This window comes from Micromonospora sp. S-DT3-3-22, assembly GCF_015354745.1.
Lineage (GTDB): Bacteria > Actinomycetota > Actinomycetes > Mycobacteriales > Micromonosporaceae > Micromonospora > Micromonospora wenchangensis.
Genome location: NZ_JACGMO010000016.1, coordinates 1 through 57,671, shown reverse-complemented (window position 1 = coordinate 57,671; position 57,671 = coordinate 1). Strand labels below are relative to the sequence as shown.

The following is a 57,671-nucleotide window of genomic DNA, read 5'->3' as shown; positions in this document are numbered from 1 at the left end:
AGCACGGCCGACGGGCTGGCCCGGCTCTACGCCGCCTGCGTGTCGCCGGTGGCGGGACCGCCCCTGCTCGACCCGGCGTCGGTCGACGACGCGACAGTCGTACGGTCGCGGGGCCAGCAGCGGCACGGCCCGCCGGACACCGGCCAGCGCTGGGGCACCGGCTTCCTGCTGCACTCCCCGCCGGCCCGGCCGCTGCTGTCCGAGCGCAGCTTCGGCCACGACGGTGCCGGCGGCAACCTCGGCTTCGGCGACGACGCCCACCAGGTCGGCTTCGGCTACGTGGTGAACCAGATGCAGGGCATGGGCGACGAACGCGCCAACCTGCTGGCCGCCGCGCTGCGGTCCTGCCTGGACGACTGACCGGCCGGACGCGCCCCGGGCGTCCCGACGAGGGACACCCGGGGCGCGCCGCCGTCCGCCGCCGCGCCGGCTCAGCGGCCGGCCCTACGCCGGCTTGCGCCGGGCCAGCAGCCAGCGCAGGATGCCACTGTCCTCATAGGTCGGCCCGAACGCGGCGTGGTAGTCGGGCAGGGTGAACGCCGAGTCGGCGTACTCGGTGTAGCGGACCAGGTCGGCGATCTGCGCCGGGGTCCTGCCCCGCGCCTCGTACGCCTGCCGCAGCGCGGCCGCCGAGTTGCGTGCGCCCGCGACGGGGAGCAGATGGTCGTGCTCGCCGTGGGTGATCCAGACCGGGACCCCGGCCGCGGCGATCGCGGTGGCCTGCCCGGTGTTGACCGGGAAGCCGCCGGTGACCAACCCGCCGGCGAACAGGTCCGGCCGCTTGGCGAACGCCTCCCACAGCAGCTGCGAGCCGTACGACACGGTGGTCGCGTAGACCCGGCGGCGGTCCACGGCGTACTCGTCGACGAAGCTGTCGAGCAGCTTGACCAGCAGGTCGGCCTCGGCCACGCCGCCGACCCGCTGGTGCTGCGGGGCCAGCACGATCACGTCCTCGCGGCTGCCGGTCCAGCCCGGCTGGGACCAGGCGGTCGCCGGGATGTCGGCGGCGAGCTGGACGCCGAGGTTGTCGCCGTCCCAGCCCATCCCGTGTCCGGGCAGGACGACCATGAGCGGGTAGCTGCGGCCCGGCCGGTAGTCACGCGGCAGCCGGTAGTGGTAGGGCAGCACCGTGCCGGCGCTGACGAACGAGCCGTAGCGGAACGCGTCGACCTCGCGGTCGACCGGTCGTTCGGTGACCGGGCGGGACTCACGCGGGGTCGCCCTGGCCAGCACCGGACCCTTGCCGAGGCCCCGGCCGGGCTGGGCGTGCACGTCCTTGCGCTGCACCACCCGGGTGGGCAGCTCGGGGTTGACCTTGACCGAGCAGAGGAAGGTCGGGCACTTGGAGACGATCACCGTCCAGCCGCCGGGGTCGGCCGGGTCCAGCTCGACGATGACGTACCGGCCGGGTGCCGAGCGGTGGTCGGCGCGCGGGGCCGGGGCGTTGTTGGTGTAGGTGCGGGTGACCGTGCGGTCGGCGAGTTTCGGCAGGTCCTCGATGGGGTTGAAGCGGAAGTTGTAGATCGTGTCGGCCACGCTGAAGGTGTCGTCGTCCAGGGTGCGCGGGTTGACCGGGGCGGCGTACTCGACGGCCACCGCGGAGACCTTCTGGCCGTAGGTGTAGACGGTGGTGATCGGGGTGATGCTGCGGATCGCGTCCCGGCCGCCGCGGTCGGCGTCGGGCGCGGCGTACGCGGTGCCGCCGGCGGCGACCAGCGTGAGTGTGGCGGCGAGCGGGATCAGTCCTCTGCGCAGTCTCATCCGGGTCCTTTCCTGGGGACACGGCCGCCCGACGCCGGTTCGTCCGGCTCGCCGGTCCGCCGGGCCGGGTCCGCCCGCCGTCGGCCGACTGTGGAGAAAGGACGGTCGCTAAACTGATTTAGCAGATCATGGTCGCCACCCCGGGTCGTGTCAATGGCGAGCCCGTAACAAGCCGGAAACCTGGCGTGACGATCCCGTCGGCGCGCTCCGGCCCGGTGGCCGGCCTCCGTGGGGCGCGCCGCGAACCGGTTCGCTGGCCACGGCCCCGGGGGTCGGTCGGACCCGGCGGACGGGCGCTCCACGCGGTGGACCCCGTTACGAGACCGTGACGTCCGGATTTCCGAGGGACTGTTGACGGGGGCGATGTGAGCGCTAACACTACCCCGAAAGGTGACAGGTGGTCCCCGCAGTCGGCGGGAGTTCCGGAGAGGAGAAACCTGTGCGCAGGAAATTCCTGGTCGCGCTCGGCGGCGCGGCACTGGCGTTCAGCCTGGCCGCGTGCAGCGGCGGGGGCGCCGGCAGCGGCGGTGACACCGGCGACAAGAAGCCCGCCGACCTGACCATCGGCGTCTCCATGCCGACCCAGACCTCGGAACGGTGGATCGCCGACGGCAAGGCGGTCAAGGAGAAGCTGGAGGCCAAGGGCTACAAGGTGGACCTCCAGTACGCCGGCGACGACATCCCCACCCAGTCCCAGCAGGTCGACCAGATGATCACGCAGGGCGCGGACGTCCTGATCATCGCGGCCATCGACGGCACCGCGCTCAGCGGCCAGTTGGACGCCGCCGCCGCCGCGAAGATCCCGGTCATCGCGTACGACCGGCTGCTGCTGGGCAACAAGAACGTCGACTTCTACGTCAGCTTCGACAACTACAAGGTCGGGGTGGCCCAGGCGACCGCCCTGCTGGTCGGCCTCGGCCTGCAGACCAAGGACGGCGGCAAGGGCACCGCGACCGGCCCGTTCAACATCGAGCTGTTCGCCGGCTCGCTGGACGACAACAACACCCAGTACTTCTGGGGCGGGGCGATGGACACCCTCAAGCCGTTCATGGACAACGGCACGCTGAAGGTCAAGTCCGGGCAGACCCGGGTCGAGCAGGCGGCCATCCTGCGCTGGCAGCAGGAGCCCGCCCAGAAGCGGATGGAGGACCTGCTGACCTCCAGCTACAACGACGGCACCGTGCTCAACGGGGTGTTGTCGCCGTACGACGGCATCTCCCGGGGCATCATCACCGCCCTGCAGAACGCCGGCTACGGCAAGGGCGCCAAGAAGCTGCCCGTGGTGACCGGCCAGGACGCCGAGATCGCCTCGGTCAAGCTGATCAACGACGGGGTGCAGAGCTCCACCATCTTCAAGGACACCCGACTGCTCGCCGAGCAGGCCGTCATCGCGGCCGAGGCGTTCCTGCAGGACAAGGAGCCGCAGGCCAACGACACCAAGACCTACAACAACAAGGTCAAGGTCGTCCCGGCGTACCTGCTGCCGATCGAGACCGTCTACAAGGACGACATCACCAAGGTGCTCGTCGACTCCGGTTACTGGTCGGCCGAAGAGGTAGCCGCCGGTCAGGCCAAGAAGTAAGCCGGTCGTCGGGCGCGGCGGTCACCGGCCGCCGCGCCCGACGCATCGCAAGCCCGCCTCAGGCTTCGACGATCAGGATGCTGACCATGGACGACACCATCCTCGAGATGCGACGCATCACGAAGACCTTCCCCGGGGTGACCGCGCTGGCCGACGTCTCCCTCGCGGTGCGCCGGGGGGAGATCCACGCCATCTGCGGCGAGAACGGCGCCGGCAAGTCCACCCTGATGAAGGTGCTCTCCGGGGTGCACCCGACCGGGTCGTACGACGGCGAGATCGTGCTCGACGGCAAGCCGGTGCACTTCCGGGGCATCCGCGACAGCGAGTCCCAGGGCGTCGTCATCATCCACCAGGAACTCGCCCTGGTGCCGCACCTGTCGATCGCCGAGAACATCTTCCTCGGCAACGAGCGGCGCGGCGCGGGCGGCCTCATCGACTGGAACCGCGCCAACGCCGAGGCCGCCGAGCTGCTGGCCTCGGTGGGCCTGCACGAGAACCCGGTCACCCCGGTCATCCAGCTCGGTGTCGGCAAGCAGCAGCTGGTCGAGATCGCCAAGGCGCTGTCCAAGAAGGTCCGGCTGCTCATCCTGGACGAGCCGACCGCCGCGCTCAACGACATCGACTCGGCCCACCTGCTCGACCTGCTGCGCCGGCTGCGGGGCCAGGGCATCACCTGCATCCTGATCTCGCACAAGCTCAACGAGGTCACCGCGATCGCCGACGCGACCACGGTCATCCGGGACGGGCGCACCGTGGAGACCCTCTCCCTGGCCTCCGGGGAGGTCACCCAGGACCGGATCATCCGGGGCATGGTCGGCCGGGACCTGGACAGCTTCTATCCCGACCGGGTGTCGTCGCCGGGGGAGGAGGTGCTGCGCATCGAGAACTGGAGCGTGCGGCACCCCACCCAGGACCGGCTCGTCGTCGACGGCGTCAGCCTGGACGTCCGCGCCGGTGAGGTGGTCGGCATCGCCGGGCTGATGGGCGCCGGGCGCACCGAGCTGGCGATGAGCGTGTTCGGCCGCTCGTACGGCCGGGACGTGCGGGGCCGGCTGTTCGTGCGGGGCCGGGAGGTCCGGGCGAACACCGTCGCGGAGGCCATCGAGCACGGCATCGCCTACGTCACCGAGGACCGCAAGCGCTTCGGCCTCAACCTCATCGACGACGTGCGGCGCAACGTCTCGGCCGCCGCGCTGGGCCGGCTCGCCCGCCTCGGCTGGGTCAACGGCAACGAGGAGATCAGGGTCGCCGAGCAGAGCCGGCGCGACATGAACATCAAGACGACAAGCGTGATGGCGGTGGTGGGCAAGCTCTCCGGCGGCAACCAGCAGAAGGTCGTGCTGTCGAAGTGGCTGTTCACCAACCCGGACGTGCTGATCCTGGACGAGCCGACCCGGGGCATCGACGTCGGCGCGAAGTTCGAGATCTACACGATCGTCAACCGGCTCGTCGCCGAGGGCAAGGCGGTGATCCTGATCTCCTCGGAGCTGCCGGAACTGCTCGGCATGTGCGACCGCATCTACACCCTCGCCGCCGGCCGGATCACCGGCCAGGTGCCGGTGGCCGAGGCGACCCAGGAGAACCTCATGGATCTGATGACGAAGGACAAGGAGCGCGTGGGATGACCAGCGTCAAGACCTCATCGCCGCCGTCCCCGCCGCCCACCGGGAAGAGCCCGGGCGTCGCCCTGCACACCGGCACCAGCGACCTGCGCGCGCTGGTGATGAACAACCTGCGGCAGAGCGGCATCTACGTCGCCCTGGTCGTCATCGTCGGGCTCTTCGCCGTGCTCACCGACGGGGTGTCGCTGAGCCCCGGCAACATCACCAACATCGTGCTCCAGTACTCCTACATCCTGGTGCTGGCGATCGGCATGGTGATCATCATCATCGGCGGCCACATCGACCTGTCGGTGGGCTCGGTGGTGGCGCTCACCGGGGCGGTCTCCGCCGTGCTGGTCATCCGGGAGGGCTTCCCCTGGTGGGTCGGCATCCTGGCCGCGGTGGCGGTGGGGGTCGCGGTCGGCGCGTGGCACGGCTTCTGGGTGGCGTACGCCGGCATCCCGGCCTTCATCGTGACGCTCGCCGGCATGCTGCTGTTCCGGGGCCTGACCCTGCGGGTGCTGGACAACATCTCGCTGTCCCCGTTTCCCGCCGACTACCAGCAGGTCGCGGCCGGCTTCCTCAACGGCCTGCTCGGCGGGGAGGGCTTCGACGCGTTCACCCTGCTGATCGGCGCGATCGCGGTGGCCGGCTACGCGGTGAGCGGCTTCCGGACCCGGGTGGCCCGGGTCCGTTACCAGCAGCCGGTGGAGTCGTTCCCGCTGTTCGTCGCCCGGGTGGTGCTGGTGGGCGCGGTCATCATGTACTTCGCCTGGCAGTTGGCGCACGCCCGGGGCCTGCCGATCGTCCTGATCATCCTGGCCGCGCTGGTGCTGGTCTACGGCCTGCTCACCCGGCGTACGGTCTTCGGCCGGCAGGTCTACGCGATCGGCGGCAACCTCTCGGCGGCGATGCTGTCCGGCGTGAAGGTGCGGACGGTCAACTTCTGGATGTTCGTCAACATGGGCTTCCTGGCGGCGGTGGCCGGGGTGATCTACTCCTCGCGCTCCAACGGCGCCCAGCCCGCGGCGGGCAACATGTTCGAACTCGATGCGATCGCCGCCGCGTTCATCGGCGGGGCGGCGGTCACCGGCGGGGTCGGCACCGTGGTCGGCGCGATGGTCGGTGGTCTGATCATGGCGGTGATGAGCAACGGGATGCAGCTCATGGGCATCGACCAGTCCATCCAGTCGGTGGTCAAGGGCCTGGTGTTGCTCGTCGCGGTGGCCTTCGACGTCTACAACAAGCGGCGCGCCGGCTCCTCCCGTTGACCGGTGACGCGGCGACCGCCCGCGTCGCACCCTTCGCCCGGACGCCCCGGGCCGTGTCGGACCCGTCCGACACGGCCCGGGGCGTCGGCATTTCCGCCCGTCGATCGTGTCCTCGCTGTTTCAGCTTGACGAGCATCATGTTATCGCTCACAGTCTATGGATAGCTGAAGCCGTTCCTACAGCGGCTGGTCGGCAGGCCCGACCCGTCGCCGCGCCGCGTCGTGCGCCATCGCGGACGCACCGCCGAGTGAACGTTGACATCGGCAGGCTTCGAACAATGCGACGACGGTGGCCCCGGGCCGGACCCGGGGCCACCGTCGATCCACCGTTGGTGAAGGAGGGTCATGGTAGCCATGGGAGAGGTGCCGATCGCGGTCCGGCGACGGCGCGGCTGGTGGTCACGGGTCGTCGCCGCGCTGCTGACGGTGCTGGTCGGCGGTGGACTCGTCGTGGTCCAGTCGACCGGGGCGGCGGCGGCGACGGTGGACACCACCGCCTGGTACGTGCTGGTCAACCGCAACAGCGGCAAGGCCCTGGACGTGTACAACCGGGCCACCAACGACGGCGCGCGGATCACCCAGTGGACCCGCGGCGACGGCACCAACCAGCAGTGGCAGTTCGTCGACTCCGGCGGCGGCTACTACCGGCTGAAGTCCCGCCTGTCGGGCAAGGTCCTCGACGTCTACAACCTCTCCACCGCCGACGGCGCGGCGATCGTGCAGTGGACCGACGGCAACGGCACCAACCAGCAGTTCCGGCTCGCCGACTCGGCCGACGGCTACGTCCGGCTGCTCAACCGCAACAGCGGCAAGGCGATGGAGGTGCAGAACGCCTCGACCGCCGACGGCGGCAACATCGTCCAGTACGCCGACTGGGGCGGCACCAACCAGCAGTGGCAGCTCGTCCGCGTCGACGGCGGCACCACCCCGACCACGCCGCCGCCAACCACGCCACCGGCGAGCGGCTCGTACACCAACCCGGTGGTGTGGCAGGACTTCGCCGACGTCGACATCATCCGGGTCGGCGACGCGTTCTACCTGTCCGCCTCGACCATGCACTACTCCCCGGGCGCGCCCATCCTGCGCTCCTACGACCTGGTCAACTGGGAGTTCGCCGGGCACTCGGTGCCCAAGCTGGACTTCGGCGCGAAGTACGACATGTCCGGCGGGCGGGCGTACGTCAACGGGATCTGGGCGTCGACGCTGAACTACCGCCCGAGCAACCGCACCTACTACTGGGCCGGCTGCATCGACTTCGCCAAGACCTACATCTACACCGCCGCCGCCGTCGACGGGGCCTGGAACCAGCACTCCACCATCAACAAGTGCTACTACGACGCCGGCATGCTGGTCGACGACAACGACACCATGTACGTCGCGTACGGCAACAGCCAGATCAGCGTGGCGCAGCTGTCGGCCGACGGTAAGAGCGAGGTCCGCAGCCAGCAGGTCTTCTCCACCCCGTCGAGCGTGGGCACCCTGGAGGGGGCCCGGTTCTACAAGCGCAACGGCAGCTACTACATCTGGCTAACCCGGCCGGCGAACGGCCAGTACGTGCTGAAGTCGTCCAGCCCGTTCGGCCCGTACGAGATGCGTCAGGTGCTGCTCAACATGCCCGGCCCGATCTCCGGTGGCGGTGTGCCGCACCAGGGCGGCCTGGTGCAGACCCCGGCCGGCCAGTGGTACTACATGTCCTTCGTCGACGCCTACCCCGGTGGGCGGGTGCCCGCGCTGGCCCCGATCACCTGGACCGCCGACGGCTGGCCGCAGATCCAGACGGTCAACGGCGGCTGGGGCACGTCGTACCCGAACCCGCTGCCGACCCGGCCGGTCAAGCCGCTCACCGGCACCGACACGTTCAGCGGCAGCACGCTCGGCCCGCAGTGGGAGTGGAACCACAACCCGGACAACACCAAGTGGTCGGTCAACAACGGCCTGCGCCTGCAGACCGCCACCGTCACCAACGACCTCTACAGCGCCCGGAACACGGTCACCCACCGGATCCAGGGGCCGACCTCCACCGCCACCGTCGAACTCGACTACTCGGCGCTGCGCGACGGCGACCGGACCGGGCTGGCGGTGCTGCGCAACTCGTCGGCCTGGATCGGCGTCCGCCGGGACAACGGTGCCACCCGGGTGTCGATGACCAGCAACCTCACCATGGACGGCAGTTGGCGGACCACCAACACCGGTACGGAGATCGCCTCCGCCCCGGTCAGCGGGGGACGCATCTGGCTACGGGCCACCGCCGACATCCGCCCCGGCTCCGGCCGGCAGGCCCGGTTCTCCTACAGCACCGACGGCACCACGTTCACCGCGCTGGGCAACGCGCTGACCCTCGACAACACCTGGCAGTTCTTCATGGGTTACCGGTTCGCCCTGTTCAACCACGCCACCCAGGCCCTCGGCGGCACCAGCACGATCCGTCAGTTCCAGCTCAGCACCCCCTGACCCGACCCGGGTCACGGCAGCGGAGGAACCGGGCCGCCCGTACCGTCGGCACCCCTCGCGGGCCGGGCGGTGCGGGCGGCCCGGCCCGCCGCGCCGGGATCGGTCCCGGACCGCCGCCGGCCGGGACGCACGGAACGGGGCCGCCCCCTCGCAGGGGCGGCCCCGTCCGTGGGACCGTCGGTCCCGCACCGTCTCGCCGGCGGTGCGGGACCGACGGTGGTCCGTTTACGGGTTGGCGACCAGCCGCCAGCGGTTGTCCGCGCTGCCGTTGTCGGAGTCCTGCACGGCCTGCGCCCCCTGGGCGGTCGAGCCGTTGAGGATGCCGAGCAGCTTCCCGCTGTTGACGTTGCGGATCTTGTAGGTGCCGTCACCCTGGCTGAGCAGGGTCCACCGGTGGTCGGCGGTGCCGTTGTCCGCCCACTGCAGGACGCGGGCGTTGTCGGCGGTGGACATGTTCTCCACGCCGAGGACCTTGCCGCTGTTGACGTTGCGGAACCGGACCGCGTCGCCGTCGGTCACCACCACCCAGTTGTGGTCGGCGGTGCCGGTGTCGCCCCACTGCAGGGCCAGCCCGCCGTCGGCGGTGGACATGTTCTGGATGCCGAGGACCAGGCCGCTGCCCACGTTGACGATCCGCGTGCTGCCGCCGGTGCTGCCGCCGCTGGTGCTCCAGTAGACGGTGTAGTTGAAGCCGTGGGCATCGTAGAACGGCCCGAGGTTGACCGTGGAGCCGTTCGCGGTGGCGGTGAACGCCAGGGTGCTGGTGCTGGTCCGGGTCACCGACGAGGCGTTGAGCGACGGCAGGGCGCTCAGGCCGGTGTTGCCGTAGTTGCCGGCCAGCACCGCCGGGCCGTACGTGAGGGCCGCGACGTTGGCGTTGTCGTTGCTCGGCTGCACGACGACCTTCATCGGCAGCCGTACGGTGACGGTGTCGCCGGCCGCCCAGGTGCGGGTCACCGTGGCGTAGCTGCCGGGGCTGGTGGAGACGCCCTGCGTCTCGCCGTTGACGGCGATCGTCGCGCCGGTGGCCCAGGCCGGGATGCGGACCCGGATGCTCCACGAGCCGCTCATCGACCCGGAGAGGGTGAGCGTGCTGGTGTCACTGGCCGGGTAGCTGGTGCTCTGGGTGACCGTGATCCCGCGCTGCGACCAGGTCAGCACCGACGGCACGAACAGGTTCACCGTCAGCGTGGTGTCGTTGTAGAAGTAGATCGAGTCCATCAGCTTGGTGTTCGCCTCGATACCGGTGCCCTGACAGCACCAGAACGAGTTGTAGTCCGTGCTCCAGGTGCCGCCGCCCCAGGCCGGGCCGACTCCCCGGCGGCCACCCGCCTTGAGCGGGGTGAAGTAGGTGACGTGGCCGTGACCGTCGGCCGGGTTCTGCGCGCCGACGACATGGTTGAGCAGGGCACGCTCGTAGAAGTCGAAGTACGCGACCCGGTTCGGGTCGAGCAGCCACAGCTCCCGGGTCAGCTTGAGCATGTTGTGGGTGTTGCAGTGCTCGCAGGTGTCGTTGGTCAGGTAACCGGCGATCGCGTTCGGCGGCCGGAAGTGCTCGGCCTGGCTGTTGCCGCCGATGACGTAGCTGTGCGCGTTGACGGTCATGTTCCACGCGTTGCTGGCGATGTCCCGGTAACGGGTGGTGCCGGTCGCCTTGAACTCCCGTGCCGCGCCGATCCACTTGGGCACCTGGGTGTTGGCGTGCTTGCCGTTGAGCTGGTCGGAGTTGCTGGCGAGCGGGTTGAACACGCCCGCGTGGTCGAAGCGCTGGGCGACGGTGAGCCAGCGTCCGTCGCCGGTGTGCTGGTAGATGTCGGTGAGCGCCTCGTTCATTCCGCCGAACTCGGTCTCCAGCATCGCCTGCATCTGGTTGTAGCTCAGCCGCGACGTGCGGGTGTCGACCCAGCCGGCCAGCGCCAGCAGCACCGAGCGGGCCTGCGTGTTGCCGATGTAGCGCCACACGTCGAGCAGCCCTATGAGGGTCTTGTGGATGCAGTAGTAGGGCACGTTGCCGTTGGACAGGGTCCGGGCCTCCAGCGCCGCGAAGTCGGACTCCGGGAAACCGGACAGGTAGCCGGCGGTGAACCCGGCCGCGCCGTTGTTGGCCTGGCACTTGGCCAGCTCGGCCACCATGTAGTTGGCCTTGTCCCGGCAGGTGGTGTCGCCCAGCACCGCGTACGCCTGCGCCCAGGCGGTGAGGAAGTGCCCCTGCATGTGGGTGCGGAACGGGAACGACGGCGCGTCCCAGCCACCGTTGGTCGCGGCCCCGTTGGTGCCCAGCCGGTGGTTGGCCCGGAAGTTGTAGAGCATCCGGTCGACGTCGACGAACCGGAGATAGCTCAGCGTCCGGTTCTGGTTGTCCAGCAGCCGGCCGGCGGTCAACCGGACCTGACCCAGCTCGAACGGGTACGCCGAGACGCCCAGGTCGGCCCGGGCCGGGGGGACCACCAGCGCCGCGCCGGCCGGCCCGGCCCCGAGCAGGGTGCCACCTGCGGCGGAGGCGAGCGCGGTGGCGCCGGCGGCCTGGAGAAGTTGGCGTCGGTTGAGGGACGGGAAGGACATGGGAACCTCCAGGGACCGGTTCACGGGCGAGCGCCCGTCCGGGTGGGTCGTACGGACGGTGGTGTCGGGGCGGTGGTGTCGTGTCGGGTGGTGGTGCGCCGGCCCGCCCCGGTGGGGCGGAGCGGGCCGGCGGACCTGTCAGCCGCGCGACGGGGTCACGCGGGGGTGCAGGTCAGGTCGGTCGGTGGCTGGTTGCTGCCGGTGGTCGAGCTGATGTAGCCCACCGTGGTGGAGCCACCGGCCCCGAGCTGCCCGTTGTAGGCGGCGTTGGTGACGGTCACCTGGTTGCCCTGCTGGGTCAGGGTGCCGTTCCACGCCTGGGCCACCGTCTGGCCACTGGGGAGGGTGAAGGACACCCGCCAGCCGGTGATCGGGGTGGACCCGTTGGTGATGGTCAGCTTGCCCTCGAAGCCGCCCTGCCAGGTGTTGACCACGGTGTTGGTGGCCGCGCAGGTCGTCCCGGAAGGGGTCGTCGGAGCCGGCGTCGTCGGGGCCGGGGTCGTCGGGGTGGGGGTGGGGGTCGCGGTGGGCGTCGGGGTGGGCGTCGCGGTCGGGGTGGGCGTCGGGGTGGTGCCGCTGCCGCTGAACTGCCACCAGTTGACGTTGAACAGGGTGCCGCTGCCCCCGGTGAACCGCAGGTACATGTCGTGGGTGCCGGTCGCGCCGGACACCGGGCAGGAGACGGTCTGCCAGTTCTGCCAGCCGCCGGTGACCGGCACGGAGCAACTGGCCACCCGGGTGCCGGTGGTGCTGTCCAGCCGGACCTCGATGGTGCCGCCGCTGCCGGCCGAGGCCACCCGGGCGTTGAAGGACGTCGCACCGGTCCCGAAGGCGACCCCCTTGACCTTGATGTAGTCGCCGTTCTCGATGAAGCCGACGTTCATCCCGCCTTCACTGGAGGCCTCCGTCTCGATGCCGGAGCCCCAGGCGATCGTCTCGGCCTCCTGCCGCACGTACGGGTTGAGCGTGCCGACCTGCGGCGCGCCGGTGCTGGTCATGTTGATCGTCGGGATGGTGCCGTTGGCGCCGTAGGTGAACTTCTCCACCGCGACCGACCGGGTGTAGCCGCCGCCGCCGGGCAGCGCGCCGTTGTGGTAGAAGAAGTACGAGCCGCCGTTGAAGTCGATGACCCCGGGGTGGTTGGTGAAGCTCGCGCCCTGACGGGGCATGACCGTGCCCCGGTAGGTCCACGGCCCGAGCGGCCCGGGGGCCGTCGAGTAGCCGATGAACTCCGAGCAGCACTCGGCGGCGAACACGTTGTAGTAGATCCCGTTGCGCTTGAAGACCCAGGGGCCCTCCTCGTAGAGGGTGGGGCGGGTGGCGTTGCCGTTGCGGGTGCCGAAGCCGGCGGTGGTCAGTGGGATCTTGGTGACGCTGCCGGAGTACGAGATCATGTCGGCGTTCAGCTTGACGTACCACAGGTTGGGGTTGCCCCAGTAGAGGTAGGCCTGCCCGTCGTCGTCGATGAAGACGGTCGGGTCGATCTCGCCGTTGGCCGCCAGCGGCCGGCCGATGGCGTCGCGGAACGGGCCGGTGGGGCTGTCGCTGACCGCCACCCCGATGGCCATCGAGTTGGTCGACTTCGCGGTCACCGGCACGTACCAGTAGAACTTGCCGTTGCGGGCGATGACCTGGCCGGCCCAGGCGTCCGCCTTCGCCCAGCTGAAGGTGGCGACGTTCAGCGGCGAGCCGTGGTCGGTCCAGTTGACCATGTCGGCGGAGGACCAGACCCGCCACTCCTTCATGGTGAACCAGGTCGAGCCGTCCTCGTCGTGGCCGGTGTAGAGGTACACCCGGCCGTTGTGCACCAGCGGGGCCGGGTCGGCGGTGTAGATGTGCTGGACGATGGGGTTGTCGGCCTTCGCGGTGCCGGCCGGCAGCAGGGTCGAGACCAGGAGCAGGGCCGCCAGCCAGGCGATGGTACGCCGCAGTCGGGTCAGCGGTGGCAGTGCGGGTTTCACCAGTACCTCCCAGTATGGGCGATGCGTGTCGTGGGGCGTCACGCCTCGGCGGCCTCCCCGGACTCCGCCGACGCCCCGGCCCTGCGCCGGTGCTGTCGGGACTCGTCCGGGCTGCCCGCCGTGCGGGTACGCGGGTGTGGCGTCACGGTCGGCGATCGCGCTCCCGGCCGGCCAGGGACGGCACTGCGGTCGGCGCGCGGTCGGGTCGGGACCCCACGGTGGCGGTGGACGACGTGCGCCGGGGGATTCCGGGTGCGTCGAGGTGTCGATGCGACCCGGCGGCGTGCAGCGTCCACGGAGGTGCCCGGAGGTGTCCCACCGACGTCGCCCGTGCCCGCACTCCGCCCCGCCGCCCGGGTCCCGGGGGTGGAGCGGGGGAGGCGTGCCCTTCGCTCCCGCGGCCGACGGTATCTTGTTATCGTTAACACCCGCAAGCCATTGATGGCCGTCGGTTGCGTGGCGTCGTCGCGGTCGCCCGGCGGGGGTCGGCCGGCCCGGAGCGGCGGGCGGTCCACCCGCCGCCGGTGGTCAGCGCACCAGCCGCCCGGTGTCCGGTCCGCCGCGCCGGACCAGCCAGGCCTCGGTGATGTGGGTGACCATGGCCTCGGCCGCGCCGTCCGGGTCGTGGGCCGCGATGCGCTCGTAGATCCGCCGGTGCCCCCGGTTGGACGCCACGCACAGCGCCCGTTCGGACCGGCCCATGTAGCGGGCGGTGTTGACCACCTGGCTCTCCAGCGACCGCACCACGCCCCGGGCGATCCGGTTGCCGGACGCCTGCATGATCACGTCGTGGAAGGCCCGGTCGTGCTCGTGGTAGGCGACCTGGTCACCGACCAACTCGTCCATCCGGTCGACCAGGGCGCGCAGCCGGTCGAGGGTTTCCTGGTCGGCCAGCCGGGCGGCCACGTTGGCCATGTCGGACTCCAGCACCCGCCGGGTCGCCACCAGGTCGTCGAGGATGGTCAGGCTGTCGTCTTCGGCGATGGTCGCGGCGAGCACGAGCTCGTCGAGCATGTCCCACATCGACGGTGGGGTGACGATGGTGCCGCTGCCCTGGCGGACCTGCACCAGGCCCTTCTCCTGAAGGATCTTCACCGCCTCGCGGACGACCGTGCGGCTGACCGAGAACGCCTCGCACAGCGCCGGCTCGGGAGGCAGCGGGGCGCCGGGCGGGTGAACTCCGCGTACGATGCGTTCCACCAGTTCCGCGGTGACCGCCGTGGCGAGGTTGGCCGGTCGTCGGGCCCAGCTCGGCGGCGTCGACGCGTTCAGGGTGACCTCTCGTGCCGTCATGTCCCCTCCAGTGACTCCCGCGGACCGCGCCACGACCTGACTGCCGCGAATTCTACGTCCCACTGTTGACGTCATACGTCATACGAGTTACTTTCTCGTCAATTCATGCGTCTCGATCAGCGCTATCGACCGAGTTCGAAGGTGAGCAGCGATGAAGCAGCGAGCAGTGTGGTCAGCCGTCCTCGTCGCGGCGCTGGCGCTGGCCGGCTGCGGGAGCGCCGCCGGGACGCGCTCCCCGTCCGGCGGGGCGGACGGGAAGCTGGTGGTCTGGGACTGGAAGTCCGGCGAGGCATCCGCCGCAGCGTACCTGCAGAAGGCGAAGGCCGACTTCGCCCGCAAGCACCCCGGCGTCACCGTCGAGTTCGTCGCCCAGCCCTTCGAGCAGTACTACACGCTGCTCGGCACGGCGATCCAGGCCGGCAAGGGCCCGGACGTGATCCTGTTCAACGGCGGCGGCCAGATCCGGGACCGGGCCGACGCGCTGCTGCCCCTGGACGAGTACCTGGCCGAGGACCGGCAGCGGCTCACCGGCTGGGAGGCGTTCAGCAAGGACGGCAAGACCTACGCCGGCCCGGTCACGTTGCAGGGCCACCCGATCTACTACAACCGGACCCTCTACGAGACGGCCGGCCTCGACCCGGCCAAGCCCGCCACCACCTGGTCGACGTTCGTCGCCGACTGCGCCACCATCACCACCCGGACCGGCGCGAAGTGCTTCGCCCTGGGCAACAAGGAGGGCTTCGGCATCCAGTTCTTCCTCTCCGCCCTCGGCTCCGGAGTGCTCACCCCGCAGGAGTACGACGACTGGATCGCCGGCCGGCGGAACTGGAACTCCCCGCACGTCAAGCGGATCTTCGCGCTCTGGAAGCAGACCCAGGACGCCAGGCTCAACAGCGACGGGGCCAACTCGACGGCGATGTTCAACGACTCGTTCGCGATCTTCCAGTCCGCCAAGGCCGCCCACGTCATCGGGCTGATGTCCGACGTCGGGCACTGGAAGGACTTCAGCGAGTTCCTCACCGCCGAGAAGCTCGGCGTGATGCGCGCCCCGGTCGTCGAACCCGGCGCCACCCCGAGCCTGCCCTACGACGGCGGCATCGGCTACGGGGTCGCCAAATGGACCAAGGACCCGAAGGTCGCCGCCGACCTGGTGCGCTCGCTGACCTCGACCGACGCGCTGAAGTCGTTCTACGCCGACGCCGGGGCGATCGCCGCCGACACCACCATCGACGTCTCCCAGGGCGGCCCGGCGGTGGCCACCATCGTCGCCGACCTCAAGGCCGGCAAACCCGCCCTGCACGTGGCGCTGTCCTCGAAGACCCTGGACCTGATGGGCCGGCTCTCCCAGCAACTGCTGAGCGGCTCGGTCACCGTCGACGAGGCGGTGAAGCAGCTGGCCGCCTCCGACCAGGCCGGCTGAACCGTGCCGGTCGACGAGGTGACGCCGGCGGTCCGCCCGGCCCCCGCCGCCCCGCCGCGACGGGCCGCGCCCGGGTCGCGGGTCACCCCGCGTCGCGGTCGCGGCGGCCGGCGCTCCGAGCGCCTCGCCCCGTACGTGCTGCTGGCCCCGGCCCTGCTGATCCTGCTGCTGCTGCGGTTCTGGCCGCTGCTGCTGGGGGTGAACTTCTCGTTCACCGGCGACGGCGAGCGCAACGGCTCGGCGGTCGGGCTGGCCAACTACCTGGAGCTGCTGCGGGACCCGCTGTTCCTGGGCGCGCTGCGCAACGTCGGGCTGCTCGTGCTGCTGCTGCCGGTGGCGGTGGCGATTCCCGGCCTGCTGGCCACCTTCATCTACCTGCGGGTCCCCGGGCACCGGCTGTACCGCAGCGTCTACTTCTTCCCGGCCGTGCTGTCCCCGGTCATCGTCGGGGCCATCTTCAACCTCCTGCTCGCCTTCGACGGCCCGCTCAACGCCCTGCTCGGCGGGGTCGGCCTCGGGCCGGTGGACTGGCTGGGCGACCCGGACGTGGCGATGTTCGTGGTGGTCGGGGTGCACGTCTGGGCGACCTTCGGGATGGCGCTGGTGGTGTTCCTCGCCGGCTTCGCCACCCTGGACGCCTCCCTGCTGGACGCCGCCCGGGTGGACGGCGCGTCGCTGCCCCAGACCATCCGGCACGTGATCGTGCCCAGCCTCTCCCGCACCATCCAGTTCGTCGTCGTCACCACGATGATCGGGATGCTGACCTCCATGTTCGGCCTGCTCTACGTGATGACCAGCGGCGGCCCGGAGGGTTCCACCTACCTGCCGGAGTACTACATCTGGATCCAGCAGGGGCAGCTGAACCGGCCGGCGCTCGCCTCGGCCGCCTCGACGGTGCTCTTCCTCATCATGCTCGTGGTGGGGCTGGGGCAGATCAGCCTGCTCCGGCGGGCGGTGAGGGAGGCGTGATGTCCCACCTGCGGTGGGGGCGGTGGCTGCTCGCCCTCCCGATGGCCGTGCTGGCGCTGGCGACCGTCTACCCCCTGGCGTTCACCCTCAACGTGGCCATGAAGACCCGCCGCGAGTACGTCCTCGACCGGTTCTCCCTGGCCGACGCCCTACGCTTCGAGAACATCGGCGCGGCGTGGAACAGCGTGGGGATGGCCCGCTACCTGGCCAACTCGGTGGGCGTGGTGACGCTCTCGGTGCTCCTGCTGCTGCTGTTCGGCTCGATGGCCGGTTTCGCGCTGAGCCAGCTCCGGTTCCGGGGCTCGTCGGTGCTCTTCCTGTGCTGCCTCGCGGCGCTGTTCGTGCCGTTCCAGGTGATCATGGTGCCGCTCGCCCGGGTCATGGCCGACGCCGGCCTGGTCGACACCTACCCGGGGCTCGTGCTGGCCTACGTGGCGCAGTTCCTGCCGTTCACGATCTTCCTGATGACCAGCTACTACAAGACCATCCCGACCGAGATCATCGACGCGGCCCGGATCGACGGCAACAGCGTCTACGGGGTCTACCGGCGGATCATGCTGCCGCTGGGCACCCCGGCGCTGCTGTCGGTCGGCATCCTCGACGCCCTGTTCTGCTGGAACGACGTGCTGATCGCGCTGCTGCTGATGCCCTCGGCCGAGCACCGCACGCTGATGGTCGGGGTGACCTCGCTGCGCGGCCAGTACTCCGACGACATCCCCACCTTCGCCTCCGGGGTGCTGATCGCCGCGGTGCCCGTCCTGGTGATCTACCTCTTCCTCCAGCGCCAGATCGCCGACGGTGTCGCCGCCGGCGCCACGAAGGGCTGACATGCGGATCACCGGATACCGGACCCTGACCACCGTGCAGGACTGGGGGCGGCCCGTCGGCGACGCCAACGGCGTGTTCGCCGACGGGGTGACCGCCGTGCCGATCGTCCTGGTCGACACCGACGAGGGCATCACCGGCGTCGGCCTCGGACCGCACACCGACCTGGAACGGATCTTCGCCGCGATCGACGGGGAGGACCCCCGCGCGGTGACCACCCTCTACGACCGGATGCTGCGGCAGACCTTCAAGGCAGGCCACGCCGGCTCGGTGTTCGGCACCATCGGGGCGCTGGACACCGCGCTGTGGGACATCAAGGCCCAGGCGGCGGGGCAACCACTGTGGCGGCTGCTCGGCGGACGCGACAGACGGGTGCCCGCGTACGCCTCCGGCCTGGACATCGGCCTGGACGACGACGCCCTCGCCGCCACCTACGAGCTGTACGCCCGGCACGGGCTACGGGCCGCGAAACTCAAGGGCGGCCTGGACATCGAGCGGGACCGGCACCGGCTGCACGTGGTCCGGGACGTGCTGACCGAGGCCGGGCGGGGGCGGCGGCCCGGCCTGATGCTCGACGTGAACGAGGCGTGGACCCGCAAGCAGGCCGTCCGGCACGTCGGCGAACTCGAACGCACCCTCGACCTCGTCTGGATCGAGGAACCCGTCCGCCGGTGGGACGCCGAGGGCCTGGCCGTCGTCGGGCGCGGGATCCGGGCGTCGGTCGCCACCGGGGAGAACCTCACCGGCCTCGAACAGTACCGGCCGCTGATCGCCGCGGCGGCGGTCGACGTCGTCCAGATGGCCGCGGTGTGGGGGGTCACCCACTTCCTGCGGGTGTCCGCCCTGGCGCACGCCTACGACCTGCCGGTCAGCCCGATCGGCAACCACCCCGTCGGCCTGCTGCACGCCGCCACGTCGGTGCCCAACCACATGGTCAGCGAGTTGCAGGACCTCCACCCGCCGGTCGGGATCACCCGCGACCTGCACGTCGAGGACGGCGCGTTCGTCCTCGGCGACACGCCGGGGCTCGGCGTCACGGTCTGCGAGGAGGAGATCGGCAGCTACCCGCGCCGCTCCGACGTGCCGACGCCGGACGGTCCCAACGTACGGCCGGAACGGGCCGGCCGCCGGTTGCTGGCCGTGTCCGACCCGGCCGCCACCCCGGCGGGCCGGTACGTCACGCCGCTGCCCGACTCCCCGACGCACCATCACGACGGCCTGCCGTCCGCCGTCCCGCACTGACCCGACCGCGAGGGAGCACGTATGAAGGCAGTGGTCTACCGCAGCGCCCGGCACCTGGAGGTGCAGCGGCGCGCGCCGGAGCCGCCGGGGCCGGGCGAGCTGCGGATCGCGGTGGCCTACACCGGGATCTGCGGCACCGACCTGCACGTCTACCACGGGGACATGGACGCCCGGGTGGGCCCGCCGGCGGTGCTCGGGCACGAGATGTCCGGCCGGGTGGCCGAGGTCGGCGCGGGCGTCGCCGGCTATGCCGTGGGTCAGCCGGTCACCGTGATGCCGACCCGGTTCTGTGGCCGGTGCGTCGCCTGCCGGCGGGGCAACGCGCACGTGTGCCACGCCATGGACTTCCTCGGGGTGGACTCGCCCGGCGCGATGCAGTCCTCCTGGACCGTCCCGGCCGACCTGGTGGTGCCGCTCCCCGACGACCTGCCGCTGGACCGGGCCGCCCTGGTCGAACCGGTCGCGGTCGCCGTGCACGACGTGCGGCGGGGCCGGGTGACCGACGCCGACCTGGTGGTGGTCGTCGGCGGCGGGCCGATCGGCGTGCTCGTCGCCACCGTCGCCCGGCACCGGGGCGCGCGGGTCCTGCTGGTCGAACCGGACCCGTTCCGCCGGTCGGTGGCCACGGGGGTGGGCATCGACGCGGTCGACCCGGCTGCCACCGACGTGGTGGCGCTGGTCGACGGGCGTACCGACGGCGCGGGAGCGGACGTGGCCTTCGAGGTGTCCGGTTCCGCCGCCGGGGTCGGCACCGCCGTCGACGTGCTGACCACCCGGGGCCGGCTGGTCATGGTGGCGATCCACCCGCAGCCCCGGCCGGTGAACCTGCACCGGGTCTTCTGGCGCGAGTTGGAGCTGCTCGGCGCGCGGCTCTACCAACGCGAGGACATGGTGGAGGCGGTCCGGCTGGTCGCCTCCGGCGTGGTGCCGGCCGGGCAGCTGATCTCCCGGGTGGTGCCCGTCGAGGCGGCGGCGTCGGCGTTCACCGCCCTGGAGGAGGGCGGCGGCGTGCTGAAGGTGCTGCTCGACTGGCAGGAGGTGGCCCGGTGAACGCCCTGTTCGACCTGTCCGGCCGGACGGCCGTGGTGACCGGCGCCCGCCGGGGCATCGGGCTGGCCATGGCCGAGGCGCTGGCCGTCGCCGGTGCCGACGTCGTCGGCGTCTCGGCGCACCTGGAGGCCACCGGCAGCGAGGTGGAGCGGCGGGTACGCGCGGCGGGCCGCTCGTTCACCGCGCTGCGCGCCGACCTCGCCGACCGGGCCGCGGTCCGCCGGCTCGTCGCGGACCTGCACGCGCTCGGCCCGGTCGACATCCTGGTCAACAACGGCGGCACGATCGCCCGCGCCCCGGCCGCGGAGCACTCCGACGAGATCTGGGACCACGTCATCGAGGTGAACCTGACCAGCCAGTTCGTGCTGAGCCGGGAGATCGGCCGGGAGATGGTGGCCCGGGGACGCGGGAAGATCATCTTCACCGCGTCACTGCTCAGCTTCCAGGGCGGCATCACCGTCCCCGGCTACGCCGCCGCGAAGTCCGGCCTCGCCGGGCTGACCAGGGCGCTGGCCAACGAGTGGGCGGCGCACGGGGTCAACGTCAACGCCATCGCACCCGGCTACATCGCCACCGACAACACCCGGGCGCTGCGCGAGGACCCGGAACGCGACCGGGCCATCCTGACCCGCATCCCGGCCGGCCGGTGGGGGGACGCCACCGACCTGGCCGGCGCGACGGTGTTCCTGGCCGCCCCGGCCTCGGACTACGTCAACGGCATCGTCCTGCCCGTCGACGGCGGATGGCTCGGCCGGTGAGCGCGCCACCCGGCACCGTCGACGCCCACCACCACCTCTGGGTGCGGGCCCGGCACCCGCAGCCCTGGATCGACCCGGCCACCATGGCCGCCATCGACGCCGACTTCACCCCGGCCGACCTGGCCCGGGTCACCCACCCCGCCGGGGTCACCGAAACCGTGCTCGTGCAGGCCAACTCCACCGAGACGGAGACGATGGACCTGCTGGGCGTCGCCGCCGACCACCCGCTCGTCCGGGGGGTCGTCGGCTGGCTGGACGTCACCACACCGGACGCCGCCGACCGGCTGGCCCGGCTGCGCGCGGCCCGGGGCGGCCACCTGCTGGTCGGCATCCGCTACAGCGTGCAGGACGAGCCCGACCCCGCGTTCCTGGACCGGGCCGACGTGCGGCGGGGGATCACCGCGGTGGGCGCCGCCGGTCTCGCCTTCGACCTGCTGGTCCGGCAGCACCAACTGGGCGCGGCCGGCCGGCTGGCACGCGACCTGCCCGAGGTGCGGTTCGTCCTGGACCATCTCGGCAAACCCGCCCTCGGCGGGACGGACCTCGGCGAGTGGGCCCGTGACCTGCGCGCCCTGGCCGCCCCGGCCAACACCACCGCGAAACTCTCCGGCCTGGTCACCGAGGTCCAGCGGTCACCGTGGACACCGCAGGACCTGCGCCCGGCCGTCGAGCACGCCCTCGACGCGTTCGGACCGGACCGGTTGATGTTCGGCTCCGACTGGCCGGTCTGCCTGCTCGCCAGCGGGTACGACAGGTGGGTCGACACGCTGGTGGAGTTGCTCGACCCGCTCGGCGACGACGAGCGGGCGGCGATCTGGCGGCACACCGCCCGCCGGGTCTACCGGCCGGAGTCGTCGTGAGGGCCCGTCCGCTGCCCCGGCGGCCCTCGGTACGCCTCACCGGGCTGGGCTTCGGCGCGGCACAGGGCGGCAACCTCTACCGGGCCACCACCGACGAGGAGTTCGCCGCCGCCGTCGACACCGCCTGGGCCGGTGGCCTGCGCTACTACGACACCGCGCCGCACTACGGGCTCGGGCTGTCCGAACGGCGGCTCGGCGCGGCGCTGCGGACCCGGCCACGCGACGAGTACGTGGTGTCGACGAAGGTCGGCCGGTTGCTCGTACCGTCGGCGCAGGATGCGCACCGGCGCGACCCGGAAGGGTTCGACGTGCCCGCCGACCACCGGCGGGTCTGGGATTTCAGCCGCGACGGTGTGCTCCGCTCGCTGGAGTCCAGCCTGGAACGCACCGGCCTGGACCGGGTGGACGTCGTCTACCTGCACGACCCCGACGACCACTGGGAACAGGCCGCCACCGAGGCGGTGCCCGCCCTGGTGGAACTGCGTGACCAGGGCGTGGTGGGGGCCATCGGGGCCGGCATGAACCAGTCCCACCTGCTCACCCGGTTCGTCGAGGAGACCGACGTCGACGTGGTGATGTGCGCCGGCCGGTACACCCTGCTCGAACAGCCGGCGTTGGCCGACCTGCTGCCCGCCGCCGGGCGCCGGGGCGTCGGCGTGGTGATCGCCGGGGTCTACAACTCCGGCCTGCTGTCGCAGGACCGGCCCCCGGCCGACGCGACCTACAACTACCGGCAGGCCCCACCGGAGCTGATCGACCGGGCCCGCCGGATCGCCGACGTCTGCCAGGCGTACGGCGTCACCCTGCCGCAGGCGGCGCTCGCCTTCGTCCGTTCCCATCCCACCGTCGTCTCGACGGTCGTCGGCCTGCGCAACCGCGCGCAGGTCACGCAGACGCTGGCCCGCGCGGACGCCGACGTCCCGGCGGCGCTGTGGCCGGCGCTGCGGGCCGCCGGGCTGCTCGCCCCGGTCGCGGCATGATTCCACCGCGACCGGGGGCACCCCACCACCCCACCACGATTGGAGTCCCACCCGTGTCCGTCCCGACATCACCCGCCCGGCGCGGGCCGGTGCTGGCCGGCCTGGCCGCCACGGCGCTCGCCGCCACGGTCGCCGCGCTCGCCCCGGCCGGCCCCGCCCTCGCCGCCACCACCACCCTCTACGCGTCCCCCGCCGGCAGCGGCACCGCCTGCTCCACCAGCCAACCCTGCTCGCTGACCGAGGCGCAGAACGCGGTGCGGTCCCGCACCGCCGGGATGTCCGGCGACATCGTCGTCGAACTGGCCGACGGCGTCTACCGGCTGGCCGCGCCGCTGCGGTTCACCGCCGCCGACTCCGGCACCAACGGCTACACCGTGACCTGGCGGGCCGCCGCCTCCGCCCGCCCGCAGATCAGCGGGGCGCGCGCGGTCACCGGCTGGTCGCAGGTCGACGCCGGGAAGAACATCTGGCGGGCCAGCGTGCCCGCCGGGCTCGACAGCCGGCAGCTCTACGTCAACGGGGCGGTCGCCACCCGGGCCCGCACCGCCGTCAACCGGGCCGACTTCACCTTCACCACCAGCGGCATGCGGTTCAGCAACGGCGCGTTGGGCTACCTCAACAACCTGGGCAACCAGAACCGGGTCGAGGTGGAGAGCGTCGGCTCGTTCACCGACCGGTACTCCCCGGTGCAGAGCATCAGCGGCAACGTGCTCACGATGCAGCAGCCGGCCTGGAACAACAACACCTTCGGCTTCGACACCCTCTCCAAGCCACACCGGGCCGGCCCGTTCTACCTGGCCAACGCGTACGAGTTCCTGGACAGCCCGGGGGAGTGGTACCTGAACCCGGGCAGCGGGCAGCTCAACTACATCCCGCTGGCCGGGCAGAACATGAGCAGCGTCAGCGTGGAACTGCCGCAGTTGCCGTCGCTGGTGAACGTCGGCGGCAGCTACGACGCCCCGGCGCACCACATCACGTTCAGCGGGATCACCTTCACCGGCACCAGCTGGCTCGGCCCGAGCAGCAGCAACGGCTTCGCCGACCAGCAGACCGGCGCGCACATCACCGGCACCTGGGCCCGTCCGGCCGACGCGCTGACCTCCTGCCAGGAGGGCTGCCCGCTGTTCGAGGCGACCCGGCCGAGCTGGAACCAGATGCCGGCGGCCGTGCAGGTCTCCGCCGCCAACACGATCACCTTCAGCGACTCCCAGTTCGTCAACCTCGGGCAGACCGCCATCGGCATCGGCAACGACGCCAACGCGCACGCCAGCGGGGTCGGCCTGGGGGCCAGCAACATCACCGTCACCCGCTCCGAGATCGCCCGCAGCTCGGCCGGCGGCGTGGTGGTCGGCGGGGTACGCGCCGACGCCCACCACCCGGGCGACCAGCGGATGGTCAACCGGAACATCACTATCAGCAACAACCGGGTGCACGACCTGGGCCTGGAGTACCGGGGCGTGGTGTCGATCCTGACCACGTACGTCAACACCTCGCTGGTGTCGCACAACGAGGTCTACAACATGCCGTACACCGGGCTGTCGGTCGGCTACGGCTGGGGCGCCAACGACGCGGGCGGCAGCAACCACTACGCCGACCGGGGGCTGTACAACTACCAGCCGCGCTACTCCACGGCCACCACGGCGGCCAACAACCAGGTCGTCGGCAACTACGTGCACGACGTGATGCAGCAGATGACCGACGGCGGCTGCATCTACACACTGTCGGCGAACCCGGGCGGAAGCATCACCGAGAACCACTGCCTGCGCACCAACGGCTGGTTCGGGCTCTACTTCGACGAGGGCTCCCGCTACTACACCGCCCGCAGCAACGTGTTCGCCAACACCGGCACCTGGGCCACCGCCAACTACTGGTACGCCGAGAACATGGGCAACTTCACCGTCACCAACAACTGGTCGACCAACAACAGCACCAACGTGACCAACGGTGACCGGGGCAACGTGGTCAACAACAACACGGTGGTCAGCAACAACAACTGGCCCTCGGGCGCGCAGACCGTGATCGCCAACGCCGGCGTGCAGGGCACCAGCAATCCGCCCGCGCAGGGCGTGCAGCTCGTCGGGGTGCAGTCCGGCCGGTGCGCCGAGATCGGCGGCTCCAGCACGACCAACGGCACCCAGGCCCAGCTATGGGACTGCACCGGCGCGGCCAACCAGCGGTTCACCCAGACCACCGGCCGGCAGCTCATGGTCTACGGCTCCAAGTGCCTGGACGCCTCCGGGCAGGGCACCGGCAACGGCACCCAGGTGGTGATCTGGGACTGCAACGGGCAGGCCAACCAGCAGTGGAACGTCAACGCCAACGGCACGATCACCGGCGTGCAGTCCGGCCTGTGCCTGGACGCGAACGGCGCGGCGACGGCCAACGGCACGAAGCTGATCCTCTGGGCCTGCAACGGCGGCACCAACCAGCAGTGGAGCCTGCGCAGCTGACCGCTCGACCGTCGGGGTGCGCCGGGCCGGTGCACCCCGACGTCGTCGCCCGGTGCCGCCGCCGCGACGTGCGGCCGGTCAGGAGGTGTGCCGGCGACAGCGGGCGAGTTCGGCGCGCAGCTCGCGGCGTAGCGACCGGTCCAGGTCGGGCGCGGCGAGCGCGGCGGCGAAGTCCCGGGCGGCGGCGTCCCAGCGGCCGAGCCGGGCCAGTGCGGTGCCCCGGTTGTAGCGGGGCACCGGCGCCGTGGACAGCGCCACCGCCCGGTCCAGGTCGGTCACGGCGGCGTCGACCTCCCCCCGGTCGAACCGTACGGTGGCCCGGTTGGTCCACGCCTCGACCAGTTCCGGGTCGCCGGTCAACGCCCGGCTGAACAGCGCCTCGGCCTCGGCCGACCCGCCGCGCTCCAGGTGGACCAGGCCGAGCGTGCAGAGCAGCGCCGGCTCGTCCGGGGCCAGCGCCAGCCCGGCCCGCGCGCCCGCCTCGGCGGCGTCGAGCGCCCCATGCTCCAGGTGCAGGTTGACCAGGGCGATCCGGGCGTCGAGGTGCCCGGCGTCGATGGCGAGCACCCGGCGCAGGTCGTCCCGGGCCCGCCCGGTGCGGCCCCGTTCCTGGTACAGCACCGCCCGGTTGTAGTACGCCTCCGGCAGGTGCGGGCCGAGCCGGATCGCGCTGCCGTGGTCCCGGATCGCGGCCCGGTGCCGTCCGGCCGCCCGGTGCAGGGCGGCCCGGTCCACGTAGTACTCGCAGTTGTCGGGATCGTGGCCGATCACCGTGTCGAGTTCGGCGCGGGCCCGTTCCGGGTCGCCCAGCGCCAGGTAGACCTGGGCCCGGTTGTGCCGCAGCCGGGCCACGTCCTGCGGGCGTTCCCCCGGGGCGAGCACCGCCGTCAGCCGGGCCAGCCCGTCGTCGATCAGGCGCAGCGCGCGTTCCGGTTCGCCCTCCCGGCTGTCCAGCAGGGCCACGCCCTGCTCGTAGAAGACGGTGGACAGCACCCGCTGCCGGGGGTCGGGCAGCGTCCGGGCGAGCCGGAGCGCCTGTGCCAGCCAGTGCCTCGCCCGCGCCGGGTCCTGCGCGTCGGCGGGCAGGTGGCGGGCGTACAGCATGGCGGTGGCGTACGCGGCGGACATGGTGATCTTGGGATCGTCGGTGACGGTCCGGGTCTCGTGGTAGAGGTCGAGCGCCTCGGTGGCCCGGTCCAGCGCCGCCAGGGCGGTGGCCAGGCCGGTGGTGAACGCCCACCAGTGCCGCAGGTCGTCGGCCGGGGTGACCAGGGTACGTCCGTGCCGGGCGGTACGGGCCGCGTGGTGGTAGAAGCCGGCGGCCAGGCTCTCGCCCAGGGCGGTGCGTACGGCGTCCGGCCCGGGGTCGGCCGGCGGGCGGGCCGGGCCGTCGTCGTGCAGGTCCAGCCGTACCCGGTCGGTCCCCAGTCGTCCGGCCAGGGTGTCCAGGAGTTCCCGGGTGGTCTCGTCGGCGGCACCGACGTGGACGAACCGGAGGGTGACCGGTCGGCGCAGGGTGTCGGCCCAGGCCGCCACGAACTCGGTCGCGCCGTAGGCCAGGGCGGCGGTGCGCCGGGCGGGATGGAACCGGATCGGCGCCTCGTCGGCGGCGGTGGGCCGGCCGGGGGTGCGGTGGGGTGCGACGGCCGCCAGTTCGACCCGGTGCCGGGCGGCCAGCCGGGGGTGGTCGGCGGCGATCCGGCGGAGCAGGTCGGCGACCCCGGCGTACGGTCCGAGGTCGCGGTGGCAGTCGTAGCGCGGTGGCTCGTCGGTCACGGGTGGTCCGGTGTCGCCGAGGGCGGGCGCCCGGGGGCGCCCGCCGGGCCGGCAGTTACCAGCACCACTCGATCCAGAGCCGGCGGGCGCCGGACACCAGACGCAGGGCGCTCGTACGACGGACGGTCATCTTTTTCATGGGCACCTCCGTGGTCATCCACTCTGGACGGGGCAGAGCCTAGTGCCGATCTTCGGAAATGCGAAGGGTGCTCGTGAACCTGTCCCGGGGTGGCCGGGTGGGACGGTGGGCGCATTGACAGATGTCGGTCAATTAGTAAGGCTTGTTGTCTGAGAGCGCTCTCACGAGCCCGAGACCCCTGGAGGATGCGGGAACATGATCCGTCACCTGGGTACCGTCCTCGCCGCCGCGACGCTGGTTGGGGCACTGGCCGCCGCGCCCGCCGGGGCCGCGCCGCCGGTCGCCGCGTCACCCGGCCCGGTCGCACCGTCCATCGTCGACCCGTCCGCCGGTCTGCCCGCCGGGCAGCGGGACCGCCCTGCGCCGCGACCTCGGCCTGACCGACGCGCAACTGCACCGCCGTACGGTCGTCGAGGCCGGTGCGCCGACGACCGAGCGGCGGCTGCGCGCCGACCTGGGCGCCCGCTGGGGCGGCTCGTGGATCGCGGCCGACGGCAGCACCCTGGTGGTCGGGGTGACCACCACCGCCGACGCCGCCCGGGTCCGCCGCGCCGGGGCGCACCCGCAGCCGGTCCGGCGGAGCCTGGCCGAGCTGGACCGGGCCCGGGCCACCCTCGACCGGGCCGCCGACCGCGCCGGGCCGGGCGTGCACTCCTGGTACGTCGACCCGGCGAGCAACAGTGTGGTGGTCCAGGCCGCCGACGCCGCCTCGGCCCACGCGTTCGCCCGGGACACCGGCACGGCCGACGTGACCCGGGCGGTGCCCGCGCAGCCGTACCGCCCGGTCTACGACATCCGCGGCGGCGACCAGTACGTCATCAACAACAACGTGCTCTGCTCGGTCGGCTTCGCCGTCGCCGGCGGGTTCGTCACCGCCGGACACTGCGGCGCGACGGGCAGCACCACCAGCGGCAGCGGCGTCGCCCAGGGCACCTTCCGGGGCTCGTCCTTCCCGGACAACGACTACGCCTGGGTGCAGACCAACTCCTCCTGGGTGTCGACGCCCACGGTGAACACCTACAACGGCGGTACGACGGCGGTGGCCGGCTCGGCGGAGGCGGCGGTGGGCAGCGCGGTCTGCCGGTCCGGCCGGACCACCGGCTGGCGATGCGGCACGATCACCGCCCGCAACGTCACCGTCAACTACTCCGGTTCCCTGGTGTACGGCCTGGTGGCGAGCAGCGCGTGCGCGCAGCCCGGGGACTCCGGCGGCGCGTTCGTCGCCGGCAACCAGGCCCAGGGCGTCACCTCCGGCGCCGGTGGCGACTGCACCTCCGGCGGCACCACCGTCTACCAGCCGGTCAACGAGATCCTCGGCGCGTACGGGCTGTCCCTGACCACCACCGCCGGTGCCGGGGCCAGCCAGCTCGTCGGATACGCCGGCAAGTGCATCGACGTGCCGAACTCCAACGGCGTCGACGGCCAGTACCTGCAACTGTGGACCTGCAACGGCACCAACGCCCAGCGGTGGACGTTCGCCGGGGACGGCACCGTGCGGGCCTTCGGCCTCTGCATGGACGTGGCCTGGGGCTCGACCGCGAACGGGGCGGGCGTCCAGCTGGCCAGGTGCAGCGGCAACCCGGCCCAGCAGTTCGTCCTCAGTGGCGCCGGTGACCTGGTCAACCCGCAGGCCAACAAGTGCGTCGACGTGCTGGGGGCGAACAGCGCCGACGGGGCCCGGCTGGTGATCTGGGAGTGCACCGGCGGCGCCAACCAGAAGTGGCGGCGCGGCTGAGCGACCCGCGGCGCGGGGCGGGCGACGACCGGGCCGCCCGCCCCGCCCGCCGCCGCTGGTCGGCACTGGCCCGGACGGCACCTGGCGGTGGCGGGCGGATCGTCAGCCCGCTGTCGTGGTGCGGTCCGGGGCGGCGCGGGGGCCGCCGGGCAGCCGGTCGCGGCAGAAGTCCCGGAACGACCGGGGCGCGCGGCCGGTCACGTCCGCGACGGTGCTGGTGGTCCGGTCCTCCGCCCCTGCTGCGATCGCCCCGTCGAGACTCGCCAGGAACCGGGCGAAGCCCGGTGGCAGGCCGTTGGCCTCGTGGTACGCCGTGAGTTCGGCCGCGCTGACGGCCCGGTGCCGGACCGGTCGACCGCCGGTGTCGGTGAGGATGGCGGCGACGTCGGCGTAGCTCAACCGCTCGGGGCCGGTGATGACGTGCTCGGTGTCGTGCGGCGTCGGATCGGTGAGGGCGCGGACCGCCACCCCGGCGATGTCGCCCGGGTCGACGAAGCCGACCCGGGCGTCGCCGGTGGCGCTGATGATCTCCCCGCGCTCGCGGGCGCTCACCGCGTGTGGATGGTCGCCGACGAAGTTCTCCATGAACCAGGAGGGTCGCAGCACCGCCCAAGCGGGGAACAGGTCGCCCAGCCGGGCCTGCACCTCGCCCACGCCGGGGGTGCCCGTTTCCACCGCCGAGGAACTGAGCAGGACGGCCCGCCGGACGCCCCGCGCGCGGGCCAGCTCCAGCAGCGGCAGCATGACCGGGGCGGGATCCACCTCGCCGACGGGCGGGACCAGGTACATGCTTGTCACGCCGTCCACCGCGGCCAGGTGGGTGTCGGGGTCGTACCAGTCGAAGCGGACGTCCCCGGCGGACGCCCGGCGGCTGGCGACGCGGACCGGGTGGCCGGTGGCGACGAGGCCGGCGGCGACGAGTCGACCGGTCGTCCCGGTGCCTCCGGTGACCAGGATCATGACCGCACCAGCCCGCCGCCGAGCAGGTCCTGTGCGGCCTGCGGGTTCCAGTAGTCGCGGTAGCGCACGATGTGGTCATCGCGGACGGTCAGCACCGCGATGTAGCGCAGCCGGTAGGGCTCGCCGGTGGCGACGACGACGCCGACGGCGGTGAACTCGGTGACGATCACCGCCGGATCGGTGGTCTCGTGCACCGTGACCTCGGTGATCTCGCGGACGTCGAGGATCGCCGGGTAGTCGATGAGGTAGTCGTGCACGGCGGCCCGGCCGGCGATCCGGCCCGGCTGTCCGGCCGGGGCGAACGGGAACTCCAGCGCGGCGTCGTCGGCGAACAGGGCGATGAATCCGGGCATGTCCTTGGCGAGCAGCAGGTGCATGGCCCGGTGGAACAGGGCGGTGGAAGGGTTCGGCACGGTTGTCCCCGGGTCGTCGGTGCCGTCCCGCTGCGGGGCTACCATAGCGGACGGCTGGTCCGTTTCACCCTAGCGGACCGGCGGTCCGTTTGCGAGGGGAGATGGTGTGCGCGCCGACGCGGCACGAAACCGGGCGGCCGTGCTGGCCGCCGCGGACCGGCTGTTCCATGCCGCGACCGATCCCGACCAGGTCTCGATGGACGACATCGCCGCTGCCGCCGGGGTGGGCAAGGGCACGCTGTTCCGCGGTTTCGGTGACCGGATGGGGCTGCTGCGTGCCCTGCACGCGCAGCGCGTCGACCTGCTGCGGGCGGCCCTGACGACGGCGCAGCCGGACGGTTCGCCGGCGGAGCGCGCCCTGCACCTGCTTCGCGAGGTGGTGCGGTTCAAACGGGACAGTCGGGTACTGACGCTGGCGCTGGAGAACGCGGGCGACGGCAGCCCCTACCGCACCGGGTCGTACCCGCAGTGGCACGCCCTGCTGGTCGCCCTCGTCACCGAGGCGCGGGGGCCGGAGTCGGCGGACTACCTGGCGCACGCCCTGTTGGCGGCGGTCCGCAGCGACCTCGTGGAACATCTGCGGGACTGGCCCGAGGAGCGCTGGGAGGCGGGGCTCGCCGCCCTGACCCGCGCGGTGCTGGACGGCTGACCCCGCGCTCCGGCCGTCGGCGACCCGGGCGGGTGCCCCGGTGCGCCACTAGGATCGGTGTGGAGGTGGGCGAGGCAGATGAGACTCGGACTGCACTACTGGAACTACTCGACCCCGAACGACCCGGCGGCGATCGCGCCGACCCTGATCGAGACGGCCACCGTCGCCGAGCAGGCCGGTGTCGAATCGTTCACGGTGATGGACCACTACTTCCAGATGGAGGCCATGGCCCCGGCCGAGGAGCCGATGCTGGAGGCGTACACGACGCTGGGTTTCGTCGCGGCGCGGACCTCGCGGATGACGCTCGGCGTGCTGGTCACCGGCGTGATGTACCGCTACCCGGGGCTGCTCGCCAAGATCGTGACCACCCTGGACGTGCTCTCCGGCGGCCGGGCCCGGCTCGGCATCGGCGCGTCCTGGTACGAGCGCGAACAGCGCGGCCTCGGGGTGCCGGTGGTGCCGGTCGCCGAGCGGTTCGAACGGCTGGAGGAGACGCTGCGCATCTGCCGGCAGATGTGGAGCGACGACGACGGGCCGTTCGAGGGCCGGCACTACCGGCTGGCCGAGACGCTCAACTCGCCGCAGCCGCTGCGACGGCCCCACCCGCCGGTCATGATCGGCGGCAGCGGCGAGAAGAAGACCCTGCTGCTGGTGGCCCGGTACGCCGACGCCTGCAACCTGTTCGGAAGCAGCCCGGCCGAGGTGGCGCACAAGCTGGACGTGCTGCGCGGGCACTGCGCCGCCGAGGGCCGCGACTACGACACCATCGACAAGACGGTCATCGTGATGCGACCGCCGCTGGCCGACGTGGACGCGTTCCTCGCCGAGGTGGCCGGGTACGCCGCGCTCGGGGTGACCGAGGTCCAGGTCACCCCGGACCGGCATCCGGTGGAGTTCACCCGCCGGATCGCCGACGAGGTGCTGCCGAAGCTGACCGCCATCGGCTGATCCGGCCGCCATCCGTCGCGCTCGTCCGCCCCGCCGGAGGCCGGCGGGGCGGACGACGCGATGGTCACTGGGCGAGCCGGGCCACCTCGTCGGCGGTGAGCCGCAGGCCGGCCGGGGCGGCGCTGCGGGCCGCCGCCGTGGCCGGCGGGTCGGCCGGCCGGCGCAGGTGCCAGTCGGTCACCGCCTGGTAGGCGGCGACCACCGACAACAACCGGTCCTCGCCGTACGGCAGGCCACCGAGGATGGTGCCGATCGGCAGGCCCGCGCCGGTGAACCCGATCGGGAAGCCGATCTCCGGCAGGCCGAGGATGTCGAACGGCACCGGACCGGTCTGCACCACCACGTCGCAGTGCGCGAAGAGCTGGTCCAGCACCCGTTCCATCAGCAGCAGCTTGGCCCGCTGGCCGGTGATGAACTCCCCGCCGCCCAGCAGCGCCCCCTGCAACCAGCCGGTCACCGACACCCCGAAGCCCCGCAGGTCGGTACGCAGGTAGGGCAGGAAGGGCTCGGTGCGCTCGGGCAGCCGTACGTTGTTGAACGCGCTGCCGGTGAGCAGCTCCCACTCGTCGGGCAGCGGCACGTCGACCACGGTCGCGCCGGTGATCGCGGCGAGCTTCGCCAGGTACGCCTGCCGGGCCAGCGTGGTCTCCGAGGTGCCGGCGGTGAAGCCGGGCAGCACCCCGATCCGGGTCTTCCACCGCAGCTTGAGCGTGCCGCCCTGGTAGGTCGGGGTGGCCGCGTCGATCAGCTTCGGCACCGCGGGCAGGCCCTGGCTGCGCGGGTCGGCCGGGTCCTCGCCGGCCATCGCGGTGAGCATGATGGCCGCGTCCTTGGCGTCGCGGGCCAGCGGACCGGGATGGTCGCGGGTGTAGCTGAGCGGGATGATCCCGTGCAGCGACACCCGACCCATGGTCGGCTTGAGCCCGGTGAGGTTCTGCGCGTTGGACGGCGCGGTGATCGAGCCGCCGGTCTGGGTGCCGGTGCCGCCGGCGGCGAGCCGTCCGGCCACGGCGGTGGCGGTGCCGGTGGACGACCCGCCCGGGTCGGTGGCGGGATTGGTGGGGGTCCAGGCGTTGACCGTGGTGACCACCCCGGCGGGGGTGGTGGCCCGGGTGGTGGCCAGCGGCCCCATCTGGGTCTTGCCCAGCACGATCGCCCCGCCGCCGGTGACCAGCCGGGTCACCGCCGTCGCGTCGTACGGGGGCCGGAAGTCGGCGAACAGGTAGGAGCTGGCGGTGGTCGGCACCCCGGCGGTGAAGTAGTTGTCCTTGACGGCCAGCGGGATGCCGTGCAGCGCGCCCCGGTGCGGCTTGCGGGCCATCGCGCGGGCCGCCTTGACCGCCTGCTCGGCGAGCACCAGGTTGAACGCCTGGTAGGTCGGCTCGTAGCGGGAGATCCGGGCCAGGTACGCCTCGACCAGCTTCTCCGGGGTGAGCTTGCCGGCCCGGATCAGCCAGGCGGCCTCGGCGACGGTCAGTTCGGTCGGGTCGGCCACCGCCTCCGGGCGTGGCTTGACGTAGGCGTTCGGTACGGCCAGCGCCGGGTTGTAGCGGCCGGGCGGCGCGGTCGCCGCGCGGGTGACGCCGGCCGCCGAGGCGACGGCGGGCAGTCCGACGACGCCACCGACCGCCGAGGCGGTGGCCAGCGCGGCGGTCCGGGCGAGGAAGGCGCGACGGTCGACGCCGCGGTCGGCAGGTGCTGTGCTCATCACTTCCGCCATTCCGTGCTGATCGAGGGGTAGAGCATCGGCGCGGGCTGCTGGGACAGCGCCTTGGCCACGGCCGGGTCGGTGCCGGCCGGGGCGGGCGGCTGGTAGGCGGCGAGCGTGCCGACGGTGCTGCGGACGAAGGAGCGCAGCGAGGCCAGTACGGAGTCCCGGCCGGGGGAGCCGGTCTGCGGGTCGGCGGTGGTGCCGGGGGGAAGCTGGTCGAGGTCGATGCCGAGCGACGCGAGCCGGGCGCGGATGAGGACGTCCAGTTCCGCGTCGGTCGGTGGGGTGGGGGCCATGACGCTCCTTGAGGGGTGGGCGACGATGACCCACTGTCGAGCCGGATCGTGTCGCGGGCGTGACAAGTTGATCTCGGCGTCGTGAAGCCACGCAGGTCAATGCCCCTGTACCTGTCGCGACAGTGGACGGCCGGACCGGCGCAGCGGGGCCGCGCCACCGGCCGGCGTTGGCTAGGGTGCTCGGGTCCCGCACCCACGTCCCGGAGGCAGCCATGCTCGCCCCACTGCGGTACGCCGCCTTCCGTCGCCTGGCCGCCGGCCGGCTGGTCAACATGGTGGGCAACGCGGTCGCCCCGGTCGCGCTGGCCTTCGCCGTGCTCGACCTGACCGGTTCGGTCCGTGACCTGGGGCTGGTGGTCGGCGCCCGCTCGCTGATGAACGTGCTGTTCGTGCTCTTCGGCGGCGTGCTCGCCGACCGGGTCCCCCGCCGGCTGGTGCTGGTCGGCTCCAACCTGCTCGGTGCGCTGACCCAGGCGGCGGTGGCCGCCCTGGTGCTCACCGGCACGGCGACGATCCCGCTGCTGCTGGCGCTCGGCGCGGCCAACGGGGTGGTGAGCGCCCTGGCCCAACCCGCCTCGGCCGCCGCGACCCCGCAGACCGTCCCGGCGGAGCTGATCCAGCCGGCCAACGCGATCATCCGGCTGGGCATGAACGCCGGCATGATCGGCGGCGCGGCGCTCGGCGGCCTGCTGGTGGCCGCGGTCGGACCCGGCTGGGGGCTCGCCGTCGACGCGTTCACCTTCGTCCTCGCGGCCGTCGCCTTCGCCGGGGTCCGGGTGCCCGCCGCACGCGGCGGTGACGTCCGTACCGGCATCGTCGCCGACCTGCGGGAGGGCTGGACCGAGTTCGCCGCCCGTACCTGGGTGTGGGTGGTGGTGCTCGGGTTCATGGTGCTCAACGCGGCGCTCACCGGTGGGGTGAGCGTGCTCGGCCCGGCCGTCGCCGACGCGACGATCGGCCGCAGCGCCTGGGGCCTGGTGCTGGCGGCGCAGACCGTCGGGATGGTCGTCGGTGGCATCGTCGCGTTGCGCATCCGGGTACGCCGGCTGCTGCTGCTCGGGGTGGCATGCATGTTCGCCGAGTCGCTGCTGTTGCTGGGGCTGGCCCTGACCCCGACCCTCGTGGCGTTGGTGGCCGCCGCGGTGGCGGTCGGGATCGCCGTGGAACAGTTCTCGGTGGCCTGGGAGACGTCGATCGCCCAGCACGTCCCGGTCGACCGGTTGGCCCGGGTCTACTCGTACGACATGTTGGGCTCGTTCGTGGCCATCCCGCTGGGGCAGGTGGCGGTCGGGCCGGTCGCCGCGGTGGTCGGCACCCGCGACACCCTGCTGATCCTCGCGGTGCTGGTGGTGCTCTCCGTGCTCGGCATGGTGGCCAGCCGGGCCGTCCGCCGGTTGGAGGCGTCGACTCCCGGGGCCTGACGTCGGTACCGGCGCATGGTCGGATGTTTGGCTCCAGCCGGTGCCCGACCATCCCGATCCCCGGCTGGAGCGGACCGAATCGCACCTGCCCGGCAGTTACCGCAGGGCATTCCCGTCGACGATGCGGAAACAGTGGAACATCGGATCATTGACCGTTGGATTCGCCTCGCCCGCCGGGTGAAATGGCACCGGTCCGGATCCGGTGAGCCAGCCGTTCCGGGGGGTATTCGGACGACGCCGGGTAACCGTACCCAATTACCCATTGGTCGTTCCGCCGAAGGGGACGGCTCAGTCGTGGAGCGTGACGTCGGGCAGCGGGCGTCCGGCGGCGTCGAACAGTGCGGCTCCACAGTCACAGTGCTCGTCGGCGAGGCTCCGGGTGGCCGGCAGTTGCCAGACCAGCATCTCCCCGCAGCCGGGGCAGTCCAGGCTGACCAGGGTCTCGTCGGGTGGCGACCCCCAGGCCCGCACCGGCAGGCCCCGGTGGGTCAGCCCGGTCGGCGGCTGCCCGCCGGTCAGCATGACCAGCACCGCGTAGCGGTCGGTGCCGTCGTCGCGTACCGCGAGGGTGCAGCCGAGCGGGGCCAGCACCTCGGACAGGTGGTCGAGTTGGCGGATCGGCAGGTCGCCCCGGCCCAGCGTCGGGTCGGCCCCGGCGGCCCGCTGGACGACGCCGGTGTCGACGCCGGCCGGCTGCGCCCCGAAGGCCCGCACCCGCTCGGCCACGAACGCCGCCAGGGTGCCGGGCTCCTCCTCGCCGGTCCAGTCCATCTCGAACAGCACGCTGTCGACCCCGGTTCCCCGGGCCCGCTCGTCGGGGGTCAGGACCAGCTCCGCCAACTCCGTCACGACGGTCACGCTAGCAACCGCCGGGTGGCGGGCCGTCCGGGCCGGTCGCCCACGGTCGCCGCCCGCACCGGTGCGGCCCCGGACGCGGTCGGTGTGCTTGACCCCTCCGGAAGGGGAAACTAAACTCCGGCCGTTAACGTTCACAATTACCATAGTCGATATGTGCTGTCGAAACGCCGACGGTGAGGTCCAGGTCATCCCCGTGGCGGCGCAGCAGATCGGTGCCGACCGGCTTCGATGGAACCGGCAGGGCGCGTATCACCACCACCAGGAGGACGAAAGAAATGACGCAGGATCAGAATGGGCCGGCGGGCGGCGAGCGGAAAACGCTGAGCCGTCGCGTCGTCCTGACCACGCTGGGCGCGCTGCCCGTCGCGGCGGCCACGGCGGCCCTGGGGGCCACGGAGGCCTCGGCCGCCCCGGCGAGCATCAACCTGTCGGCGTCCCGGCAGACGATCAAGGGCTACGGCGCGATGACCCACGCCGGCTGGATCGGCGACCTGACCGCCGCCCAGCGGGAGACGGCGTTCGGCACCGGCGAGGGGCGGCTCGGCTTCTCCGTGCTGCGCATCCCGGTCGGCGAGAGCCAGGCGGACTGGAGCCGTGACCTGGCCACGGCCAAGCGCGCGGCCGAACTCGGGGTGACCGTCTTCGCCTCGCCGTGGAACCCCCCGGCCAGCATGATCGAGACGTTCACCCGGGGCAGCCAGACCAACGCCAAGCGCCTGCGGGCCAGCTCGTACGCGGCGTACGCGCAGTACCTGAACGACTTCACCGTGTACATGCGCAACAACGGGGTCAACCTCTACGCCATCTCCGTGCAGAACGAGCCCGACTACGCCCACGACTGGACCTGGTGGACCTCCGCCGAGATCGTCAAGTTCCTCAAGGAGAACTCCGGGGTGATCAGCACCCGGGTGATGGCGCCGGAGTCCTTCCAGTACGTCAAGTCGATGTCGGACCCGATCCTCAACGACGCCACCGCGCTGGCCAACGTCGACATCATCGGGGCACACCTCTACGGCACCTCGTACTCGAACTTCCCGTACCCGCTGTTCAAGCAGAAGGGCGCGGGCAAGGAACTGTGGATGACCGAGGTCTACTACCCGAACAGCAACGCGAACTCGGGTGACGCCTGGCCGGAGGCGCTCGACGTCGGCGAGCACATCCACCGGTCCATGGTCGACGCCGAGTTCCAGACGTACGTCTGGTGGTACCTGCGGCGCAGCTACGGCCCCATGCGCGAGGACGGCCAGATCAGCAAGCGGGGCGCGATCATGGCCCAGTACGCCCGGTTCGTGCGTCCCGGATACGTCCGCGTCGACGCCACGGCCAACCCGGCGTCGAACGTCTACGTCTCGGCCTACCGGAGCGGCAACACCGTGGTCATCGTCGCGGTCAACAAGAACACCTCGGCGGTGAGCCAGCAGTTCACCCTCTCCGGCGCCACCGCGTCGGGCAGCGTGCAGAACTGGCTGACCGACGGCAGCCGCAACGTCGCCCCGCAGAGCGCGCTGACCATGTCCAACGGCTCGCTGACCGTCAACCTGCCCGCGCGCAGCGTGATGACGTTCGTGACCAGCATCAACGGCACCACGCCGACCCCCACCCCGACCGTCACGCCCACGGCCACCCCGACGCCCACCCCCACTCCCACCCCGACCCCGACCCCCACTCCCACGGCGGGTGGCAGCGGACCCCGGGTCGGCTACACCATGAACACCTGGGACTCCGGCTTCACCGCCAGCATCAGCATCACCAACACCGGCACCGCGACGATCGACGGGTGGACGCTGGCCTTCACCCTGCCGTCGGGGCAGACCGTCACGTCGGCCTGGAGCGCCACCATCTCGCCCACCAGCGGCCAGGTGAGCGCCCGCAACGTCAGCTACAACGGCACGATCGCCCCCGGCGCCACCGTCGAGATCGGCTTCCAGGCCAACCACACCGGCAACACCGCCAAACCGACCGCGTTCACCCTCAACGGCATCCCCTGCACGGTGGCCTGACCGGCCGACCGGAGCAACCCCGTACGGCCGCCGCGGCACCGCGGCGGCCGTACCCGTTGCGGGCGCTTGCCCCTCACGTGGCGTGAGGGCAGATAGTCGGTGCCGTGGACGAACACCTGACCGTGGGACGGGTGGCGGAACTGGCCGGGGTCACCGTCCGGACGCTGCACCACTACGACGAGATCGGCCTGCTGACGCCGTCCGCGCGCACGGCGGCGGGGCACCGGGCGTACTCCGCCGGTGATGTGCAACGGCTGCGGGAGGTGCTCGGCTACCGGCGGCTCGGCTTCGGACTGCGGGAGATCGCGGCCCTGGTCGACGACCCGGCGACCGACCCCGTCGCGCACCTGTGCCGGCTGCGCGGTCTGCTGACCGACCAACGCGACCGGGCCGCCGCCATGGTGTCGGCCATCGACCGGGAACTGGAGGCGCGGGCGATGGGGATCGCGACGACACCGGAGGAACAACTGCGCGGGTTCGGCACGCAGTTGTACGACACCATCGGGTCCGCCTACCCGGCGACGCGGCGCACCGAACCACGGATCGCCGCGCGCCTCTGGGCCGCGCTGGGGGACGCCCGGACGGTGCTGAACGTCGGGGCCGGCACCGGTTCCTACGAGCCACCCGACCGTGCGGTCACCGCGGTGGAACCGTCGGCGGTGATGCGGGCCCTGCGTCCGGTGGGCGCGGCGTCGTGCGTGGCCGCCGACGCCGGGCGGCTGCCGTTCGGGGACCAGGCCTTCGACGCCGCGATGGCGGTCAGCACCGTCCACCACTGGCCGGACCCGATCGCCGGGCTGCGGGAGATGCGGCGGGTGGCCCGCCGCGTGGTGGTGTTCACCTACGACGCCGACGAGAGCGGTTGGCGGGACCGGTTCTGGCTGACCCGCGACTACCTGCCGGAGTTCGCCGGTCTGCTGGTCGACTGGCCCCCGCTGGGCGAGCTGACCCGCGCGATCGGCGGGCGCGCCGAGCCGGTCGACGTCCCGTGGGACTGCGCCGACGGCCTGTTCGAGGCGTACTGGCGGCGGCCGGAGGCGTACCTGGACGAGCGGGTGCGGCGCGCGGTGTCGGTGTGGACCCGGGTCGGGCCGCAGGCGGAACGACGGGCCGTCGGGATGCTCCGGGAGGATCTGGCCTCGGGTCGGTGGGCGCAACGCAACGGGGACCTGCTGCGCCGCGACTCCGCGGAGCTGGGCCTGCGCCTGCTCGTGGCGTGAGCAGCCGGCCGGGGGCCGCCGTGGGGCGCGGCCGACGTGGCTGTGCCGGCCGCTCCGCCGGACGCCCGGGTGGGACCGGCCGGGGCCGACGCGCAGTCAGCCCTGGCGGGTCGGTCGGATGGTCAGGTCGCCGATCTCGACGTCGTCGGGTTGGTCGATGGCGAAGGCGATCGCGCGGGCGACCGCGCCGGGGTCGAGGCCGAGCGCGGCCATGTCCCGCTGCACCTGTTCGCGTACCGCAGGGTCGTCGACGGCGTGGTCGACGAACTCGGTGCGGACGTAACCGGGGGAGATCGACGTCGTCCGCAGCGCTCCGGTGGTGCTCTCCTGCCGCAGGCCCTCCAGCAGGGTGCGCACCGCGTTCTTCGTCCCGGCGTACACCGCCTGGGTGGGAACGATCTTCAGGCCGGAGGTCGAGACGACCGTGACGAGGTGACCGCTGCCCTGGTGGGTGAAGACGGGCAGGGCGGCGGCGATTCCGTGCAGGATGCCCTTGACGTTCACGTCGACCATCGCCGACCAGCCCTCGACGTCCAGCTCGGCGACGGTGCCGATCCTGCTGATCCCGGCGTTGCCCACCAGGACGTCCAGCCGACCGAAACGCTCGACGGAGAGGGCGACCAGGGACCGCAGGTCGTCCGGGGCGGTGACGTCGACCCGGGCGGCGACCGCCGTGCCACCAGTGGTTGCGATCTCGGCGACCAGGCGGTCGAGCCGGTCGGTACGGCGGGCGCCGAGGACGACGGACGCGCCGAGCGCGGCCAGGTGGCGGGCGGTCGCCGCGCCGATGCCGCTGCTGGCACCGGTGATCGCGACGACCTTTCCGGGGATGGTCATGATGCTCCTCGGGGTAGAGTGGACACATGTCCGGTTACTCCGACGAGCCTAACGGACACGTGTCCGCTTCTGTCAAGGGTGCGGCGGCGTCCCGCGCCGACGCGCGACGCAACCGCGAACGCATCCTGCGCGCGGCCCGCGACCTGGTGCACGAACCGGGCGAGCTGAGGCTCAACGCGGTGGCGAAGGCCTGCGGCATCGGGCAGGGCACCCTGTACCGGCACTTCCCCACCCGGGAGGACCTGCTCGTCGAGGTGTACCGCCACGAGGTCGACGACCTGGTCGCCGCGGCCCCGCACCTGCTGGCCACCCACCCGCCGGTGGCGGCGTTGGCGACCTGGTTCGACCGGGTGGCCGCCTACGCCCGGGTCAAGCGGGACGTGTTCGCCGCCGTCGAGGCGGCGACCGGGCGTGACCTCGCCGCGCACAGTCTCGGCCCGATCGGCGAGGCGGTGGAACTGCTGCTCGCCGCCGGCCGCTCGGCCGGCAGCATCCGCGCCGACGCCGAGGCCCGGGACGTCATCGTCCTGATCGGTTGGCTCTCCCGACTGGACGACACCGAACTCGACAGCCGGGGGCCGCGCCTGCTGGCCATCCTCGTCGACGGCCTCCGCGCGCCCGGCCGGTGAACCGGCCCTGACGGCCCGCGTCTCGCCGGCCGGTGCGGCGTCGCAGCGGCCGAGGAGGCACCGACCCGGGTGGAATTGTCACCGGCAGCGGCTAACCTGCCTCCCATGGCGAGCGCCGAACTCGACGAGTTGATCGTCACCGACGCGGACGCGCTGCGCGCCTGGCTGTCGGCCCACCACGCCACCTCGCCCGGAGTGTGGCTCGCCCTCACCCGCAAGGGCGGCACCGTCACGACGCTGACCTGGCAACAGGCGGTCGACGAGGCGCTGTGCTTCGGCTGGATCGACGGGCAGGCCCGCAAGCGGGACCAGGAGAGCTCCTGGATCAGGTACACCCCCCGCAGGCCGCGCAGTGCCTGGTCGCAGCGCAACGTCGCGCACGTGGCCCGGCTGGAGGAGCAGGGGCGGATGCAGCCCTCGGGCCGGGCGGCGGTGGAGGCCGCCAAAGCGGACGGGCGGTGGGCGGCGGCCTACGCCCCGCCGTCGGAGGCCGAGGTTCCGGCCGACCTGCTCGCCGCCATCGCCGCCGACCCCGCCGCCCAGGCCATGTTCGACGTGCTCACCAGCACCAACCGGTTCGCGCTCGGCCACCGCCTCAACGCCGTCAAGCGGGCGCAGACCCGCGAACGGAAGATCGGCGAGTTCGTTGCGATGCTGGCCCGCCACGAGACGATCCATCCGCAGAAGGCCAGGCCACCACGCACACCGTGAGCACGGGCGACCGCCTACCGCCGCGTCGCGCGCCAGTCGTCGGCGCGCAGCGCGTAGGTGTAGCCGTCCACCCAGCCCCGTTCGGCGTGCCAGGAGTCGCCGACGCCGTGCTGCTCCCGACGCATCCCGACCTTCTCCAGCACCCGGACCGAGGCCAGGTTGTCGGCGAAGCACCCGGCGGTGATCCGGCGGACACCCAACCGGTCGAAGGCGTGGCCCACCATCACGGCGACCGCCTCGGTGGCGTAGCCCCGGCCGCCGTGGGCCGGGTCGAAGATGTAGCCGAGCTGCGCCTCCGTCCGGGGTGGCCGGCCCGGCTGGCCCATCCCGTCCACCACGTCGAGCGAGACCGTGCCGATCACCAGGTCGTCCAGGGTCACCGCCATGCCGTGGTCGTCGGGGTCCGCCGCCGCGCGTCGCCAGGCCGCCCGGAACGCCGCCGGCTCCACCTCGGTCCGCAACAGCCAGTAGGTGACCTCGGGCAGGTTGCGGTATTCGAGGATGCGGTCGACGTCCCCGTCCCGTACCGGGCGCAGTCGCAGGCGTGCGGTGCGCAGTGTGGTGCCGTCCATGCGGCGGGACTCTAACCGACCCGCGAGGGTGACCGGGCCCGGGTGGCGGACGGAGGGCCCCGGGTGGCCGGCGGACGGCGTCCCGGCGGCGTCCGCCCGGGTGCCGGTTCCGGCGGCGGAACCGGCGGTTCCGGTACGCGCAGATCCGAAGTGTCAGGTAGGCGACGCTGCCCGCGCGAGCACTCCGCAGGTCCGGGTCGGCACCCCTGCGGAACCCCTCTGACCTGGGAAAACTGGTAGGAACGGATCGAGACTCAGCTACCCGCCGACGGCGGGGAGCGGGGTCGATTTCCGCCGGTCACCTGCGCGGTACGAGGGCATCAGGCACGCGGTCCAGAGCCGAACTGCGGCCTCGTCCCTTCCTCCGTGGGTGGCCCACCGCCCCCCGATGAGGGAGAACACGTCATGTCCCTGGTGCACCGTCTCCACCCACGGACGGCCTTCGTCGCCGCCCTGCTGTTGCTCGCCGGCCTGCTCGTCGCCCCCACCCCCGCCTCGGCCCGCGACCCCGGGCGGTCCGCCCCGCCGGCCCGGGCGTCCACACTCCACCGCCCGCTGCCGGCCGCGCCGACCGCCACCGTGGCGGCCCGGCCGAAACCCCCGCCGGCCCCGGCCGCACCCACCGCCACCCGCTTCCGCACCACGGCCACGGTCACCTGGAAGGCGCCGGCCTCGCCGGACACCGCCATCACCGGGTACGCGGTGACCGCCTACCGCGACGGAAAGAAGATCCGCTCGGTCTCCTTCGACGCCTCGAAGACCAGCCGGAAACTCTCGGGGCTGGCGGCGAAGGGTCGCTACACCTTCACCGTGGCGGCGAAGAACGCCGCCGGGACCGGCCCGGCCAGCCCGCGCTCGAAGGCCGCCAAGCTGCTCGCGCTGCCGGCCGCCCCGACCATCATCGCGGTCACCGCCGACACCGCCTCGGCCGTGCTGAGCTGGACCCCCGGCCCGGACGGCGGCTCGCCGATCACCGGCTACCAGGTCACCCCGTACGTGGCCGGGGTGCCGCAGGCCGCCCAGACGTTCGGCCCGGCCACCACCAACACGGTGACCGGCCTGACCCCGACCACCACCTACCGTTTCACCGTGGCCGCCCGCAACGCGCAGGGCACCGGCCCGGAGTCGCCGCTGTCCGAGGCGGTCACCGCCAACGTGTCGCCGACGCTGCTGTTCGACGCGCCGACCGCCGCCACCGTCGGGGTCGCCTACACCGCCACCCTGAACGTCACCCACGGCGTGCCACCGTTCACCTGGTCGGTGGCCTCCGGCGCGCTACCTCCCGGGTTGATCCTCAACCCGGTCACCAACGGCATCTCCGGGGTGCCGACCACGGCCGGTGACTACCCGGTGGTGATCCGGGTGGTCGACGCGACGGCCAGGTCCGGCACCCGGCTGATCGTGTTGACCGTCAACCAGGCGCCCGTCCTGAACTTCCCGGCACCGCCGTTGGCCGAGGTCGACGCGATCTACGCCGACCTGCTCACCGTCGTCGGCGGCACCGCGCCGTTCGTCTGGGGGCTGGCTGACGGCGCGCTGCCACCCGGGCTGACCCTCGATCCGGCCACCGGGCTGATCTCCGGCCGGCCGACCGTTGCCAACACGTACCCGGCCACCATCCGGGTCACCGACGCCAACGGCTTCACCGCCACCAGGCTGATCCGGTTGGTGGTGCAACCCAGGAGCGTGGTCACCCTGACCGCCTCTACCAACGTCACCACCTTCGGCACCCCGGTGCACTTCGAGGTGGTCATCGGGCCGGGCCAGGCCGACGGGACCGTGACGCTGATCGACGAGGAACCCAACGGGGTCGAGGCGAGGCTGGGGACGTTCCCGGTGGCGCTGAACCGGTCCTCCTTCGACCTGCAAATGCCGGCGTTCGGTCTCAACGTGTTCCGGGTGCAGTACGACGGGGTCGACCCCAACGCCGAGGCAGTCTCGAACAAGGTCGCGGTCGAGGTTTCCGCCGCACCGGGCCAACTGGAGATCAACCAGTTCGCCCAGTCCGGCCTCACCGGTCTCAGCGACCAGTACATCACGGTCACCAACACCACTCAGCTCGACCTGCCGATCGCCGGGTTCCGGATCGAGGCCCCCGGCGGTGTGGTCGTCGTCATCCCGGGCAGCGCGCGAACGCTCCCACCGCGTCGCGGGTTCCTGGTGGTGGGCCCCACCTACTCCTTGCCCAACATCCAGCCCGATCTGGTCGTGTCAGGTCTGGGTCAGGACGGCCTGCGACTGGTCGCGCCGGACACGGCGCACACTGTCACCGACTCGGCCGGCTCCACGCCGGGCTTCTTTGAGGGCACCCCGCTGCCGGCCTTCGGCAGCCCACCGTTCGTGCCCTATGCCTGGAACCGGCTGCTCGTCGGTGGCAAGCCGCAGGACACCAACGACAACGCGGCGGACTTCCGGCTGGTGGCGACCGTGCTCGGCCCGATCAACGGGGTGCCGTCGGCATTGGGCACCCCGTCGCCGCAGAACAGTCTGGGCACCTACCAGCAGAACAACGCAATGCAGTCGACGCTGCTCGACCCGGGCGTGGCCCAGGGCGTCGCTCCCAACCGGGTCCGGGTCAACGGCAGCCCGGGAACGTTGACCATCCGGCGCACCATCACCAACCGGTCCAGCGCGCCGATCACCCAGGCCCGGGTCAGGATCACCAGCCTGAGCCAGGAGAACGGGGCACCGCTGCCCGGCGGCTCGTCCCCGGCCATCCACTCCAACCTGCGGCTGGTCAATCCGGTCAACCCGACCAGTTCGATCACCATCAGCACCGGGGAGACACTGCTGGTCTGGAACCTGTCGATGGACGCGCCGGCCACCAGTCCGCCCGGCGGTGGGCTGGCCACCACCTTGAACATCCCGTTCGACCTGGGTGGTCTGCGGCCGGGCGGACAGGTGCACATCGCCCTCACCTTCGCCGTCGACACGCCGGGCACGTTCTGGATCGCGTACGACATCGACGCCCTCGGCACCGGTGACACCCCGACCATCGCGGGCACCGGGAAGACGGCCACGAAGGCGAAGTCGGCCAAGCAGCGGGCGCTCGACGCCCGCCGGCTGGCCGAGTCCACGAAGTTGAGCCTGATCACCGGCACCGTGCGCTGAGGCGTCGTCGTCGGGCTGCGGGTGGCGGGTCACCGCGACCGCCACCCGCACCGCCCCGGCGGCGACCGTCGTTGACCAGGACATGAACGGGGGAGCGATGGCACCGACCGGACGGCCCGTCTACGGCCTGTGCGTGCACGGGCTGGACGAGGTCGAGGAACTCGCCCCGGCCGGCAGCCGCCCGGGGTGGCCGTCGGTGCGGATCCGGCAGACCACCGCCGCGCCGCCGCCATCGGCCCCCCTCGACCTCGACGGCGGGGTACGGGTCCTCGCCGACGGGCGCACCCTCGCCGTGGACCGGCGGCGCGGCACCGCCACCTTTTACGGGCCGCCGCTCGCACCCGACCTGCTCGCCCACCCCTACCTCGCCCCGGTGGCGACCGTCTTCAACCGGTGGGCCGGCCGGGAGACCTTCCACAGTGGCGCGTTCGTGCACGCCGGGCGGGCCTGGGCGGTGGTCGGCCCGCGTACCGCCGGCAAGAGCAGCCTGCTCGCCGCCCTGGCCGCCCGGGACGTGCCGGTGGTCGCCGACGACATCCTGGTCGTCGACCACACCGAGGTCCACGCCGGTCCGCGCTGCGTCGACCTGCGGGAACCCGTGCCGGGGCCGGCACTGCCCACCCGGACGGTCCGGGCCGGTGACCGGCTGCGGGTAGCCCTGCCGCCGATCGCCGAACGGACCCCGCTGGGCGGCTGGCTCTTCCTCGGCTGGGGCCCGACGCCGGCGGTGACGCCGGTGCCCCCGGCCGAGTTGCTGGCCCGGCTCGCCGGATGCCGGTCCTGGCGCGGGCTGCCCACCGACCCGGCCGCACTGCTGGGCCTCGCCGCCCTGCCGGCGTGGGACCTCACCCGGCCGCGTGACTGGGCCGCGTTCGGGCCGACCCTGCGGTTGGTCGAGCGGACCCTCACCGCCGCGCGGGCCGTGGCGGCGTCCCGGTGACCGCACCGCGGGCCACCAGCGTGGCGGTCCGGCACCTCGCCCTCGACGCGGCCGCCGTGGCGACCAGCGCCCGGCTGGCCGACCGGGGGGTGCCGGCCGTCCTGCTCAAGGGGGCCGGACTGGCCCGTCGGCTCGGCACCGAGGGCAGCCGGGTCTACTCCGACGTCGACCTCCTGGTCGCGCCCGACGACTACGACCAGGCGGGGCGGATCCTCACCACGGCGGGCTTCCGCAGCGCTTTGCCGCCGGGCCGCCCCGATCCCCGGCTGCTCTGGCACGAACGTCCCTGGCACGCGCCCGGTCCGGTGCCGCTCGTCGTCGACCTGCACCGGGGTTTCCACGGGGTGGGCGACCCGCAGGCGTTCTGGACCCTGCTGTCCGCGTCGGCGGAGTCGCTGCCGCTGGCCGGCGGCACGGTGGCCGTCCCCGACGTGGCCGCCACCGCCCTGCTGGTCGCCCTGCACGCCGCGGCCCCGGGTCGGTCCGGCCGGCCGTACGCCGACCTGCTGAGGGCGTTGCGGGTCTTCCCGGTCGAGGTGTGGCGGGCGGCCGCCGTGCTCGCCGGGCAGACCGACGCGGTGCCGGCGTTCGGCTTCGGGCTGCGTCTGGCGCCGGGGGGCGCGGAACTGGCGGACCGCCTCGGCCTGCCCCGGCGGACGAGCCGGACGCAGTGGGCCGCCGTGCGCCGGGTCTCCGGCCCCGCCTACGTGCTGGCCCGGCTCGCCGAGCTGCCCGCGGGACGGGACCGGTGGCGGCACCTGGTGCCGTATCTTCTGCCGCCGCCGACCGCGATGCGGCACGGCAGCCGGCTGGCCCGGCGTGGTCCGGTCGGTCTGCTGGCCGCGTACCTGCTGCGTTTCGCCCGGCAGGTCGCCAGCCTGCCGACGGCGGTGCGGGAGCTGCGGACCGCGACCCGGTTGGCGCGGCGCTCCGGCCATGGCTGACCGCCGCCGGTCGATCCCGCGTGCCGTGGCGCGCGCGCTGCGCCGGGGCGGCCTGCCGGCGGTCCGGACGGCCCTCTGGGCGGGCCGGGCGGTCCGTCAGGCCCGCCGGCAACTCGCCCGGCACGGCCTGACCGACCTGAGGCTGCCGGCGCCGCCGCCCGACGCCGCCGCCCACCGCGCGGTGGTGTTCGGCGTGCTGCGGCGGACGGGGGCCACCTGCCTGGAACGCTCCCTGGTGCTGCAACGCTGGTACGGCGGTCAGCGGGTCGCCCGGACGGTCGTGATCGGGGTGACCGCCCCGAGCGCCGGTTTCCACGCCCACGCCTGGCTCGACGGTGACACCGACGCCGAACGGGAGGCCATGGTGGAGATCCTCCGTCGGCCCACCCCGCCGGACTGGCTGGGCCGGGTGGGCCGACGGCGGTCACGCCCCCGCTAGCAGGCCGTGTCGGTGCAGGTCGTCGAGGAAGGCCGTGACATCGGCGCTCGCCCGCTCCCGGTCCACGGCGGCGTCGTCCATCAGGGTGGTGACCAGGTCGTGCTGGGTCGCGCCGTCGACCAGGCGTTGCCACAGCAACGCCGCGCGGCGGTCGAGCCCGAAGTAGACGGACCGGGCGGTGTCCAGGACGACCACCTCGTCGCCGGCCTGCCGCCAGGCCACCCGGGTCGGATCCACCCGGTGCACGCCTTCCCGCCGGCTCATCCACCCACCTCCGCGTCGGCTCCGGACCGCCGCCCGCCGGCCGGCGGCACGGTCTGCGGCGGGCACCCGGGGGCGGGGGTGGTCGCGAGCCAGAGCTGCTGGACCAGGGCGGCGGTGCCGCCGGGGATCGGCCAGCGGGACCAGGTGTCACGCAGCGCGGTCACGTCGACCAGCTCCGGAACCGCGCCGGTGCCGTCCCAGGAGCGGACGAACTCCCGGGTCGGGGTGCGCAGGAAGACCTCGCGGAAGTGGGCCTTGCGCCGGGGCGCGGTGATCTCGGCCGGCAGGGTGTCGCCGACGATCTCGGCGAGCAGCCCGTCCCGGGAGGTGCGGTGCCGCTTGCCGGCCAGGGCGGTGAGCGCCGCCAGGAAGCCGTGGTCGAGCAGCGGGTGCACCGGGGTGACGCCGTGGTCCTCGGCGACGGCGGTGAAGGCCGAGCGGGTGATCACCAGGTCACGGCGGCGGGCGTGCCAGGCGATGCGGGGGCCGAGCCGGCGGGGTTCGGCCCGCTGCTCGGCCCGCACCGCGCGGTCGACCTGTCGGGCCGTCTCCGCCGGCAGCCACGGGAACAGCCGCCCCGGCCGACGCCGGCGCGGCAGTTCCCGGGCCAGGACGCGGGCCCGGGCCAGGTGGGCGCGGGCCGACCGGGGTGGTGGCCGCCGCCAGCCCGCCAACACCTGGTCCCCGCCGAGGCCGGTGAGCAGGCTTCCGCCGCCGGCCAGCTCCAGCAGCGGCAGGTGCAGGTGCAGGTTCACCGGATGCCGTACCCCGTAGCGGTGCAGGAACCGGCCGGCGACCGGGCCGACCAGGTCGAGGTCGTCGTCGGCCCGCAGGACCTCCCACCCGGCCCCGACGCCGAGGGCCGCGACGACCCGATGCTGCCAGGGTGACTCGTCGGCCCGGGGAGCGCCGGTGAACCGCCAGGTGACCGGGAACGGCTCGGGCAGCCCCTCCCGCCGGGCCGCCCGGACGGCGACGGCGAGAACCAGCGACGAGTCCAATCCGCCGGAGAAGCTCACCACGCACGGCGGCCGGCGCAGCGCGGGCAGCACCGCCCGGTCCAGCGCGGCGAGCGGGTCCGGTGCGGCCGGGGCAACGGTCCGCGGCATCGGCGGGCCCGCGCCCAGCACGGTGCCGGTCGCGATGTCGAACGGGGTCGGACGGGGCATGGGCGGCACCTCAATCGCGGGTCAGGGTCCCCCGGGCGGTGGCGACGCGCAGCGCGCGGCCGAAGACCCAGGTCGACAGGGGCAACAGCAGGAGGGCGGCGGCCAGCAGGGTGAGCGCCGAGGTGCCCCAGGCATCGCCGGCCAGCGCGGCACGCAGGCCGTCCAGCGCGATCCGGCTGGGCAGCACGGCGGTCAGCGGGGGCAGCACGCCGGGGAGCACGGCCACCGGGAAGTACGTCCCGGACAGGAAGGACACCCCGACGACCAGCAACCGGGCCACGGCCTCGCCGTGCCCGGCGGCGACGGCGAACGCGGTCAGCCCGATACCGATCCCCATCATCGCCGCGCTGCCGGCCACCAGGACCACGGCGACCCCCCACCAGTCGGCCCGCCCGGTGTGCAGGCCGAGCAGCGTGTGCAGCAGGAGCAGGTAGACCCCGGCGCGCAGCAGCGCCAGCAGGAACGGGTACGCAGCCGTGCCCACCGCGAGGGCGTACGCCGGCACCGGCTGGGCGGCCAGCAGCTCCAGCGTGCCACTGCGTTGTTCCCGGGCCACCCGGGAGGTCAGCTGGGTGCTCGCGGCCTGGAGCACCAGCATGAAGGTGATGCCGACCGCGACGAAGTCGAAGTAGGTCGTCGCGCCCGGCAGGCGCTGCGCTTGCGGTGCGGAGAACAACCGGGAGATGAACAGGAAAACCAGCAGGTTCACCGCCCCGAACACCAGGTCGAGCAGCAGCGGCAACCGGAGCATCCGGCGTTCGCCCAGGTCCCGTCGGAGCAGGGCGAGCACGGCCCGACCGCCCGCCCCCGGCCCGAGCCGGGGTGCCGGGGCGGGGACGGGCGGAGCCGGGCGGCGGTGCGGGCGCGCGCCGGTCAGCGGCGTCATCCGGCCGCCACCAGGGTGAGCCGTTGCCGGCAGTGCCGGCCGTCGTCGGCGTGGTGGGAGGCGACGACACAGGTCAGCTCCGTCCGCCGGTCGATGCTCTGCCAGAGCAACCGTCGACCTTCCTCGTCGAGGGAGCGCCCCGGCTCGTCGAGGAGCAGGAGCGCGGGGGCGGCGACGAGCGACCGGGCGATGCTGATCCGGGCGCGCATGCCGGCCGAGCAGCGGGCGACCGGCAGGCTGGCGTAGCGGGCGATGCCCAACTCCTCCTCGATCCCGGTGACGGCGGCGGGGACGGCCCGCCGGGGGAGCCGGAGTCGGGCGACGAGCGTGATGTTCTGGTGCGCGGTGAGCTGCTCGTAGAGACCCTGCTCCGGGGCCAGGCACACATCGGTCGCGCGCCGGGCGTCCGGTGAGCCGACCGGGTGGCCGGCGACGGTGGCCTGCCCGGTGCTCAGGGTCAGCGTGCCGGACAGGCACCGCAGCAGGGTCGTCTTGCCGGCCCCGTTCGGCCCCGCCAGGAGCACCCGTCCACCGGCACCGACGTCGAGGTCGAGGTCGCTGAAGACGACGCGTCGACCGAACCGCCGGCCCGCCCCCCGCAGCCGCAGCATCGGAATCCGGTGCCCACCGCCGGCTCAGAGCAGGGAGCCGTCGCCCTGTCCGCCCAGACCGTCGTCGGGGCCGACGGTGCCGCCCTGGGTGAGTTCGGCGAGGGTGCCGAGCCGGGTGACGGTCGGGGGTCGGTAGCCCGGGGTTTCGGATGCGGTGGGGGTGGCGTCGATGTCGCGGAGTGAATCCATGTCAGTTCCTTACTCCGATAGGCGTCTGCCCAGGCTGACCCCGTTTGCGAGATCGAACGGGCAATTTTTGTGGATGTTAGCTTATACACGCATATGTCTACCATCGACATGACCGGCCGGATGTCGCTGGCCCGTCCCCGGAATAAACGCGTCGTCGCGCGAGTGGTCACGGCGGCACGCCGGTGGTTCCTCCGGCCGGGTCGCACCCGGACGGACCTGGCGTCGTCCGGGGCCGTCGCCTGCCGGGGGCCGTTGACCAGCCCGGGTTGTGAGGGCGTCGACGATCCACTGTGCACAGTCCCGCCGGTCTCGGCCCGGGGTGCCGGACGGTCCGTTTCCGGTGCCGTCGCGGCGGTGACGACTTCGGGTGGGGACGGGACGGGGGCAATTTCGACCCACTGTTTCGCTTTCCGCAACCCTTCCTTGCGTCGTGTCGATAATCGAATCGATGCTGCTCGGCGCTGCCCGCTATTCGTCTTTCACTACCTCGTTGCGTATATCGAGAATGCCAGGCTTGAGAGTTGCGCCGGGTTCAGGGCGCGGCATGTCCTACGTTGCTGATTTCGCCTATAGTGCGGCATTGTTGGATTTCCGCCGGTCGGCACGCAGCCCGGGGGAGTGACTGCGGGAGGCACGGATGGCGGGCTATCGGCCGCCTTTGACCCGGCGGTCGACGGCACGACCAGCCGGGGACGCCGATCCCGAGGTCGGGGTGAAGCCACCGCCCTGGCAGCGGTTCACCACGACCGATGTCGACGAGGTGCTCGCCTTCTTCCGGGCGTCCTTCGCCGATGTCAGCATCATGCACTCCGCCGTCGGCGCCGAGGGCGTGCAACTGCGGGGCATGGGCACCATGCTCGGTGATGTCGCGCTGAACGGCCTGCACTACTCGGCCGGTGTCGAGGTGTCCGGCATCGCGCGGGAATTCGTCAGGGTCATCCAGGTGCGCGCCGGACGCCTCGTCGTCACCGACGGCCGGGACACCTACCGCGTGACACCGGGCCACGTGGTGCTGCTGCCCACCGACGTCACGCTCAAGCTCGAGTGCGACGCCCTCGAATCGTTCACCGTCGGACTCCCGACGACACTGATCGAACAGGTCGCCCGGGGCCGGGAGGGCCCCGGGGCGGGGGTGCGCTTCGAGAGCCTCCGCCCGATGTCGCGCGGGCTGGAGCGGCACTGGCTGGGCACCCTGGCGTACGTGCGGCAGGTGGTGCTGGCCGACGACGACCTGGCCGGTAATCCGCTGATCGTCCGGCAGGTCCGGCACATGCTGGCCACGGCGGCGCTGGCGGTCTTCCCGAGCAACTCCAGCGTCCCCCGGCAGCGGGACCCGGGCACCGTCTCGCCGGCCGTCGTACGCCGGGCGATGGACTACGTCCAGGCGCACACCGACCGGTACGTGTCGCTGGCGGAACTGGCCGAGGCCGCCGGGGTGTCCGCCCGGGGTTGCAGTACGCGTTCCGCCGCTACCACGACACCACCCCGGCCCGGTACGCCCGACGGGTCCGGCTGGACCGCGCCCACCGCGACCTGCTCGACGGTGACCCGGCGGCCGGCGACACCGTCGCGGCGATCGCCGCCCGGTGGGGATTCGTGGACGCGAAGCGGTTCGCCACCGACTACCGTGCCGCCTACGGCCAGCCGCCGAGCCACACCCTGCGGTCCTGATCCAGCAGGTCCCGCCACCGGGCGGCCCGGCGCAGCACCGGCCGACGGACCACGCCCGCCGGTGCGCCGCCGGTCGGCGTGTTTGGATGGTCGGGTGGAGTTCACCGTGACAGACGCGCCGGACCGGGAGCGGTTCGAGGCGCGCGACGAGACCGGGGCGCTGGCGGGAGTGGTCACCTACCAGTTGACCGGGGCCATCATCGCCTACACGCACACCGAGGTCGACCCGGCGTTCGAGGGGCGGGGCGTCGGCTCGACGCTGGCCCGCGCGGTCATGGACGACGCCCGCTCCCGGGGCCGTACGGTGGTGCCGATCTGCCCGTTCCTCGCCGACTGGCTGGGCCGGCACCCGGAGTACGCGGACATCGTGGCCCGCTCCACCCGTCGGATCAGGTAGCCCGGCGGCCCGGGGGCGGCTGCCTCCCGGTTGGTGAGCGGGCGTGCGCGCAGCGCATCGGCGGGCGGCGCATCCTTGACGGGGTCTGATTGTTGCGTTGACAATTCCAGCCTGTTAACGCTCACAACGCCGAGGAATCCCCCATGCCCTCCGCAGTTCCCCGGAACCACCACCGCACCCCCACCCCCCGCCGCACCCGCACGGTCGTCGCCGCCACCGTGCTCACCCTCCTCGCCGCGCTGGCCCCCGCCACCTCGGCCCCGGCCGCCGCCGCCGACGTCACCGACGGGCTGCTGCTGCGCTACGACCTCGACCAGCGCACCGGCACCACCGTCGTCGACACCTCCGGCCACGGCAACGACGGCACCCTGGTCGGCGGCGGCACCTGGACCGGCACCGACGGGCTGCTGCTCGACGGCGTCGACGACCACGTGAAACTGCCCGACAACCTGCTGTCCGGCCGCTCCTCGCTCACCGTGGCCGTGGACGTCCTGGTCGACCCGGCACAGCAGACCCCGTACTTCCTCTGGGGCCTGGGCAACCCGGCCACCTCCGCCGCCGGCACCGGCTACCTGTTCGCCAGCGGCGACGCCTTCCGCGCCGGCATCACCACCACCAACTGGGCCGGCGAGAAGGTCACCGGCACCGGCGGCAACCTGCCCCGGGGCGTGTGGAAGTCGGTCGTCTACACCCAGACCGGCACCACCGGCACCCTCTACGCCGACGGCGTGCAGGTGGCCCGCAACACCGCCGTCACCGTGCCGCCCAGCGCCGTCGGCAACGGCGTCACCACCGCCAACCACCTGGGCCGGTCCAACTACGCCACCGACCGGTTCCTCAAGGGACGGGTGGCGAACTTCCGGATCTACGACCGGGCCCTCACCGCCGCAGAGGTCGCGGTGGTCGCGCAACCCGGGGAGTCCGACCAGGACCGGGCCGAGGCGGCCGCCGCCGCCCTGACCCTGGTGCACGCCGACGACGTGCGCGGCAACCTGACCATGCCCGCCACCGGCCGGTACGACGCGACAGTCCGCTGGCGTTCGGCCCGACCCGAGGTGGTCGCCGCCGACGGCGTGGTGCGTCGTCCGGCGCACGGCACGGGCGACACGACGGTGCCGGTGACCGCCACGGTCACCGTCGGCGCCGGCACCGTCGAACGGACCATCACGCTGACCGTCCGCGAGCTGCCGGCCCCCGCGCCGTACGCCGGCTACGCGTTCAGCTACTTCACCGGCAACTCCATCGCCGGGGAGAAGATCTACTTCGCCGCCAGCCGGGGCAACAACGCCCTCCAGTGGACCGAGGTCAACGGCGGCCAGCCGAAACTGGAGTCGACCCACGGCACCCGGGGCCTGCGCGACCCGTTCCTGATCCGCAGCCCGGAGGGGGACCGGTTCTTCCTGATCGCCACCGACCTGTCGATCGGCCGTAACGGCGACTGGGACGCCGCCCAGCGCCGGGGCAGCCGCTACCTGGAGGTGTGGGAGTCCACCGACCTGGTCAACTGGTCGGCGCAGCGGCACGTCGAGGTGTCCCCGCCGACCGCCGGCAACACCTGGGCACCGGAGGCGTACTGGGACGCCGAGCGCGGCGAGTACCTGGTCTTCTGGGCCTCGAAACTGTTCGCCGAGAACGACCCGGAGCACACCGGCAACACGTACAACCGGATGCTGGCCGCCACCACCCGCGACTTCGTCACGTTCAGCCCGGCGACGATCTGGCAGGACCGGGGCGAGTCGCGGATCGACTCCACGATGATCCGCGAGGGCGACACCTACTACCGGTTCACCAAGGACGAGGGCGGCGGTGGCACCGGCTGCTCCGACATCATCCAGGAGAAGTCCCCCTCGCTGACCGCCGTGGACCTGCCCGGCCGACCCGCCTGGACGATGCTCGACTCGTGCATCGGCCGCGACGCCGGCACCTCCGCCGTGGAGGGGCCCACCGTGTTCAAGGCCAACCCCGGCGACACCTCCGGCTCGCGGTACTACCTGTTCGTCGACGAGTACGGCGGCCGGGGCTACATCCCGCTGGGCACCGACGACCTGGCCAGGCCGAACTGGAAGGTGCCGGCCTCCTACCGGCTGCCGGCCAGCCCCCGGCACGGGACCGTCATCCCGGTCACCCGCGCCGAACTCGACGCGCTGACCGACGCGCCGCCCCCGGTGGCGGCCAACGCCGACGGGGTGGTGGCCCACTACCGGCTCGACCAGGCCACCGGTGGCACGGTCACCGACGACTCCGGCAACGGCCACCACGCGACCCTGGCCGGTGACGCCCGCTGGGACTCGGGCAGCCTCACCCTCGGCGGCACCGACGGCCACGTCGACCTGCCCGACAACATCATGTCCGGGCTGGACGAGATCACCGTGTCGATGGACGTGAACATCGCCGCCGACCAGGCCACCCCGTACTTCGTCTGGGGGCTCGGCAACACCGACTCCGCAGGCGTCGGCAACGGCTACCTGTTCACCACCGGCAACGACTACCGGACCTCGATCAGCCTGGGCAACTGGACCGGCGAACAGACCGTCACCGGCGGCCGGGCGCTGCCCCGGGGGGTGTGGAAGACCCTGACGTACACCCTGAACCGGGCCGGCACCGCCCGGATCTACCTGGACGGGGTGCGGGTGGCCGAGAAGACCGGGCTGACCCTCGCGCCCGGCGACATCGGCGGCGGCCGGACCACCGCCAACTACCTGGGCCGCTCCCAGTACGCCAGCGACCGCTACCTCAAGGGCCGGATCCGCGACTTCTCCCTCTACAACCGGGCGCTCACCGACGCCGAGGTGGCCGCGCTCGGCAGCAACGGCACCAGCGTCGTCGCCGTCGAACTCGACAGCCTCAAGGTGCCGGCCGTCGTGGACGCCGCCAGCGGCACGATCACCCTGCCGGTCCGGCCGGGCACCGACCTGACCAGCCTCGCCCCGCGCTACCTGGTCGCCCCGACCTCGACGGTCAGGCCCGCCGGGCCGCGCAACTACACCCGACCGGTGACGGTCACCGTCACCAGCGCCGCCGGGGCCAGCCGGGCCTGGACGGTGCGGGCGGTGCCGATGAACACCCCGGTGCTGCCCGGGTACAACGCCGACCCGAACATCGTCCGGTTCGGCGACACCTACTACATCTACGGCACCACCGACGGCTTCCCCGGCTGGGGCAGCTCGACGTTCACCGTGTGGTCCAGCCGCAACCTGGTCGACTGGACCGGCCACGACACCATCCTCGACCTCGGCCCGGACGTCAGCTGGGCGGACACCAACGCCTGGGCGCCGGCCGCGATCGAGAAGAACGGAAAGTACTACCTGTACTTCTCGGCCCAGCAGAACATCGGCGTGGCGGTGGCCGACTCGCCGCTCGGGCCGTTCGTCGACCCGCTCGGCCGGCCCCTGGTGAGCAAGGCCGACTACGGCAACGCCCAGCAGATCGACCCGGCGGTCTTCACCGACGACGACGGGAAGAGCTACCTGTACTGGGGCAACGGCACCCCGTACGTGGTCCCGCTGAACGACGACATGATCTCCTACGACGTCGCCCGGCGGGTCCGGCTGACCGGGCTCACCGGCTTCCGCGAGGGCCTGTTCCTGCACAAGCGCAACGGGGTGTACTACCTGTCCTGGTCGATCGACGACACCGGCAGCGAGAACTACCGGGTCGGCTACGGCATGGGTGCCAGCCCGCTCGGGCCGTTCACCAGCCGGGGGGAGATCCTCACCAAGGACCCGGCCCAGGGCATCCTGGGCACCGGGCACCACTCGATCGTCCAGGTGCCCGGCACCGACGACTGGTACGTGGCGTACCACCGGTTCGCCATCCCGGGCGGCGACGGCACCCACCGGGAGACCACCATCGACCGGCTGTACTTCGCCGACGACGGCACCATCAAACCGGTGGTGCCCACCCTGACCGGGGTGGAGCCGCTGCGCTACCGGGGCGGGCAGCCCCGGCTACGGATCACCGACCCCGGCGCCGACGGCTGGTACGGCGCGAACGCCGCCCTCACCCTGGCCCACGGCGAGCTGATCCGGCTGGTGGAGTACCAGATCGACGGGGGAGGCTGGTTCCCGTACCGGGAGCCGGTGGCCCTGCCCGCCGGCCGGCACACGATCGAGTACCGGGCGCAGGGGGTCAACCTGCTGTGGAGCACACTTTGGGCGACGTCGGTGCAGGTGGACGGGGTGGCCCCGACCGCCGGGGCGACGCTGGTCGACCGGGCGCTCGTCGTCACCGGCCGGGACACCGACTCCGGGGTGGCCCGGGTCGAGTACCGGCTCGACGGTGGAGAGTGGACCACCTGGACCGGGCCGGTGCCGCTCGACGACCTGGCGCACGGGATCCGTTACCGCGCGGTCGACGTGGCCGGCAACGTCGGCGAGGTGGCCGTGCTGCGGGTGCCGGCGGTCCGGTAGCCGCCGGCCGGACGCGCCGCCCGATCGTGCGTCGGGCGGCGCGTCCAGCACCTCCTCGGGGTGGGCCACGTCGTGGCCGGGCAGCAGGGCGGTGGGCACCACCACCAGGGCGACGCCGTTGGCGGTCCGGGCGACGGGCGGCGGGCACAGCGCGCCGACCGTCCACACGGCGATGAGGACCGCGAGGAAGTCGGGGACCGCCATGCCGGTCAGCGGCCGGGGCGCGATGCGACTCCGTCATCTCACATGCCGGTAGGCGGGATGGACCGGCGTCCGGACGCCTGTCGTTCGATCACCGCCGATGCGCCCGAAGTCCGTTCATGATGTCGGGCCCGTGCCCGGCGGATCTCCTCCGCGCCGGCAACCCAGCGCGCCGCGCCCGCCCGGCCGGCGGTTTCCCCGGCGTCGGGCCCGGGGTCGTCGGCGCTGCGGGCGACGGGGCCCGGGGACGGCCCGGCGGCCACCGGAGCGCGGCCGGCGAGCAGGCGCGACCAGCGGTGGACCTGGTCGGCCCAGGAGTCACCCGCCGGCAGCAGGTGCAGGTGGAAGCGGGGGTGGCGGGTCAACCAGCCCCGGACCGCCGGGGCGTCGTGCAGCGCCGGGTCGTCGGCGACCAGGTGCACCTCCAGGTCGGCGGGCACCGCCCGGTCCACCGCCACCAGGAACCGCCGGTACGCCCCGGCGCGCCGGGGCCGGTCCGGGACGGCCCCGCCGGCGGCCACGAGCTGCTC

At 72.7% G+C, this 57,671-nt stretch carries 45 protein-coding genes and 3 pseudogenes (1 of these 48 running past the window's edge); 30 read left to right on the top strand and 18 right to left on the bottom strand.

What is annotated here, in order from left to right:
• Positions 1-360 carry the 3' end of a serine hydrolase domain-containing protein gene (locus tag H1A17_RS07120; RefSeq protein ID WP_145919537.1) on the top strand. The gene continues 795 nt to the left of window position 1, outside the view, so the window shows 360 of its 1,155 coding nt (coding positions 796-1,155); the start codon falls outside the window, past its left edge; it ends in the stop codon at positions 358-360.
• Between the two features lie 84 nt (positions 361-444).
• Here the strand turns inward: H1A17_RS07120 and H1A17_RS07115 are convergent, their stop codons facing one another.
• The gene (locus H1A17_RS07115; RefSeq protein ID WP_194821431.1) at positions 445-1,761 is read right to left on the bottom strand and encodes a hypothetical protein; all 1,317 of its coding nucleotides are present in this window, start codon (positions 1,759-1,761) and stop codon (positions 445-447) included.
• A 439-nt stretch (positions 1,762-2,200) separates the two neighbouring features.
• Between H1A17_RS07115 and chvE the strand changes: the two genes are divergently transcribed.
• From chvE to H1A17_RS07095, 4 genes are all read left to right on the top strand, one after another.
• On the top strand, positions 2,201-3,343 hold the full coding sequence (chvE, locus tag H1A17_RS07110; RefSeq protein ID WP_145919539.1) for a multiple monosaccharide ABC transporter substrate-binding protein: 1,143 nt from the start codon (positions 2,201-2,203) through the stop codon (positions 3,341-3,343).
• Between the two features lie 86 nt (positions 3,344-3,429).
• Complete coding sequence (mmsA, locus tag H1A17_RS07105) at positions 3,430-4,968, top strand: multiple monosaccharide ABC transporter ATP-binding protein (protein WP_194821430.1); 1,539 nt, start codon at positions 3,430-3,432, stop codon at positions 4,966-4,968.
• Entirely contained in the window at positions 4,965-6,215 is a 1,251-nt protein-coding gene (gene mmsB, locus H1A17_RS07100; RefSeq protein WP_145919541.1) for a multiple monosaccharide ABC transporter permease, read from the top strand. The genes mmsA and mmsB overlap by 4 nt, the downstream gene beginning before the upstream one ends.
• Before the next feature lie 344 nt (positions 6,216-6,559).
• A complete protein-coding gene (locus tag H1A17_RS07095; protein WP_145919542.1) occupies positions 6,560-8,665 on the top strand; it encodes a family 43 glycosylhydrolase in 2,106 nt (701 codons plus the stop codon).
• A gap of 225 nt (positions 8,666-8,890) precedes the next feature.
• On the opposite strand, the gene H1A17_RS07090 is transcribed toward H1A17_RS07095, so the two are convergent.
• The 3 genes from H1A17_RS07090 to H1A17_RS07080 form a co-directional block, all read right to left on the bottom strand.
• Positions 8,891-11,227, bottom strand: coding sequence for a beta-L-arabinofuranosidase domain-containing protein (locus tag H1A17_RS07090; protein ID WP_145919543.1), 2,337 nt, complete (start codon positions 11,225-11,227; stop codon positions 8,891-8,893).
• Between the two features lie 155 nt (positions 11,228-11,382).
• Positions 11,383-13,137 carry a family 43 glycosylhydrolase gene (locus H1A17_RS07085; protein WP_375372795.1) on the bottom strand — a complete coding sequence of 585 codons (1,755 nt, stop codon included), beginning with the start codon at positions 13,135-13,137 and terminating at the stop codon, positions 11,383-11,385.
• A gap of 579 nt (positions 13,138-13,716) precedes the next feature.
• Positions 13,717-14,481 carry a FadR/GntR family transcriptional regulator gene (locus H1A17_RS07080; protein ID WP_145919545.1) on the bottom strand — a complete coding sequence of 255 codons (765 nt, stop codon included), beginning with the start codon at positions 14,479-14,481 and terminating at the stop codon, positions 13,717-13,719.
• Positions 14,482-14,632: 151 nt separating this feature from the next.
• Between H1A17_RS07080 and H1A17_RS07075 the strand changes: the two genes are divergently transcribed.
• The 9 genes from H1A17_RS07075 to H1A17_RS07035 are packed head-to-tail and all read left to right on the top strand — an operon-like array spanning position 14,633 to position 25,035.
• A complete protein-coding gene (locus H1A17_RS07075; RefSeq protein WP_194821428.1) occupies positions 14,633-15,901 on the top strand; it encodes an ABC transporter substrate-binding protein in 1,269 nt (422 codons plus the stop codon).
• 3 nt (positions 15,902-15,904) lie between these two features.
• Positions 15,905-16,870 carry a carbohydrate ABC transporter permease gene (locus H1A17_RS07070; protein WP_240762855.1) on the top strand — a complete coding sequence of 322 codons (966 nt, stop codon included), beginning with the start codon at positions 15,905-15,907 and terminating at the stop codon, positions 16,868-16,870.
• Complete coding sequence (locus H1A17_RS07065) at positions 16,870-17,697, top strand: carbohydrate ABC transporter permease (protein WP_145919547.1); 828 nt, start codon at positions 16,870-16,872, stop codon at positions 17,695-17,697. The genes H1A17_RS07070 and H1A17_RS07065 overlap by 1 nt, the downstream gene beginning before the upstream one ends.
• Before the next feature lies 1 nt (position 17,698).
• Positions 17,699-18,937, top strand: coding sequence for a mandelate racemase/muconate lactonizing enzyme family protein (locus tag H1A17_RS07060; protein WP_194821427.1), 1,239 nt, complete (start codon positions 17,699-17,701; stop codon positions 18,935-18,937).
• Between the two features lie 21 nt (positions 18,938-18,958).
• Positions 18,959-19,987, top strand: a complete 1,029-nt coding sequence (locus H1A17_RS07055; protein ID WP_194821426.1) for a zinc-binding dehydrogenase — start codon at positions 18,959-18,961, stop codon at positions 19,985-19,987.
• Complete coding sequence (locus tag H1A17_RS07050) at positions 19,984-20,745, top strand: SDR family NAD(P)-dependent oxidoreductase (RefSeq protein WP_194821425.1); 762 nt, start codon at positions 19,984-19,986, stop codon at positions 20,743-20,745. The genes H1A17_RS07055 and H1A17_RS07050 overlap by 4 nt, the downstream gene beginning before the upstream one ends.
• Complete coding sequence (locus H1A17_RS07045; RefSeq protein ID WP_309236717.1) at positions 20,742-21,605, top strand: amidohydrolase family protein; 864 nt, start codon at positions 20,742-20,744, stop codon at positions 21,603-21,605. Before H1A17_RS07050 ends, H1A17_RS07045 begins: the two co-directional genes overlap by 4 nt.
• The gene (locus tag H1A17_RS07040; protein WP_145919552.1) at positions 21,602-22,585 is read left to right on the top strand and encodes an aldo/keto reductase; all 984 of its coding nucleotides are present in this window, start codon (positions 21,602-21,604) and stop codon (positions 22,583-22,585) included. Before H1A17_RS07045 ends, H1A17_RS07040 begins: the two co-directional genes overlap by 4 nt.
• A 53-nt stretch (positions 22,586-22,638) precedes the next feature.
• A complete protein-coding gene (locus tag H1A17_RS07035; RefSeq protein ID WP_309236716.1) occupies positions 22,639-25,035 on the top strand; it encodes an RICIN domain-containing protein in 2,397 nt (798 codons plus the stop codon).
• A gap of 78 nt (positions 25,036-25,113) precedes the next feature.
• Here the strand turns inward: H1A17_RS07035 and H1A17_RS35510 are convergent, their stop codons facing one another.
• The gene (locus tag H1A17_RS35510; RefSeq protein ID WP_194821422.1) at positions 25,114-26,811 is read right to left on the bottom strand and encodes a tetratricopeptide repeat protein; all 1,698 of its coding nucleotides are present in this window, start codon (positions 26,809-26,811) and stop codon (positions 25,114-25,116) included.
• A gap of 334 nt (positions 26,812-27,145) precedes the next feature.
• Here H1A17_RS35510 and H1A17_RS07025 point away from each other — a divergent pair.
• A pseudogene (locus H1A17_RS07025) lies at positions 27,146-28,685 on the top strand (ricin-type beta-trefoil lectin domain protein).
• Between the two features lie 102 nt (positions 28,686-28,787).
• On the opposite strand, the gene H1A17_RS07020 reads toward H1A17_RS07025, so the two are convergent.
• Together H1A17_RS07020 and H1A17_RS07015 are read right to left on the bottom strand one after the other, a co-directional pair.
• Complete coding sequence (locus H1A17_RS07020; RefSeq protein WP_145919556.1) at positions 28,788-29,645, bottom strand: NAD-dependent epimerase/dehydratase family protein; 858 nt, start codon at positions 29,643-29,645, stop codon at positions 28,788-28,790.
• Entirely contained in the window at positions 29,642-30,058 is a 417-nt protein-coding gene (locus H1A17_RS07015; RefSeq protein WP_309236715.1) for a nuclear transport factor 2 family protein, read from the bottom strand. The genes H1A17_RS07020 and H1A17_RS07015 overlap by 4 nt, the downstream gene beginning before the upstream one ends.
• A gap of 106 nt (positions 30,059-30,164) precedes the next feature.
• Here H1A17_RS07015 and H1A17_RS07010 point away from each other — a divergent pair, with 106 nt between their 5' ends.
• Both H1A17_RS07010 and H1A17_RS07005 read left to right on the top strand, forming a co-directional pair.
• Complete coding sequence (locus tag H1A17_RS07010) at positions 30,165-30,707, top strand: TetR/AcrR family transcriptional regulator (protein WP_194821420.1); 543 nt, start codon at positions 30,165-30,167, stop codon at positions 30,705-30,707.
• 78 nt (positions 30,708-30,785) lie between these two features.
• A complete protein-coding gene (locus H1A17_RS07005) occupies positions 30,786-31,655 on the top strand; it encodes an LLM class F420-dependent oxidoreductase (protein ID WP_145919559.1) in 870 nt (289 codons plus the stop codon).
• A 64-nt stretch (positions 31,656-31,719) separates the two neighbouring features.
• Here H1A17_RS07005 and H1A17_RS07000 read toward each other — a convergent pair whose 3' ends face one another.
• Together H1A17_RS07000 and H1A17_RS06995 are read right to left on the bottom strand one after the other, a co-directional pair.
• Positions 31,720-33,363, bottom strand: coding sequence for an amidase (locus H1A17_RS07000; protein ID WP_228543052.1), 1,644 nt, complete (start codon positions 33,361-33,363; stop codon positions 31,720-31,722).
• Complete coding sequence (locus H1A17_RS06995) at positions 33,363-33,662, bottom strand: hypothetical protein (protein ID WP_145919561.1); 300 nt, start codon at positions 33,660-33,662, stop codon at positions 33,363-33,365. The genes H1A17_RS07000 and H1A17_RS06995 overlap by 1 nt, the downstream gene beginning before the upstream one ends.
• A gap of 212 nt (positions 33,663-33,874) precedes the next feature.
• Between H1A17_RS06995 and H1A17_RS06990 the strand changes: the two genes are divergently transcribed.
• A complete protein-coding gene (locus H1A17_RS06990; protein WP_194821418.1) occupies positions 33,875-35,083 on the top strand; it encodes an MFS transporter in 1,209 nt (402 codons plus the stop codon).
• A gap of 288 nt (positions 35,084-35,371) precedes the next feature.
• Here H1A17_RS06990 and H1A17_RS06985 read toward each other — a convergent pair whose 3' ends face one another.
• Positions 35,372-35,941: a hypothetical protein gene (locus tag H1A17_RS06985; RefSeq protein ID WP_145919563.1), complete on the bottom strand. Its 570-nt coding sequence runs from the start codon at positions 35,939-35,941 to the stop codon at positions 35,372-35,374.
• A gap of 275 nt (positions 35,942-36,216) precedes the next feature.
• On the opposite strand from H1A17_RS06985, the gene H1A17_RS06980 reads away from it, so the two are divergent.
• Positions 36,217-37,941 carry a cellulose binding domain-containing protein gene (locus tag H1A17_RS06980; protein ID WP_194821417.1) on the top strand — a complete coding sequence of 575 codons (1,725 nt, stop codon included), beginning with the start codon at positions 36,217-36,219 and terminating at the stop codon, positions 37,939-37,941.
• A 104-nt stretch (positions 37,942-38,045) separates the two neighbouring features.
• Positions 38,046-39,161, top strand: coding sequence for a MerR family transcriptional regulator (locus H1A17_RS06975; protein ID WP_145919565.1), 1,116 nt, complete (start codon positions 38,046-38,048; stop codon positions 39,159-39,161).
• Between the two features lie 96 nt (positions 39,162-39,257).
• Here H1A17_RS06975 and H1A17_RS06970 read toward each other — a convergent pair whose 3' ends face one another.
• Entirely contained in the window at positions 39,258-39,998 is a 741-nt protein-coding gene (locus H1A17_RS06970) for an SDR family oxidoreductase (RefSeq protein ID WP_194821416.1), read from the bottom strand.
• Between the two features lie 59 nt (positions 39,999-40,057).
• Between H1A17_RS06970 and H1A17_RS35290 the strand changes: the two genes are divergently transcribed.
• Together H1A17_RS35290 and H1A17_RS06960 are read left to right on the top strand one after the other, a co-directional pair.
• Entirely contained in the window at positions 40,058-40,627 is a 570-nt protein-coding gene (locus H1A17_RS35290; RefSeq protein ID WP_305070098.1) for a TetR/AcrR family transcriptional regulator, read from the top strand.
• A gap of 105 nt (positions 40,628-40,732) precedes the next feature.
• The gene (locus H1A17_RS06960; protein ID WP_145919568.1) at positions 40,733-41,338 is read left to right on the top strand and encodes a YdeI family protein; all 606 of its coding nucleotides are present in this window, start codon (positions 40,733-40,735) and stop codon (positions 41,336-41,338) included.
• Between the two features lie 14 nt (positions 41,339-41,352).
• Here H1A17_RS06960 and H1A17_RS06955 read toward each other — a convergent pair whose 3' ends face one another.
• Positions 41,353-41,910: a GNAT family N-acetyltransferase gene (locus H1A17_RS06955; RefSeq protein WP_145919569.1), complete on the bottom strand. Its 558-nt coding sequence runs from the start codon at positions 41,908-41,910 to the stop codon at positions 41,353-41,355.
• Between the two features lie 405 nt (positions 41,911-42,315).
• Between H1A17_RS06955 and H1A17_RS06950 the strand changes: the two genes are divergently transcribed.
• The 4 genes from H1A17_RS06950 to H1A17_RS06935 all read left to right on the top strand — a co-directional run bounded on the left by H1A17_RS06950 (position 42,316) and on the right by H1A17_RS06935 (position 47,344).
• A complete protein-coding gene (locus H1A17_RS06950; RefSeq protein WP_194821415.1) occupies positions 42,316-45,021 on the top strand; it encodes a fibronectin type III domain-containing protein in 2,706 nt (901 codons plus the stop codon).
• Positions 45,022-45,118: 97 nt separating this feature from the next.
• The gene (locus H1A17_RS06945) at positions 45,119-45,961 is read left to right on the top strand and encodes a hypothetical protein (protein ID WP_194821414.1); all 843 of its coding nucleotides are present in this window, start codon (positions 45,119-45,121) and stop codon (positions 45,959-45,961) included.
• Entirely contained in the window at positions 45,958-46,905 is a 948-nt protein-coding gene (locus H1A17_RS06940) for a nucleotidyltransferase family protein (protein ID WP_168222475.1), read from the top strand. The genes H1A17_RS06945 and H1A17_RS06940 overlap by 4 nt, the downstream gene beginning before the upstream one ends.
• On the top strand, positions 46,898-47,344 hold the full coding sequence (locus H1A17_RS06935) for a lasso peptide biosynthesis B2 protein (protein WP_194821413.1): 447 nt from the start codon (positions 46,898-46,900) through the stop codon (positions 47,342-47,344). The genes H1A17_RS06940 and H1A17_RS06935 overlap by 8 nt, the downstream gene beginning before the upstream one ends.
• Here H1A17_RS06935 and H1A17_RS06930 read toward each other — a convergent pair.
• Genes H1A17_RS06930 through H1A17_RS06915 form a run of 5 tightly spaced genes read right to left on the bottom strand, consistent with a single transcriptional unit; the run spans position 47,330 to position 50,463 of the window.
• Complete coding sequence (locus H1A17_RS06930) at positions 47,330-47,608, bottom strand: PqqD family protein (protein WP_145919574.1); 279 nt, start codon at positions 47,606-47,608, stop codon at positions 47,330-47,332. The genes H1A17_RS06935 and H1A17_RS06930 overlap by 15 nt on opposite strands.
• Positions 47,605-48,777 (bottom strand): asparagine synthase-related protein, encoded by a 1,173-nt coding sequence (locus tag H1A17_RS06925; RefSeq protein ID WP_194821412.1) that lies wholly within the window; start codon positions 48,775-48,777, stop codon positions 47,605-47,607. The genes H1A17_RS06930 and H1A17_RS06925 overlap by 4 nt, the downstream gene beginning before the upstream one ends.
• Before the next feature lie 10 nt (positions 48,778-48,787).
• Positions 48,788-49,663 carry an ABC transporter permease gene (locus H1A17_RS34265; RefSeq protein ID WP_145919576.1) on the bottom strand — a complete coding sequence of 292 codons (876 nt, stop codon included), beginning with the start codon at positions 49,661-49,663 and terminating at the stop codon, positions 48,788-48,790.
• The gene (locus tag H1A17_RS34260) at positions 49,660-50,274 is read right to left on the bottom strand and encodes an ATP-binding cassette domain-containing protein (RefSeq protein WP_228543051.1); all 615 of its coding nucleotides are present in this window, start codon (positions 50,272-50,274) and stop codon (positions 49,660-49,662) included. Before H1A17_RS34260 ends, H1A17_RS34265 begins: the two co-directional genes overlap by 4 nt.
• Positions 50,275-50,298: 24 nt before the next feature.
• A complete protein-coding gene (locus tag H1A17_RS06915) occupies positions 50,299-50,463 on the bottom strand; it encodes a lasso RiPP family leader peptide-containing protein (RefSeq protein ID WP_194821410.1) in 165 nt (54 codons plus the stop codon).
• A 637-nt stretch (positions 50,464-51,100) separates the two neighbouring features.
• Here H1A17_RS06915 and H1A17_RS35810 point away from each other — a divergent pair.
• The 4 genes and pseudogenes from H1A17_RS35810 to H1A17_RS06895 form a co-directional block, all read left to right on the top strand.
• Positions 51,101-51,736: pseudogene (locus tag H1A17_RS35810) on the top strand (hypothetical protein); the annotation flags it as partial.
• A 176-nt stretch (positions 51,737-51,912) separates the two neighbouring features.
• On the top strand, positions 51,913-52,134 hold the full coding sequence (locus tag H1A17_RS35805; RefSeq protein ID WP_375372794.1) for a helix-turn-helix domain-containing protein: 222 nt from the start codon (positions 51,913-51,915) through the stop codon (positions 52,132-52,134).
• Positions 52,091-52,531, top strand: coding sequence for a GNAT family N-acetyltransferase (locus tag H1A17_RS35800; protein ID WP_375372793.1), 441 nt, complete (start codon positions 52,091-52,093; stop codon positions 52,529-52,531). Before H1A17_RS35805 ends, H1A17_RS35800 begins: the two co-directional genes overlap by 44 nt.
• A 143-nt stretch (positions 52,532-52,674) precedes the next feature.
• A complete protein-coding gene (locus H1A17_RS06895; protein ID WP_194821409.1) occupies positions 52,675-56,940 on the top strand; it encodes a family 43 glycosylhydrolase in 4,266 nt (1,421 codons plus the stop codon).
• A gap of 242 nt (positions 56,941-57,182) precedes the next feature.
• Here the strand turns inward: H1A17_RS06895 and H1A17_RS06890 are convergent.
• Positions 57,183-57,671, bottom strand: a pseudogene (locus tag H1A17_RS06890) (hypothetical protein); the annotation flags it as partial.

Coding starts and splice junctions, on each gene's coding strand:
- H1A17_RS06970 (WP_194821416.1), bottom strand. CDS start 39,998: ATGACCATCCCCGGAAAGGTCGTCGCGATCACCGGTGCCAGCAGCGGC.
- mmsA (WP_194821430.1), top strand. CDS start 3,430: ATGGACGACACCATCCTCGAGATGCGACGCATCACGAAGACCTTCCCC.
- H1A17_RS07000 (WP_228543052.1), bottom strand. CDS start 33,363: ATGAGCACAGCACCTGCCGACCGCGGCGTCGACCGTCGCGCCTTCCTC.
- H1A17_RS07095 (WP_145919542.1), top strand. CDS start 6,560: ATGGTAGCCATGGGAGAGGTGCCGATCGCGGTCCGGCGACGGCGCGGC.
- H1A17_RS06980 (WP_194821417.1), top strand. CDS start 36,217: ATGACGCAGGATCAGAATGGGCCGGCGGGCGGCGAGCGGAAAACGCTG.
- H1A17_RS07005 (WP_145919559.1), top strand. CDS start 30,786: ATGAGACTCGGACTGCACTACTGGAACTACTCGACCCCGAACGACCCG.
- H1A17_RS07055 (WP_194821426.1), top strand. CDS start 18,959: ATGAAGGCAGTGGTCTACCGCAGCGCCCGGCACCTGGAGGTGCAGCGG.
- H1A17_RS07080 (WP_145919545.1), bottom strand. CDS start 14,481: ATGACGGCACGAGAGGTCACCCTGAACGCGTCGACGCCGCCGAGCTGG.
- H1A17_RS06895 (WP_194821409.1), top strand. CDS start 52,675: ATGCCCTCCGCAGTTCCCCGGAACCACCACCGCACCCCCACCCCCCGC.
- H1A17_RS07075 (WP_194821428.1), top strand. CDS start 14,633: ATGAAGCAGCGAGCAGTGTGGTCAGCCGTCCTCGTCGCGGCGCTGGCG.
- H1A17_RS06960 (WP_145919568.1), top strand. CDS start 40,733: ATGGCGAGCGCCGAACTCGACGAGTTGATCGTCACCGACGCGGACGCG.
- H1A17_RS06915 (WP_194821410.1), bottom strand. CDS start 50,463: ATGGATTCACTCCGCGACATCGACGCCACCCCCACCGCATCCGAAACC.
- H1A17_RS07090 (WP_145919543.1), bottom strand. CDS start 11,227: ATGTCCTTCCCGTCCCTCAACCGACGCCAACTTCTCCAGGCCGCCGGC.
- H1A17_RS06990 (WP_194821418.1), top strand. CDS start 33,875: ATGCTCGCCCCACTGCGGTACGCCGCCTTCCGTCGCCTGGCCGCCGGC.
- H1A17_RS06955 (WP_145919569.1), bottom strand. CDS start 41,910: ATGGACGGCACCACACTGCGCACCGCACGCCTGCGACTGCGCCCGGTA.
- H1A17_RS07115 (WP_194821431.1), bottom strand. CDS start 1,761: ATGAGACTGCGCAGAGGACTGATCCCGCTCGCCGCCACACTCACGCTG.
- H1A17_RS07065 (WP_145919547.1), top strand. CDS start 16,870: ATGTCCCACCTGCGGTGGGGGCGGTGGCTGCTCGCCCTCCCGATGGCC.
- H1A17_RS07060 (WP_194821427.1), top strand. CDS start 17,699: ATGCGGATCACCGGATACCGGACCCTGACCACCGTGCAGGACTGGGGG.
- H1A17_RS06935 (WP_194821413.1), top strand. CDS start 46,898: ATGGCTGACCGCCGCCGGTCGATCCCGCGTGCCGTGGCGCGCGCGCTG.
- H1A17_RS06995 (WP_145919561.1), bottom strand. CDS start 33,662: ATGGCCCCCACCCCACCGACCGACGCGGAACTGGACGTCCTCATCCGC.
- H1A17_RS34260 (WP_228543051.1), bottom strand. CDS start 50,274: ATGCTGCGGCTGCGGGGGGCGGGCCGGCGGTTCGGTCGACGCGTCGTC.
- H1A17_RS06925 (WP_194821412.1), bottom strand. CDS start 48,777: ATGCCCCGTCCGACCCCGTTCGACATCGCGACCGGCACCGTGCTGGGC.
- mmsB (WP_145919541.1), top strand. CDS start 4,965: ATGACCAGCGTCAAGACCTCATCGCCGCCGTCCCCGCCGCCCACCGGG.
- H1A17_RS34265 (WP_145919576.1), bottom strand. CDS start 49,663: ATGACGCCGCTGACCGGCGCGCGCCCGCACCGCCGCCCGGCTCCGCCC.
- H1A17_RS06930 (WP_145919574.1), bottom strand. CDS start 47,608: ATGAGCCGGCGGGAAGGCGTGCACCGGGTGGATCCGACCCGGGTGGCC.
- H1A17_RS06945 (WP_194821414.1), top strand. CDS start 45,119: ATGGCACCGACCGGACGGCCCGTCTACGGCCTGTGCGTGCACGGGCTG.
- H1A17_RS07020 (WP_145919556.1), bottom strand. CDS start 29,645: ATGATCCTGGTCACCGGAGGCACCGGGACGACCGGTCGACTCGTCGCC.
- H1A17_RS06950 (WP_194821415.1), top strand. CDS start 42,316: ATGTCCCTGGTGCACCGTCTCCACCCACGGACGGCCTTCGTCGCCGCC.